Here is a 53919-nt window from a genome sequence, read left to right as displayed (position 1 = left end):
TACTGCAAAAGTGACTTTCAAGTCTTCAACTATAGCCAAGATAGCTGGCCAAGGTCTTCAGCTTGAGCACGAAAAAGTGACCAGGAGCTTGCTTTCCATCAAGTGGCGCTCCACTGGCAAACGCAAAGTTTCTCTGAGGCTAAGAGCCGAGGGACTACCAAAGGACACCGCTTCAGTTGCCAGATCCCATCGAAGGCACGTAGTAGAATTGGATTACAGATAAGCCTCCGCGACCCTCAAAGCCTTCTCCGTGTCTTGATTGCCCCTCAAAAGATTGGCCAGGATGCTAAGGACCTCTCTTCAAAATTAATAGATCATATGAAAATTGACAAAATATATTTTATTAATCTAGCAGATCGTAAAGATCGTCTCAGTTTCATGCGTTCACAGCTAAGCCGCTTCGATATAGCGTTTGAAAGGGTCGAAGGAATCAGGCCAGCAATATCATCCTTAGTCAATGCGTCTGGTGAGCACCATATGTCCTATCTCCGAGCAACGGCGAGGTTCCGCGATTATGCCAACAGCGAAAGAACGCACGCAAGAGCATGTGGTGTATTTGGAGTTTATATATCACATTGGAACATTCATCATAAGCACTCCGTGAAGGTTGTGGAAATTACGTCATTCTTGAAGATGACTGTCGCCTGGCCGACGATGTCTTTAGTAGAATTCAGCAAGCAGTCGCATCTAAATACATAAGCAGAGACTGGGATATTATCAGAGACTGTTGGCATAGCACTAATGAGGTTTGCAAATTCACTTCGCCACACCATGAGTCACGTTATTCGTCCCCTGGCAATTCGCATAATATCTTTGGTGGCGCTCACTTCTCGATATTCAGGGGGAGAAGCACGCGAAAGCTAGTTAGGTATTTGCGATCTGATCATCTAATTGCAATAGATGCGGCTTATTCAACTAATATAATGAACGTTTACCATGGCAGCTTCGGCGCGACGATCGAGGATCTAGGTACGGATATCCCGAAAGACAACTTACATTGATTGGAGATCAGAATGCAAATTTGTAGAAAAGGCACCTTGAGAAACAGTATCCCTTTGGTTACATAGTGCTCATAGACGCCGCCGGTCAGGCGCCAGGGCAGAAGAACTCTGTCTGTGTCACCCATTCAAGAGACTTCATCTCAATTAAAATGTTCAGCATTTTCGGCAATCATCAATTGCCCTAATAGAGGCCAGGTTATTGGGTATCGATCGCTGAAATATAATGCACCGCTGTCGATCTGGCTTGTTCAAGATTCCCAAAATGTCGCCTCCTGAGAAAGGCCAGATCACCTGCACTTCAGTGGATCTGCGGCAGTTGTGTGATAGAATCTGCGCAGATCGGCTCATTTCCGCCGAAAAGCCTTCCAAAGTTTTCCAGTTTGCGTTCAGGGCTCAGGACCCCCCGCTGCAGGACTCCATGCCTCAAAGCTCATCGCTGAGTGATCAAGAAGCAGTGCTCTCTGCTGCTGATTCAGGGATCGGGCAGTAGTGACGGCACATCCCGCCACGGTGATGGGCAATCCAGGCTTGCTCCAGGAACTCCCAGACATAGCGGCCCTGTTTCCTGAGGCTGGTCGTGACGGTGAGCAGGCGGCTGCGGCAGATCGCTCCCTGGCGGGACTGGAAGCCATGACTGAATCTTGCGCTGAATCACCGACTGGCGCAGGGCACGCTCAGCCGCGTTGTTGGTGGGCTCGATTCCCTCGGTCTCCAGGAAGGTCCAAAGGCCATCGGCCAGCTGCAGGATTTGCAGGCAGGTGCGGACCGTCTTGGCCCAAGGTGTTTGCTCGCCCCGCTGGTAGCCAAGCTCCACCACCCTTTGCAGCATTGCCTCAAAGGCCTGTCGGGTCGGCCGGCAGCTCTGTTGCAAGGCGGACCAGTCGATCGTTCTGCTCTTGTAGCGGTGCCAGTGATCAAACAGCTGTCGCTGCAGGTCCAAGAGTTCCGCGCCGAACTCGGCGATGGAGCCCGGCAGTTCGGCGATGGCGACCAGGTCGAGGATCAGATGCGCCCAGCACAGCTGGCGTTGCTGGGTGGGCAGGTGCTTGTAGGCCGAGAAGCGATCGCTCACCACAATCCCGCCAAAGGTGCTGCCCAGCAGCTCGATGGCGGCGGCTGTCCGCCTATAATGAGGCTGGCCAGCGGATGTTGTCGCCACCGAGCGCGTAGCAGGCCAGCCCCTGCTTGAACAGGGCCGAGTTCACGGCATTGGCCAGGGTGCTCTTGCCGGCCCCGCTCAGCCCTGTGAACCAAAGGATGGCGCTGTGGTGCCACATGATGTTGGTGTTGTTGCCCTTGTGCTTAAGCGCTGAACAGCACAGCTCGATCCTGAGCCGACTCGTTCCTAGAGGAAGAATGGCCCGATAGGAGCTCTGTCCGGCAGGCGTGCGGGCCGATTGACGGCTTCGGCGAGGTCGTCGTCGAGCGCGGCAAGATGTGACAGTGGAGATCCCTTCATGCTCGAACGCCTGGTTCTGCCCCCCTGGCTCAAGGCCGGCCTGGCGTTGCCGCTGCTGGTGCTGAACCTCTGGGTGTTGCGTCAGCTGCTGCTGCCGTTGGCGCCTTTCCCGGCCCTGTTTGTGGCGGCGGCGTTGATCGCGTTTCTGCTCGACATCCCGGCCCGTTGGCTCTGGCAGCGCGGCTTGCCGCGGGGATTGGCGATCGCCCTGGTGCTGGGGGGGAGTCTGGGGCTGGTGGCCCTGGCGCTGATCTGGCTGGTGCCGCGGCTGATCGAGCAGCTGGGCGACCTGGTGGCTGCCATGCCCGGTTGGCTGGCCCAGGGTGAGGTGTGGCTTGATCGCCTGGAAGCCTGGGCGAGCCAGCAGGGCATCCCCACCGATTTCGGCAATCTCAGCAGTGATCTGCTCACCCGCCTCAGCAAGCTCGCCAGCCAGCTCAGCCAGCAACTCCTGGGCCTGTTGGGGGCCACGCTGGGCCTCACGGTCAACACCGCACCCCCCCCTGCGGCTATTCGCTGGCCTGCAGGAGCTGATGGCAGCCAGCCCTGCCACTATCCCCATCAGCGCAGATCACCCCCATGCTCGAACGCCTGGAACTCCCCCCCTGGCTGAAGGCCGGCCTGGCGCTGCCGCTGCTGGTGCTCAACCTCTGGGTGCTGCGCCAGCTGCTGCTGCCGCTGGCGCCGTTTCCGGCCCTGATCGTCACCGCCGCGCTGATCGCCTTCCTGCTCGACATCCCCAGCCGCTGGCTGCGGCAGCGGGGGGTTCCCCGCCCGGCGGCCATGGCCCTGGTGCTGGCGGTGGCCCTGGGGGCACTGGCACTGGCGCTGCTGGGGCTCGTGCCGCGCCTGGTGGAGCAGCTGGGCGATTTGATCGTGGTGCTGCCCCGCTGGATCTCCAAGGGCCAGGTGTGGCTGGATGCCCTCGAAGCCTGGGCGGCACAGCAGGGGCTACCTACCGATTTCGGCAGCCTCAGCAGTGATCTGCTCACACGCCTCAGCCGGTTGGCCAGTCAGTTCAGCCAACGGCTGCTGGGTGTGCTGGGCGCCACGGTGGGTCTCACCATCAATACGGTGATCGTGCTGGTGCTGGCGGTGTTCCTGCTGCTGGGCGGTGAGAGCATCGCCGCCGGCCTGGCGCTCTGGTTGCCTCCCGGCGTGCGCTCCCTGGTGGTGGACACCGTGGGCCGCACTTTCCGCGGCTACTTCGCCGGCCAGGTGCTGCTGGCCCTGATCCTCAGCAGCCTGCAGACGGTGGTGTTCACCGTGCTGGCGATTCCCTATGGCGTGCTGTTTGCGGTGCTGATCGGCTTCACCACCCTGATTCCCTTCGCCAGCTCACTCACGATCCTGTTGGTGAGTGCCCTGCTGGCCCTCAACGATCCCAGCACCGGCCTGGAGGTGCTGGTGGCCGCCATCGCCGTGGGCCAGGTGGTGGATCAGGTGATCCAGCCGCGCCTGATGGGCAAGATCGTGGGTCTGCAGCCCGCCTGGTTGCTGGTGTGTCTTCCCCTGGGCGCTCGCCTCGGGGCGCTGCTGGGGCTGGGTGAGCTGCTGGGGCTGCTGCTGGCGGTGCCGGTGGCCAGCTGCGGGAAAACCTTCCTTGATGCCTGGGGAAGCCGGCTGCGGCTCAGTTCGTCTGGGGAATGACGCCCCTGCCCTCTAGCAGAGCCAGCACCGCGCTCACGCAGTTCTCCAGGCTTTGGGCACCGGTCTCCACCCGCAGCTCCGGGGTCTCGGGCGCCTCGTAGGGGCTGGAGATCCCCGTGAATTCCTTGATCTCACCGGCCCGGGCCTTGGCGTAGAGTCCCTTGGTGTCGCGCTCTTCGCACACCGCCAGGCCGGCGTCGCAGAAGATCTCGATGAAGTCGCCGTCCGGCACCAGGGCGCGCACCTTGTCACGGTCGGCCTTGAACGGCGACACGAAGGCGGTGAGCACCACCACGCCGGCATCGAGGAACAGCTTGGCCACCTCGCCGATGCGGCGGATGTTCTCCTCCCGGTCGGCGTCGGAGAAGCCCAGGTCGTTGCAGAGGCCGTGGCGGATGTTGTCGCCGTCGAGCACGTAGCAGGCCAGGCCCTGCTCGAACAGGGCCGAATTCACCGCGTTGGCCAGGGTGCTCTTGCCAGCCCCGCTCAGGCCCGTGAACCAGAGGATGGCGCTGCGGTGGCCGCGCTGGTGGGCCCGCGCCTCGCGGCTCACCGTGCTGTGGTGCCACACGATGTTGGTGCTGTTGCCCTGGGTGGTGAGCGCCCCGTAGGCGGGGTTGCTGGCGGGGCTGGCGGTCATGCGGGCTTGGGCGGTGGGGGCGATCGGGCCATTCTCCCCTGCGCCCCTCTTCAGGACCTGCAGGGTTGCCCTGTCGTCTGAACTTGATTCTAGAATCTCAGTCTACCTAGCTCCTGTAGGAATGGCTGTCAGCATCAAGAGCCCTCGAGTGGACGCCCTGCTTGAGCAGCTGCGCCAGCTCACGGGCCGGGGCGCCACGGAGATCGTGCGGGAGGCGCTGGAGCTGGAGCTTCAGCGGCAGCGGCGCCTCAGCCGGCGGAGGCGGCTCAGTGCCGAGTTGCCCCTGCTGCAGGAGCAAGCCACGGAAACGGCCAGGCCCTTCAATCCCGCTTCGCTCTATGACGAGCAGGGCCTGCCGGCGTGATTCTGGATACGTCGCTGCTGCTGGCGATCCTGCAGCGGGAACCGGGGTGGGAGCAACACCAGCAGTCCCTGGAGCAGGCTGAAGTGCTGCGTCTGTCGGCAGGCACCCTGCAGGAGCTGCTGCTGGTGGCTCACTGCCGTGGTGTGCTCGCACCGATGCAGACGTTGCTGGATCTGATTGACCCCGATGTGGTGCCGGTGGATGCGGATCTGGCAAAGCGCGCGCTGGGGATCTTCCAGCGTTTCGGCAAGGGCCAGGGCCATCCGGCCCAGCTCAACTTTGGGGATTGCTTTGCGGCGGCCCTGGCTGAGCGTGATCAGTTGCCCCTGGCCTACATCGGCGACGATTTCGCCAAGGCGGGCTTTTGAGTTCCACCCATGGACTTAGTCCATGACTAAGCTCTATCGCCTGTCTGGCTCTCGGGCCATGAAAACCGACCCGCCTGCCTCTGTTCCAGATCCGGACGTCCGGAGCACCGCTGTTCCCCTGCGAACGGTGAATGTGCACCAGGCGAAAACCCACCTCTCGCGCCTGATCGACGACGCCCACGCCGGCGAGACCATCCTGCTCGCCAAGGCCGGCAAACCCTGGGCCCGGCTGATGCCCCTCGCGCCGCCATCCCCCCAGCGCATTCCCGGCCGCCTGCGTAGCCGGGGTCCCCTCCGCCAGCCCGATGGCCTGCTCGAGCCCCTGGAGCCCGAGGAGCTCGCCGCCTGGGAGAACGGCCCGCTGACGCCCTGGATGCCCCAGCCTTGAGTGCTCCACCCGCCTACCTGCTCGACAGTCACGTGCTGCTGTGGTGGTGGTTCGATCCCGAGCGCCTCTCAGCTCCGGTGCAGGCCCTGCTCATCGACCCCGGCACCGCGATCCTGGTGAGTGCTGCATCGGTGTGGGAACTGAGCCTCAAGCACCATCAAGGCAAGCTGCCGGAGCTGGACACCGCCATCGCCGACCTGCCGGGCCTGCTGCAGGCCGATGGCTTCCAGTCCCTGCCGATTGCCCTGGCCCATGGGCTGCGGGCCGGCGCTTATCGCCAGCCCCTCCGCGACCCCTTCGATCGCATGCTGGCGGCGCAGGCCGAACTGGAGCGGCTGGTGCTGCTCACCGCCGATCCGGCCCTGGCTGCCTTCCCTTGTCAGACGCTCTGGTGAGTGCCGAGCGGCTTGGCCTTCAGCCCCCCGCCTGCTTCGGCCGGTAGCCCGCCGCCTCCAGCGCCGCCAGGGCGGTGGCCACCTGGTCGCCCTGCAGTTCAATCAGGCCGTCCTTGAGGGTGCCGCCGGTGCCGCAGGTGGCCTTGAGCTGCTTGAGCAGGGCCTTGAGCTCGGCCTCGGGGGCCTCCAGCCCGGTGATGGCGGTCACAAGCTTGCCGCCCTTGCCGGCTTTGGTGCGCTGCACCCGCACGCGCTGCTGGGCACGTGTTGTTTCCCCACCATCGGCATTGCTTGCCGCGGAGCGCTGCAGGCTCTCCGGTCTGCTGAATTCTTGCCAGCCGCCCTTGGCCATGGCGCGAACTTACTGGATGGTTTCCGCGCTTCGGCTGGTGCCAGTGCACTATCTGGGAAGGCCGCGAGAACGGCGCGGTCTGCAGATAGGCCAGCACGGTGGTGTCGACGCCGCTGAAGGCCTTGGCTCTTTTTGGAGTCGGGGCAGGGTTTCATAGGGCCTTGAGCAAGGTGTCGGCATCAACCCCGGCCTGGCGCAGGACGCTGGCCAGCGTGCCGACGGCGAGGTCACGGCGGTGGAGGGGAACGACGCAGATGTCCGCCGCTGGAGTGCCGTCGGCGTTGGTCGTGGTTCTGCGGAGCACCAGGTGGCTGCCTTTCTGGCGCACCTCCTCAAACCCAAGTCGCTTCAGGGCTGCCACCACCGCGGCGGCAGGAAGGCGCGGAAGCTTAGGCAATGCTCACCTCAAAGGTGGTGAGCAGCCGCGGCACCGGAGCGGGCTGAGGACACTCCTCCAGGAACAGCTCGGTGGCCTCTCGCAAGTTGGTCAGGGCTTCTTCCACCGTGTCTCCCTGGCTCACCGTGCCGACCTCCGGACACTCAGCCACATAAACCTCGTCTTCGCGGTGAAGGATCGCCGTGAGTCGTTGAGGGGTGGCGGTGCTCATCGGTGTTGAGCGCAGTCATCCCAGTCTGGGGCTTTCTGCAGCGCAGAAGCATCCAGCCAGCACTGTCGTCCACCAAGGCTTGTGTGCCAGAAGCGTTGCTGCCGGGCGCTGGCTTCTTAGGGTCTTCACACTTGACACCGCCTCTGGTGACCAGCACCGTTCCCCCCCTCAGCAGCACCCCGGCCGGGCCGGACGCCCTGCAGCCCCAGGTGCGGCCCACGGCCGCCGGCCGCTTCGGGCGTTTCGGCGGCCAGTACGTGCCGGAAACCCTGATGCCGGCCCTGGCCGAGCTGGAGGTTGCCGCTGCCGAGGCCTGGGCCGATCCCGCCTTCACCGAGCGCCTCAACCACCTGCTGCGCACCTATGTGGGCCGCCCCACGCCGCTGTATGAGGCCGAGCGGCTCACCGAGCACTACCGCCGTCCCGAGGGCGGTCCGCGCCTGTGGCTGAAGCGCGAGGACCTCAACCACACCGGCGCCCACAAGATCAACAACGCCCTCGGCCAGGCGCTGCTGGCCCTGCGCATGGGCAAGCAGCGGATCATCGCCGAGACCGGCGCCGGCCAGCACGGCGTGGCCACGGCCACCGTGTGCGCCCGCTTCGGCCTGGAGTGCGTGGTCTACATGGGTGCCGAGGACATGCGCCGCCAGGCCCTCAACGTGTTCCGCATGCGCCTGCTGGGGGCCACGGTGCAGCCGGTCACCGCCGGCACCGCCACCCTCAAGGACGCCACCAGCGAGGCGATCCGCGACTGGGTGACCAACGTGGAGCGCACCCACTACATCCTTGGCTCGGTGGCCGGCCCCCACCCCTACCCGATGCTGGTGCGCGACTTCCACGCCTGCATCGGCATCGAGGCCAAGCAGCAATGCGCCGAGGCCTTCGGTCGCCTGCCCGACCTGCTGGTGGCCTGTGTGGGCGGCGGCTCCAACGCCATGGGCCTGTTCCACCCCTTCGTCGAAGACACCGCCGTGCGGCTGATCGGCGTGGAAGCCGCCGGCGAGGGGGTGGCCTCGGGCCGCCACGCCGCCACCATCACCGAGGGCCGGGTGGGGGTGCTGCACGGCGCCATGAGCCTGCTGCTCCAGGACAGCGAGGGCCAGGTGCAGGAGGCCCACTCGATCAGCGCCGGCCTCGACTACCCCGGTGTGGGCCCGGAGCACAGCTACCTACGGGAGATCGGCAGGGCCGAGTATCTGGCCGTCACCGACGACGAGGCCCTGGCCGCCCTGCGCCTGGTGAGTGAGCTGGAGGGCATCATCCCGGCCCTGGAAACGGCCCACGCCTTCGCCGCCCTCGATCAGCTCTGCCCCACCCTGGCCCCCGGCACCGAAGTGGTGCTCAACCTCTCCGGCCGCGGCGACAAGGATGTGAACACCGTGGCCGAGCGGCTGGGCGGCCTGAGCGGCTGATCGGGCCTGCGCCCACGCTCAGCCCAGCACCGGATCGGCGGAGGTGCTCACCGAGGGAGCCGGCTTGGCCGCCTCGGCGCTGGCCTGGGGCTCCCAGGGAAAGCGTGGCAGCCGCTCCAGGGCTTCGCGCTGAACCTCCATCCAGGTGTTGAGAAACGCCTCAAGGGCGTCTGAATCCGCACCCAGGCGCAGTTGCTGGGCGATGCGCAGTTCGTCGCGGCGCAGGATCACCAGGTCGAAGGGCGGCCCCACGGTGAGGTTGGAGCGCCGCGTGATCACCTGCGACACCAGGCACAGCCGGGCCGCATCCTCCAGCGACATGCGGGTGTTGGCCAGGCCATCGAGCGGCGGCTTGCCGTATTTGCTCTCGCCGATCTGCAGGAACGGGGTTTCGGTGGTGGCCATCACCGCGTTGCCCTGGGGGTAGATCATGAACAGCCCATGGTGCTGGCCGGCGATCTGGCCGCCGAGGATGAACGAGGCCGAGCCGCTGGCGCCCGCCTGGGAGAGCGCTGGCTTGATCTCCGCCTGCACCTCGCGGCTGATCCGGCCCACGTAGTCGGCCACCTCGAACAGGTAGTCGGCATCGAGCAGCGAGTTCAGCCGCCTCTGCTCCGCGGCGCTGTCGCCCTTGTGGCCCTTGTCGCCCTTCTCCCCGGAGTCGCCCCGGCCCCGCTGGGCCCGGTCCAGATCCCGCTGGATCCGGTTCAGCACCGCCTGGGTGGTGGCCAGATTGCCCGCCGCCAGCAGCACGATCAGACGGTCGTCGGAGGGCCGGAAGATGTGCATCTTCCGGTAGCTGGAGATGTAGTCCACTCCGGCGTTGGTGCGGCAGTCCGAGGCCATCACCAGCCCTGCTTCCAGCAGGAAGCCCAGGCAATAGGTCATCGGCTCGTTGCCTCAGGTCAGCAATCGCTGCAGGCTAGATGCCACCGAGCGCACGGCCGCCGTGGCGGTGGCGTAGGCCATGCGCATGGGCCCGATCAGCGCCACGTGGCCCACACCGCCGTCACCACTGCGGTAGGCGGCCTGCACCACCGCGCAGCCGGCCAACGCGGCATGGGGGTGTTCGTCACCGATCCACACAGCATTGGGCCGGGGTCCCAGCACCTGCTCGGGCTCCTCCTCCACCAGCTGCACCAGCGCCCGCAGGCTGGCGGTGTGGCTGAAGTCGGGCTGGCCCAGCAGCTTGCCCAGGCCGCTGGCCACCGCGTCGCGGCTGGGGCCGGGGCAGCACATCGCCTGCGCGTCCACCAGCTGGCGCAGCAGCCGCCCGCTGGTGGCCAGTTCCCGGGGCAGTTGCTGCCAGGCGATGGCGCCGTCGTCGGTGCGCAGCTGGTCGTTGGCCCAGCGCTCCAGCACCGCCAGTTCCGGTTCGCTGCCGGCGGGCAGGCGCAGGTTGTGGCTGCTGGTGTGGGTGGGTCCGTGCACCAGGAACACCAGCAGCCGCTCACCGCTCGGCACCAGCCGCAGGGCCTGGAGCTGGGGTTGGCGCAGCGGCCGCCGCGGCCGGGTGATCAGGCTCAGCAGGCCGGTGAGGTCGGTCAGCCGCCGGCCCAGATGCAGCAGCAGGTCGTCGAAGGCCGGCCATTGCAGGCTGAGGTTGGCCAGGTCGCGCTCCAGTTGCAGGGCGGCGGCGCCGGGGGCGGGCAGCAGCTGGTCCACATACAGCCGGTAGCCCTGCTGGCTGGGCACGCGGCCGGCGGAGGTGTGGGGCTGGGTGAGCAACCCCTGCTGCTCCAGGGCCCCCATGGCCGAGCGCACGGTGGCCGCACTGGTGGGCAGCCCGAAGCGCCGCACCAGCGTTTTGCTGCCCACCGGTTCCATCGTGTCCACGTAGTGGCGCACGGCCAGGCTCAGCACCTCCTGCTGTCGAGGGGAGAGGACCTGCACCGGATGCTGTGGCGAGGTGGGAACGTTGATGGTAAAGACAGCACCCGGATCTGGCGCGGCCCCAGGGTCATCAGTAGCGGGGCACCCCCGGATCCACCTCCACGCTCCAGGCGTCGATGCCGCCGTGCAGGTTCCACACCTCGCCGTAGCCCTGCTGCTCCATCAGCCAGCAGGCGAACTGCCAGCTGCGCACGCCGGCGTGGCAGAGCACGGCCACCGGCCGGTCGCGCTGCAGTCGCTGGTCCAGCTCCGCCAGCCACTCCTGGGAACGGCTCAGGGGCAGGTGCAGCACGGGATGGGGCAGCCGCGCCCAGCTCAGCTCCTGGTCTTCGCGCACATCCACCAGCTGGATCGCCTCGCCCCGCTGCAACCGCTCCTGCAGCTCGCGGGCGGGGATGCTGAGCGGTGTGTTCACAGGTCTGGCTCCGGTGCAGGATGGGTCCATCCTGCTGTGGATGCATGAAGGCCCGCCGATTTCTGGCGGTGGTGCTGGCGGTGATCCTGGTGCTGCTGGCCCTGGGCGGGGCCGCCTCGTGGCTGGTGTGGCAGCGCTCCCCCCTGCAGCTGCAGCACCGGGTCCTCACGACCCCCCGGGCGGCCCGTTTCGTGCCCCGCGATGTGGATCTCAGCCTCTACCTGCTCAGCGACGCCGAGCAGCCCCTGGCCTATGCCCGGGCGGTGGCACCGCCGCGGCGGCGCGCCGAGGCCCGCGATGCCCTGGCCCGCCTGCGCGATGGGGCCTTCGCCGCCGCCGGTCTCGACTACCCTGGCGAACTGGCTGGCTGGCTGGGCCCCGAAACCGGCCTCTGGCTGCTGGCGGGCGACGACCGCACCCCCGCTGGCTGGGTGCTGGCCCTGAGCAGCCGTGACGGCGACGGGGCCCGCCGCTTCCTGCAGCGCTTCTGGCAGACCCGCAGCCTCGCCGGCACCTCCCTGCAGGTGAGCAGCTACCGGGGCATGGGCCTGATCAGCGGCCGCGGCGCCCTGCTGGGCAGCCAGCCGGTGCCGATCGCCACCGCCCTGATCAACGACGACCTGGTGTTGCTGGCCTCGGGCCGGGGACCGCTGGAGCAGGCCCTCGACGTGTCCCAGATCGACGAGCTCAACCAGGGCGCCGATCCAGACTTCCAGCGGTCCCTCGAGCGGCTGGGCGAGGGGGCGCTGCTGGTCACCGCCCGTCCTCCGGCCCTGGACGACTGGCTGGGGGGGGGCTGGCCCGGGGCCGGCTCCCTGGTGGCGGCCCTCAGGCCCCAGGGAGCCCATCTCCTGGTCGATGGCTGGCTGGCGCCGGCGCCGGGCGGGGACGACGAGAGTTTGGCGGGCTTCCCGGCGGCCGGCGCCACCACCGCCGCCGCCACCAGCGCTGCCGAGGCCCTGCTGGCCGACGTGCGCGGCGAGGCCGCCAGCCTGGCCCTGCTCCAGAACCCGGCCCACTGGCCCCAGGCCTGGCAAGCCCGGCTGCAGCCCTGGCTGATCGCCGGCCCGGGCCGACCGCTCGAGCCCCTGCCGGCCCGGGTGGCCGCAGCGGCCGAGGGGCCGCTGCTGGTGCTGCGCTCGGCTGGCGGCTGGCTGCTGGGCAGTCCGGAGGGCTCCCCCGATCCGGCGGCCCTGGAGGCCGACCTGGCCCGGGACGGCCTGATCGCCGCTCCGCTCGAGCTGGACGGCGAGCGGGTCCAGGTGTGGACCCGGTTGCAGGCCGCCAGCGGACGCCGCGGCGCCCCCAGCGAACAGCTCCAGGCCACCCTGGCGGCGGCCCGCCGCGAGCAGGATGGCCGCGCCTGGTGGTCTGATTCCCTGGACACCCTCAGCCAGCAGCGCCAGTCGCGCCAGGGCCCCCGGCCGCTGCTGGCAGGCCTGGCGGCCCTCGATCTGCCCGCGGCGCCGCTGCGCTGGGCCCTGGCCGCCGGGCCGGCCCAGGAGCTGCTCCCGGGCTGGACGCCCTGGCGGCTGCTCTCGGCCCTGGCGGGAGAGCCCCTGGCCGAGCCGGTGCAGGGCCTTGGCCTGGCTCTGCAGAGCGAGGATGGCGCCCTGCACCTGCGGGCCCGCCTCAGCTATGGCTGAACTGCTGCTGCTGCGCCATGGCATCGCCGAGGAGCGCAGCCCCGAGCGCCATGATGCTGAGCGGTCTCTGACCCCCGAGGGCCGCGTCCGCACCCAGGCGGTGCTGGCCCAGCTGCTGCGCCTCGATCTGGGCTGCACCGCCCTGTTCAGCAGTCCGCTCCGGCGGGCTCGCCAGACGGCCGAGCTGGCCTGCGCCGCCGGCCTGGCACCGGCCGTGCAGCTGGCCGAGGGCCTCGCGCCGGGCGGTGACCCCTGGCCCCTGCTGCGCGCTGTGGCGGCCGGGCAGCGCCTGGCGCTGGTGGGCCATGAGCCCGATCTCGGCCTGCTGGCGGCGGCCCTGATCGGCGCGGAGCCCGGCCGGGTGCCGCTCAAGAAGGCCGGCGTGGCGCTGCTGCACCTCGATTTCCCCCCGGGTTCGGCCCGGCCCCGGGGCCAGCTGCGGCTGCTGATGGGCCCCCGGCAGCTGCTGGGCGGCAGCTAGCGCTACGGCGCCGGATGGCGGCTGGCCGTAGGGTCGCCGAAGCCCTGCCTGCCCGTCTGCCCGTGAGTGACACTGCGTCGCACACCGCCAGTGATGTCCCCCCGGCTCCAGCTCCGGCTCCGGCCACGCCGCCGCCGTTCCGCCCCGGACTCGAGGGGGTGCCGGCCACCCAGTCGGCCATCTGCGACATCGACGGCCGTCAGGGGCAGCTCACCTATCGCGGCTTCGACACGGCGATCCTGGCGGCCCAGAGCACGTTTCTGGAAACCGCCTACCTGCTGATCTGGGGTGATCTGCCCACCGCGGTGCAGCTGCGGGAGTTCGAGCACGAGGTGCAGATGCACCGGCGGGTGAGCTTCCGCATCCGCGACATGATGAAGAGCTTCCCCGCCCAGGGCCATCCGATGGATGCCCTCCAGGCCAGCGCCGCCTCCCTGGGGCTCTTCTATTCCCGCCGCGCCCTCGACAATCCCGAATACATCTACGGGGCGGTGGTGCGCCTGCTGGCCAAGATCCCCACGATGGTGGCGGCATTCCAGCTGATCCGCAAAGGCCAGGATCCGATCCAGCCCCGCGACGACCTGCCCTACGCGGCCAACTTCCTCTACATGCTCACCGAGCGGGAGCCCGATCCGCTGGCGGCCCGCATCTTCGATGCCTGCCTGATCATCCATTCCGAGCACAGCCTCAACGCCAGCACCTTCAGCGCCCGCGTCACCGCCAGCACCCTCACCGATCCCTACGCCGTGGTGGCCTCGGCGGTGGGCACCCTGGCGGGCCCCCTGCACGGCGGTGCCAACGAGGACGTGCTGGCCATGCTCGAAGCGATCGGCAGCCCTGACCAGGTGGAGCCCTGGCTGGATCGGGCCATCGCCGAGCGTCAGAAGATCATGGGTTTCGGCCACCGGGAATACAAGGTGAAGGATCCCCGGGCGGTGATCCTGCAGAGCCTGGCCGAGCAGCTGTTCGACCGCTTCGGCCACGACCCCCTCTACGACCTGGCCTGCGCCCTCGAGCGGGCGGCCGCCGAGCGCCTGGGGCCCAAGGGCATCTATCCCAACGTCGACTTCTATTCCGGGCTGGTGTACCGCAAGCTCGGCATCCCCAGGGATCTGTTCACGCCGATCTTTGCCATCGCCCGCACCGCCGGCTGGCTGGCCCACTGGAAGGAGCAGCTGGGGGCCAACCGTATCTTCCGGCCCTCGCAGATCTACACCGGCTCGCTACCCCGCCAGTGGCAGCCCCTGGACGCCCGCTAAGTTGCCCCTACCTGAGCAGCCCCCATGGTGAGCACCTCGGCCCCCGGCAGCGCACCGGGGCTCGACGCAGCCGCAGGCCTCGATCTGCAGGCCAGCTTTGAAACCCTTCTGCAGGGTGCCGGCCTCAGCGCCGGCACCGCCCACCTGCTGTGGCTGCCGCTGCCGATGCTGCTGGTGCTGGTGGCGGCCGTGATCGGCGTGCTGGTGAACGTGTGGCTGGAGCGCAAGATCTCCGCCGCCGTGCAGCAGCGCATCGGCCCGGAATACGCCGGTGCCCTGGGGGTGCTCCAGCCCCTGGCCGATGGCCTCAAGCTGCTGTTCAAGGAAGACATCATCCCGGCCCGGGCCGACGGCCTGCTGTTCACCCTCGGGCCGGTGCTGGTGCTGATCCCGGTGATCCTCAGCTGGCTGGTGGTGCCCTTCGGCCAGAACCTGCTGATCAGCAACGTGGGCGTGGGGATCTTTCTGTGGATCTCCCTCAGCAGCATCCAGCCGATCGGCCTGCTGATGAGCGGCTATGCCTCCAACAACAAATATTCCCTGCTGGGCGGCCTGCGGGCGGCGGCCCAGTCGATCAGCTACGAGATCCCCCTGGCCCTGGCCGTGCTGGCGGTGGTGATGATGAGCAACTCGCTCAGCACCGTCGACATCGTTAATCAGCAAAGCGGCGCCGGCATCCTCAGCTGGAACATCTGGCGCCAGCCGGTGGGCTTTGTGATCTTCTGGATCTGCGCCCTGGCCGAGTGTGAGCGCCTGCCCTTCGACCTTCCCGAGGCCGAGGAGGAGCTGGTGGCCGGCTATCAAACCGAATACGCCGGCATGAAATTCGCCCTCTTCTACCTGGGCAGCTACATCAACCTGGTGCTCTCGGCCCTGCTGGTGTCGGTGCTCTACCTGGGCGGCTGGGGCTTTCCCATACCGGTGGAGTGGCTGGCGGGCTGGCTGGGGCAGCCCATCGATGCCCCGGCGGTGCAGGTGATCACCGCCTCGGTGGGCGTGGTGATGACCGTGCTCAAGGCCTACCTGCTGGTGTTCCTGGCGATCCTGCTGCGCTGGACCACCCCGCGGGTGCGCATCGATCAGCTGCTCGACCTGGGCTGGAAGTTTCTGCTCCCCATCGCCCTGGTGAATCTGCTCGTCACCGCCGGCCTCAAGCTCGCCTTCCCCGCCTTCTTCGGGGGATGAGCCAGCGCCCGCCAGCATGCGGGCAGCCCCCTGGCCCCACCTCCCGGTCAGCTTGCCGCCGGGGGCGCCATCATGACCCCATCACCGCCTGAGTTCCATGTTCGGATTCCTCAAGAAAGTCGGCGACTACACCCGTGATGCGGCGGGTGCGGCCCAGTACATGACCCAGGGTCTGGCGGTGACCTTCGATCACCTGCGCCGCCGCCCGGTCACGGTGCAGTATCCCTACGAGAAGCTGATTCCGTCGGAGCGCTATCGCGGCCGCATTCACTACGAGCTCGACAAGTGCATCTCCTGTGAGGTGTGCGTGCGGGTTTGCCCGATCAACCTGCCGGTGGTGGACTGGGTGATGAACAAGGCCACCAAGAAAAAGGAACTGCGCAACTATTCGATCGACTTCGGGGTGTGTATCTTCTGCGGCAATTGCGTGGAATACTGCCCTACAAACTGTCTGTCGATGACTGAGGAGTACGAGCTGGCCGCCTTCGACCGCCACAGCCTCAACTACGACAACGTGGCCCTCGGCCGGCTGCCCACCAGCGTCACCAGCGATCCGGCGGTCCAGCCCCTGCGGGAGCTGGTGTATCTGCCGAAGGGGGCCGTGGATCCCCACGGTGTGCCCGACAGCGAGCCGCGGGCGGGCAGACTGCCCGAGCAGGTGCTTGAGACCCTGCCCAAGATCGACCCCCCCGCAGCCACACCCGCACCCACACCCGAGGAGAAGGGCTGATGACCATTGCGTCCACCACCCAGCTGATCTGCTTCGCCGTCCTGGCCACCACTGTGGTGGCGGGGGCTCTGGGGGTGGTGCTGCTGCCCAATGTGGTCTACGCCGCCTTCCTGCTGGCCGGCGTGTTTCTCTCGGTGGCCGGCCTCTACCTGATGCTCAACGCCAGCTTCGTGGCCGCCGCCCAGGTGCTGGTCTACGTGGGAGCTGTGAACGTGTTGATCCTGTTCGCGATCATGCTCGTGAACAAGCGCGAGGACCTGGCGGCGATCCCCGGCCTGGCTTTGCGTCGCCTGGTCTCCGGCCTGGTCTGCGGCGGCCTGTTCGTGCTGCTGATCCGGGTGGCCTTCACCACCCCCTGGGGCAGCGGCCCCGAGCCCGTGGGTGAGGAGGCCACCATCCGCATCGGGGAGCACCTGTTCTCCGACTACCTGCTGCCCTTCGAGCTGGCCTCGGTGCTGCTGCTGATGGCCATGATCGGCGCCATCGTGCTGGCCCGCCGCGATGTCTTCAGCCAGGACATCGCCACCGGTGAGGGTGTCGATCAGGGCCTGATCGAGAAGGCCCGCACCCCCCTGCTGCTCGACCGCAGCCCCCGCTGATCTCCTGCCTTGCCCCCTGCCTGCGGCCCGCTCTCCCGCCTCTCGCCTTCAATGGACCTCTCGCTCTACTCCGGCATTCCCCTGCAGGCCTTCCTGGTGGTGGCGGCGGTGCTGTTCTGCACCGGGGTGTGGGGACTGATCAACAGCCGTAACGCGGTGCGGGTGCTGATGAGCATCGAGCTGATGCTCAATGCCGTGAACATCAACCTGATGGCTTTCTCCAGCTATCTCGACGGCCAGCTGATCCGCGGCCAGGTGTTCGCCATCTTCGTGATCACCGTGGCCGCAGCGGAGGCTGCCGTGGGCCTGGCGATCCTGCTCTCCCTCTACCGCAACCGCGACACGGTGGACATGGAGCGCTTCAACCTGCTGCGCTGGTAGCCCGTCCATGCGCCTGGAGCGGGTCTGGCTGATCGCGCGCTCCGGCAGCCAGGCTGCCCAGCGCCAGAGCCGCCGCTGCGCCGACGATCTGCGCAGCCAGGGAGTGGTTGTGGTGAGTGCCAACTCCGGCGCCGCAGTCGATCCCTTCCCGGGGCTGCTGGCCACTGAAGACACCCTGCCCGATCTGGCCGTGGTGCTGGGAGGCGACGGCACCGTGCTCGGCGCCGCCCGCCATCTGGCTCCACTGGCGGTGCCGATCCTCTGCTTCAACGTGGGCGGCAACCTGGGCTTCCTCACCCACGATCGCGCCCTGCTGCGGCTGGAGAACGGGCCCACCCGGCGGGCCAATGGCCGCCCGGGCGCCAACCCCGCCGCCATTCCCCCCGGCGATGCCGGGGTGAGCCTGTGGCAGCGCCTGCGCCACGATCGCTTTGCCCTCGAGAGCCGCATGATGCTGCAGGCCCGCATCCACCGCGGCGATGGGGTGGAGGCCGAGCTGCACGACCATCACGTGGCCCTCAACGATTTCTACGTGCGGCCAGGAGCCGATGAGCTGCCGCCCACCTGCGTGCTGGAGCTTGAGATCGACGGCGAGGTGGTGGACCAGTACCGCGGCGACGGGCTGATCATTGCCACCCCCACCGGCTCCACCGGCTATGCCATGGCGGCGGGGGGGCCGATCCTGCACCCCGGGATCGAGGCCATCGTGGTCAATCCGATCTGTCCGATCAGCCTCTCCAGCCGTGCCCTGGTGGTGCCGCCGCGCGCCGAGCTCAGCCTCTGGCCCCTCGGGGAGAGCAGCCGGCGGGTGCGGCTGTGGAAGGACGGCGCCCATGCCGCCACGCTCGAACCGGGCGATCGGGCCGAGGTGCGCCGTGCCGACCACCCGGCGCTGATGGTGCAGCTGGAGCAGAGTCCCTCCTACTACCGCACCCTCACCCACAAGCTGCACTGGGCCGGCAGCCTGGTTGCCGCTGTGCCCTCGCACAATTAGGCCGCAGTGCCGTCGCACAATGGGGCAGACGCTGCGCCGGCCGTGGGTGTGGAGATCGAACGCCGCTTCCTGGTGATCGGCGATGGCTGGCGGCCCCATGTGCGCTGGCAGCACGAGCTGCAGCAGGGCTACCTCACCAGCTCGCCGGGCAGCATCACCCTGCGGGTGCGTCTCAGCCACGAGGCCGGCGCCTCTGGGGCAACGCCAGTGGAGGGAGAACGGGCCTGGCTCACCCTCAAGGCCCCGGCGCCGGCGGGTGAGCCCCAGTCCGCCGAGGGGCTGGTGCGGCAGGAGTTCGAATACCCCATTCCCCCCGCCGATGCCGGGTCGCTGCTCGCGCTCACGGAGCGGCAGCTGCGCAAGCGCCGTCATGGCCTGGATCTGGCCGGTGGCGACTGGGTGGTGGACGTGTTCGAGGGGGCCAATGCGCCGCTGGTGGTGGCGGAGGTGGAACTGGAGAGGCCGGATCAGCCGGTGGCGGTGCCGCCCTGGTGCGGCCTTGAGCTCACCGGCCGCCATGAGCTCAGCAATGCTGCCCTGGCCCACGAACCCTTTGCCAGCTGGCCGGCGCAGCGGCGTGAGGGGCTGCTGCTGGCCCTAGGATCGCGCTAAAGATTTCCTGAAGGTTTCGCCTTGCTGGGTCTCTACGACAGCCATGGGGTCCTGCGTTACGCCGGGCGCGACCGCGACGACTGCCTCGCCTATGCCGAGCTGTTTGACCTTGAGGACGCCGCCTTCACCCTCGAACCGCTGGCGGTGCGGGTGACGGATCCGGCCGCCTCGGCCGGCGCCGATGCCCTTCAGCCGCTCTGAGGCTCGGCCCTCAGCGCAGCCGGGTTGCGATGTCCGTTTCGCCGGTCTCCAGGGCGCAGCAGTTCACGCCGTCACGGCAGATCTTGCCGTGGTCCATGGCCCAGTTCAGCAGCGCCACGCGGTTCTTGGAGCCGGTCTTGGTGAAGATGTTGCTCACGTGGTTGTCCACCGTGCGCTTGCTGATCGTGAGCTGGCCGGCGATCTCCTGATTGGTTAAACCCTCTGCCACCAGGGCGATGATCTCCAGCTCCCGCTCCGAGAGGTGGCCAGCCCGGGCGGGGAGACCCTTCTCTGGGCCATCCTGCCTTTGGCCATGGAGAGGATCTCGACCCATGCCGCCACTGCCCTTTGATGTCACTCTAGGCAGCGAACGGACCGTTGCATGATGGTCTCTGCGACCTGAGGCCCGGCTTGCTGCTCCAACAGGCTCTGGCCAGTGGCCGCACGGCGATCACCGCAGAAGTCACACCGCCGCGGGGAGGCGATCCCTCCCGCACCCTCGCTGCAGCCCGCCAGTTGCGCGGCTGGGTGCATGCCATCAACGTCACCGACGGCAGCCGTGCCGTGATGCGCATGAGCAGCCTGGCGGTGTGTCGGTTGCTGCAGGAGGAGGGGCTCGAGTCGGTGCTGCAGATGGCCTGCCGCGATCGCAATCGCATCGCTCTCCAGGCCGACCTGCTCGGCGCCCACGCCCTCGGCCTGCGCAACCTGCTCTGCCTCACCGGCGATCCGGTGCGGGCCGGCGATCAACCCACGGCCCGGGCGGTGAATGAGCTGGAGTCGGTGCGGCTGCTGCGCCTGGTGGATCAGCTCAACCAGGGAGCGGATCCGGTGAGTGGCAGCCTGCCCGATGGCGGCACCGCCTTCTTCGCCGGCGCCGCCGCCGACCCCCAGTGCCCCAGCTGGAGCGGCCTGCGGGCCCGGGTGCGGCGCAAACGGGACGCGGGGGCCCGCTTTCTGCAGACCCAGATGGTGACCGATGCGGATGCGCTGCGGCGCTTTGTGGAGGAGATCGCCGCCCCCCTGGGTCTGCCCGTGCTGGCCGGGGTGTTCCTGCTCAAATCCGCTCGCAACGCGGCCTTCATCAACCGCGTGGTGCCGGGCGCCAACATCCCCCAGGCGCTGATCGACCGGCTGGCGGAGGCCCGCGATCCGGCTGCGGAGGGGATCCGCATCGCCGCCGAGCAGGTGGCCAGCTGTGTGGCCATCGCCCAGGGGGTGCATCTGATGGCGATCAAGGCCGAGGAGCGCATCCCCCTGATTCTTGAGCAGGCCGGGCTGCGGGCGGAAGCGACGCAGCCTGAGCCGATGCTCAGCTCGCCTTGCTGAGGCTGAGGTCGCTCCCGAGCAGATCAGCCAGGGCCTTCTGGTGGGGTGAGGGCTCCAGCACGTCCTGCCGCCGGGCATCGGTGATCAGCCAGTCAAGGGCGGCATCCTGCAGGTCGAAGTGGTCGCCGTTGCGGTCCACGCAGTAGCGGCCGAACACCAGTTTCTCAGCCAGGCGCACACCGGCGCCGATGCGCGAGTAGTCAAAGATGATTGAGTTGTCGATCGTGGCGCCCTCGCAGATCTGGCAGCTGGGGCCGATCATCGCCGGGCCGATGATGGTAACGCCATCTTCGATTCGGGTCATCCCGCCCACATACACCGGCCCCTGAACGTTGATCTTCTCCCAGTTGGCAGCAACGTTCAAACCGGTGAACACGCCGGGTATCACCTCCTTGCCAGGGATCTGCACCTGGCGAACCTCCCCCATCAGCACACTGCGGATAGCCTGCCAATAGTCGGGCACCCGGCCGATGTCCACCCATTCAAATTCCATCGGCAGGGCAAAAAAGGGTGCCCCACTCTTCACCAGCAGGGGGAAGAGGTCTGAACCGATGTCGAAGGGCACCCCGCTGGGGATGAAGTCGATCACTTCGGGCTCGAAGATGTAGATGCCCGTGTTGATCATGTCGCTGGCGGCCTCGCCCACGGCGGGTTTCTCCTGGAAGGAGAGCACCTGGCCGTTGTCGTCGGTCACGACGACGCCATAACTGCTCACCTGATCGCGGGGCACCCGCTTGGTGACCAGGCTGGCCAACGCTCCCTTCTCCCGGTGGCGGCGCACGGCCTCGCTGAGGTCGAGATCGATCAGGGCATCCCCGCAGAGCACCACGAAGGTGTCATCGAAGAAACGCTGGAAGTTCTGGATCTTCTTCAGCCCACCGGCCGAGCCCAGAGCGTCACCGATCAGCTCGCCATCCTCGATGCGGCCCTCGAAGCTGTAGGCGATCTCCACCCCGAAGCGCTGGCCGTCGCGGAAATAGTTTTCGATCTCCTCAGCCAGGTGCGATACGTTCACCATCACCTCGGTGAAGCCGTGCTGCCGCAGCAATTCCAGCAGGAACTCCATCACGGGTTTCTGCAGGATGGGGATCATCGGCTTGGGAATGGTGTGCGTGATGGGTTGCACCCGGGTTCCCTTGCCAGCCGCCAGGATCATCGCCTTCATCGGCGGGCACTCACTTCTGTCAGACGATCAAGCCTAAGTGGTGTTCTAGGCGGCGAGCCGTTGTGTGATTGCCAGCTGATCCGGCTGCACCGGCGCCGCCAGGGCCGCCGGCTGCTGCTGCTCTGTCAGCGCGCTCGGGGTGAGCCGCCTCAGCGCCAGGGGACCGAACAGGCCATCGCGCTGGTGGAGCTCCAGGCAGCCCTGGTGACAGAGGAACAGCAGCGCCCAGAACACCCCCACCCGGTCGCAGTCCAGTTCCGTCTCCCCAGGCCCGCTCACCACGGCCTCGCTCCAGGCGCTGACCAGGCAGTCGAAGCCCACCCAGGCCTGGGCCGGACTCCAGTGCTGCAGGAAGCGGCTGAGGGCGGCGGTGGTTTCCGGCAGTTTTTCCCGGTGGGCCAGGGTGGCCACCTGCTCGATCGCCTCTCGATCGCTGAAGCGCCGCCGCCGCCGGGGCGTCCTCCCCTGGCCCTCGTTCTGTTCGAGTTGCGCGGCGATGTCCTCCAGCTGGCGGATCAGCTCCCCGAGGGTCACCGGCCGCTGCAGCGGTGGCGGCGCCACGGGCCGCCGCCAGAGGTGGCGCTCCGGCCGCCGCGGCAGGGCCAGAGCGGCATCAGCGTCCCCACAGAACTCAGCGTCCGCGGCCCAGTCGTCCACGGGCAGCGGCTCGGGTGGCAGGGTGCTGGCCTCGAGCAGCTGGGCCTTGAGGCTCACCAGCACCGAAGCGGCCAGAAAGGCTTCGCTGCTGTCCGCCAGATCCTGCTCGTAGCTTCCCCCCTGGCCGGGGCGGGCCGCCGTCACCAGCCGGGGCGCCGCGATGCGCTGTCGCAGCTGATCGAGGAAGCCATCCACCACGGCGATCACATCCACATCCCAGGGGTCGATCTCCCCCCGTTCGGCCGCGTCCTGGAGGAGTCGGATGGCCATCCTGGCGCCTGCTTGCGTCACTCCTCACCCCTCGCGCTGGTGGCTGCACTCCACCGGGGTGGTCGCTGCCGAAATTGTGCTCACGGTACCGATCACGGGCGGCTCCCACCACCACCCCACACAGCGCTCGCCAAGGTGTTGCCGGCCTCAGCCGTCATCGCCCTCAGCGCTGCTCAGCGCTTCGGCCCGGGCGGAACTCTGGCCGGCGGCCGGCAGCAGGCCGAGCTGGGCATCCACGGTGGCCCGGTAACGCTGCAGATCGTGCTCCAGTTCCTCGATGCGCACCTGCTGGGCCTCGAACTCCCCCTGGCGCTGCAGGGTTTCCACCCGGCGCGTCACCCCGCTCCACACTGCGAACACCCAGGCGGCCGCGGCGCCGAAGCCACCAACCACCAGCAGCAGGGCCGCCAGCGGCAGGGTGGTTTTCATGCCAGGCAGGAAATGGACTGTGGTCGGGGCCGTGTTCTCGAGGGTGAACATCACCATTGCCAGACCGAAGCTGAAGATCAGCAGAAAGTTCAGCTGTTTCATGGCGCCATTGCTCCAGCCCTGGAGCGTAGGTCCAGCGGATCATCCCGTCAGCGAGGGGGCCTGCACGCTGGCCTGGCGGATCAGACCGCTGGCGGGGGTGGGAATCACCAGGGCCATCGCCGAGGTTTCCCGCCGCACCAGCGCTTCGATCGAGGCCCGGTAGCTGTCGGTCATGATCCGGGGGTAGAGACCGATGCCGATGATCGGCACCAGCAGGCAGCTGATCACGTAGATCTCCCGGGGCTCGGCATCCACCAGGTTGCTGTGGGAGGCCAGCTCGGCGTTCTCCTTGCCGAAGAAGATCTCCCGCAGCATCGACAGCAGGTAGATGGGCGTGAGGATCACGCCCACCGCCGCCAGAACCGCCATCACCACCCGGAAACTGAGCGTGTAGACCTCACTGGTGACGAAGCCCACGAACACCATCAGCTCGCTCACGAAGCCGCTCATCCCAGGCAGGGCCAGGGAGGCCAGGGAACACACCGTCCAGAGCGCGAACATCTTGCGCATCTTCTGGCCCACGCCGCCCATCTCATCGAGCTGCAGGGTGTGGGTGCGGTCGTAGGTGGCGCCCACCAGGAAGAAGAGGCTGGCACCGATCAGGCCGTGACTGATCATCTGCAGCATGGCGCCGCTGGTGCCCAGGGCGCTGAAGCTGCCGATGCCGATCAGCACGAAGCCCATGTGGCTGATGGAGCTGTAGGCGATCTTGCGCTTGAGGTTGCGCTGGGCGAAGGAAGTGAGCGCCGCGTAGATGATGTTCACCACCCCCAGCACCACCAGCAGGGGCGCAAACTGGGCATGGGCTGCCGGCAGCAGTTGCACGTTGAAGCGCAGCAGGGCGTAGCCGCCCATCTTCAGCAGGATGCCGGCCAGCAGCATGTGCACCGGGGCCGTGGCTTCCCCGTGGGCGTCCGGCAGCCAGGTGTGCAGCGGCACGATCGGCAGCTTCACCCCGAAGGCGATCAGCAGGCCGGCGTAGCAGAGCAGCTGGAACTGGGCCGAGAAGTCCTTGGCCATCAGGGCCGTGTACTCAAAGCTGATGCTGTCGCCGTAGAAGGCCATCGCCAGGCCGGCGAGCAGGATGAACAGCGAGCTGCCGGCGGTATAAAGGATGAACTTGGTGGCGGCGTACTGCCTCTTCTTGCCCCCCCAGATGGCCAGCAGCAGGTACACCGGGATCAGTTCCAGCTCCCAGGCCAGGAAGAACAGCAGCATGTCCTGCACGGCGAACACCGCGATCTGGCCACCATCCATGGCCAGCAGCAGGAAATAGAACAGCTTCGGCTTGAAGCTCACCGGCCAGGCCGCCAGGGCCGCCAGGGCCGTGATGAAGCTGGTGAGCAGGATCAGCGGCATCGACAGGCCGTCGGCCCCCACAGACCAGGCCAGACCGAGCTGGGGCAGCCAGTCGATGTGCTGGGCCAGCTGCAGGCCCTCCACAGAGGGGTCATAGCCGTTGAGGTAGCCCCCCACGGTGATCAGAAAGGTGACCAGGGCCACCCCCAGGGCGAACCAGCGCACCTGTTTGCCGTCGCCCTTGTCGGGAACGAAGGGAATCAGCAGGGCCGACCCGATCGGGAACAGGATCGAGGCGCTCAGCCAGGGGAAGGGCACGAAAGCGGGCAGTCTGTTGGCTGGAGTGTAGAAATACCTGCCGCGTTGCCCCTGCGCCGGTGGGGGGAGTCACACAGTCCGTAGTGGCTGCTGGGCTGACTGCCGCGGCAGTCAGCCCAGGTCGGGCGACGGTGCAGACGCTTGTGCAGGGGCCGGGCTGGGACTGGGTGCCGGTGCTCGCAGGGCAACCGCGCGGCCAAGCTCGCCTCCCCAGCCCCACACCCGCGGCGTGAGGCTCGCTGGACTGAGGCGCTGAGGCCGTGTTGCGCGCAACGCGCGCGCACGGCCGAAGCCCTCAGCCCAGCGAGCCGAACAGCACCACCAGGGCGATCACCCCCCCGAACACGATCAGGGCATAGAACTGCGCCCGGCCGGTCTCGAAATACTTGAGGCCCTCACCGCTGCCCAGGGTCATCAGCCCGGTGAGGTTCACCACCCCGTCCACCACCTTGGAGTCCACCTCGAGCACGGAACGGGCCAGCTTGCGGCTGCCCTGCACGAACAGCTTGTCGTTGAGGTCGTCGAGATACCACTTGTTGGCCAGGAAGGCATTGACGGCCGGGAAACGGGCCGCCACGGCGCGGCCCAGATCCACGCGCTTCAGGGCGTAGGCGGCCACCGCCAAGGCGATGCCGGCCGAGGAGATCGCCACGGACGCTCCGGCCAGGGGCAGGAACTCGCCCCAGCTGAAGTGCTCGGCCATCTCGGCGGCCTCATGGGGATCGAGCAGGCCGGCGAAACGGCTGTTCCAGGGGGTGCCGAGCAGGCCGATCAGCACCGAAGGCACGGCCAGCACCGCCAGCGGTGCAGCCATCTGCCAGCCCGACTCATGGGGGTGATCGGCATGGTGGCCGTGGCCCGCCTCCTCGTCGTGGTCACCCGCTCCTTTGCCGGCGGCGGCCAGCAGCTGGGCCGCCATCGCCTGGTCGTTGCCCCTGAACTCACCCTCGAAGGTGAGGAAGTAGAGCCGGAACATGTAGAAGGCGGTCATGCCGGCCGTGACGAAACCCATCACCCAGAGCAGCGGATAGGTGTTGAAGGCCTGGCCGAGGATTTCATCCTTGCTCCAGAAGCCCGCCAGGGGTGGGATGCCGGCGATCGCCACACAGCCCACCAGAAAGGTGGCCGAAGTGATCGGCATGTGTTTGCGCAGGCCGCCCATCAGACGCATGTCCTGGGCCAGCACCGGCTCATGGCCCACCACCTCCTCCATGGCGTGGATCACCGAGCCCGACCCCAGGAACAGCATGGCCTTGAAGAAGGCATGGGTCACCAGATGGAACATGCCGGCCACCGGGGCGCCGCAGCCCATGGCCAACATCATGTAGCCAAGCTGGCTCACGGTGCTGTAGGCCAGACCCTTCTTGAGATCCATCTGGGTGAGGGCGATCGAGGCCCCCAGAAAGAGGGTGATCGTGCCCACCACGGCAATCGTCAGCTGCACCGCCGCGAAGGGTTCGTAAACCGGTTGCAGCCGGGCCACCAGGAAAACCCCGGCGGCCACCATCGTGGCGGCGTGGATCAGGGCCGAAATCGGGGTGGGACCCTCCATGGCATCGGGCAGCCACACGTGCAGGGGGAACTGGGCCGACTTGGCCATCGGCCCCATGAACACCAGCAGGCACAGGAGCACGGCCACGCCGCTGCTCAGGCTCCCTCCGGCCACCGCCTCCTGCAGGCGCGCCCCGATCTCCTCGAAGCCGAAGCTGCCGGTGGCCCAGAACAGGCCGAGGATCCCGAGCAGCAGGCCGAAGTCGCCCACCCGGTTCACCACGAAGGCCTTCTGGGCGGCGTTGGCGGCACCGTCGCGGTCGTACCAGAAGCCCACCAGCAGGTAGGAGCACATGCCCACCAGCTCCCAGAACACGTAGATCTCGAGCAGGTTGGGACTGATCACCAGCCCAAGCATCGAGCTGCTGAACAGGGCCAGATAGGTGAAGAAACGCACATAGCCCTTGTCGTGGGCCATGTAGCCGTCGGAATACACCATCACCAGCAGGGCGATGGTGGTGACCAGGGCCAGCATCACCGCCGCCAGGGCATCCACCCGGAAACCCATCTGCAGGTTGAAGCTGCCGGCGCTGGCCCAGTTGAACAGCACCTCGGTGGTCCCAGCTCCGGCGAGCTGCTGGGCCAGCACGGCGTAGCTGAGCACCGCGGCGGCGCCCACGCTGCTGATCAGCAGCACGGCCACCGGTTTGCGCAGCCGGTTGACGGTGCGGTTGAAGCTGATCAGCCCCAGCCCCACCAGGCAGGCACCAGCCAGCGGTAGCACCGGAATCAACCAGGCGAGTTCAGCGGCTGAGGGCATTCCGGCGCGGGCTCCGAGCGGGCGGACTCGCTGGAGTGTAGGCAGGGCGGCTGGGCTCAGCTGAGCCAATGGGCCAGGCCGGTGCGCGCGAAGGCGGTGGCTCCCACGCCGATGAAGCGGTGAGCCCACCAGAACAGGGCGATGGTGATGGCGATCCCCAGCTGGGAAGGGCGCAGGAATTCGCTCGCCACCAGCTGCTGGCGGCCGTCGAGCACCGCCCGGAAGGGCACCACCGAGGTGCTGGCGCGCAGCTCCTCGAAGGCCTCACCAAAGCGGTTGCGCAGCCGCCGGTCGCCGTTCCAGACGGCGAACAGGTGGTGGGCGATCAGGCCGGCGCAGGTGGCCACCATGAAGCTGCTGCCGATCCAGAGCAGGTGTGTGGCGCACCAGAGGATCTGGCCCACCGCCTGGGGGTGGCGGCTGATGCGGATGATCCCGGTGGCGTAGAGCCGCACCCGGGGCTTGAGCACGGCCGGGATCTCCAGCAGGTTGTAGGTGGCCGGGTAGAGGAAGAGGAAGCTGATGGCCGTGCCGGTCCACACCAGGGGCACCACCCAGGGCTGGTCCTGGAGGTTCCAGAGGCGGATGCCGTCGTAGCGGTGGGCCAGGAAGTAGCCCACCACCACCACCGCCGAGGGGATGCTCAGCCCGGCGAAGATCAGCCGCCAGGCCCGCTCGCCGATGCGTTGCACCGCCAGCTGGCGCAGCGAGGCACCACCGCTGTGGATCACGGCGAAGGCCAGCAGCAGGGCCAGCATCACCCAGCTGCTGTGGTGGCTGCCGCCCGATGGGCTGAAGCTGGCGATCACGGGCTGGATGGGGAGTTGTGAAGGCCGCGATTCTGGCCGCCGGGAGCCCCCCCTAGAGTTTGAACCCCTTGCCGGCGCGGGCCTGCGGGCCCAGGCCGAACCATGGCCGATCTGCCGTTCACCCTCGACCAGCTGCGCATCCTGCGGGCGATCGCCAGCGAAGGCAGCTTCAAGAAGGCCGCCGACAGCCTCTACGTGACCCAACCGGCGGTGAGTCTGCAGATCCAGAACCTGGAGAAGCAGCTGAGTGTGTCGCTGTTTGACCGTGGTGGCCGCAAGGCCCAGCTCACCGAGGCTGGCCACCTGCTGCTGAGCTACTGCGATCGCATTCTCAGCCAGTGCCAGGAGGCCTGCCGGGCCCTGGAAGACCTGCACAACCTGCGCGGCGGCTCCCTGATCGTGGGTGCCAGCCAGACCACGGGCACCTACCTGATGCCCCGCATGATCGGCCTGTTCCGCCAGAAGTATCCCGATGTGGCGGTGCAGCTGCAGGTGCACAGCACCCGCCGCACCGGCTGGAGCGTGGCCAACGGCCAGATCGACCTGGCGATCATTGGCGGTGAGCTGCCCAGCGAGCTCAATGAGCTGCTGCAGGTGGTGCCCTACGGCGTGGATGAACTGGCCCTGGTGCTGCCCACCAAGCACCCCCTGGCGCGGCTGCAGGAGCTCACCAAGGAGGATCTCTACCGGCTCGGCTTCGTGTGCCTCGATGCCCAGTCCACCACCCGCAAGATGGTGGACCAGCTGCTGGCCCGCTCCGGGCTTGAGCTGTCGCGGCTGAAGATCGAGATGGAGCTCAACTCCTTCGAGGCGATCAAGAACGCCGTGCAGTCGGGCCTGGGGGCGGCCTTCCTGCCGCTGGTGTCGATCGAGCGTGAACTGGCGTCCGGCTCGGTGCACCGGCCCCAGGTGTCAGATCTGATGGTGCGCCGGCAGCTCAAGTTGATCACCCACCCGGCGCGCTACTGCTCCCGGGCCGCCGAGGCCTTCCGCCGGGAGGTGCTGCCCGTGTTCGCCAGCGCCGACAGCCCCTTGAGGCGTTCACAGCCGGCGACGCCGCAACCGGCGGCACCGAAGACGACGGCTCCGGAGACCGCTGCCGCCGGAACCTGATCAATAAGCGCCAGTTGATCAGCACGGGGCCAGCTGATCAGAACTGGCTTGCCTCCGGTGACACCCCGGCGGCGTCATCAGCCACGCCACGGGTGACGAACTGGTTTTCACGGGCGTCGGTCTGGTAGACACAGCGCACCACGGGCTGGTCTTTGACCGAACCCACGTAGGCAAAGGTGTTCATGCGCTGCTTGCACTGGCGCATCTGCTCGGCCGTCACGGCGCCCTGCTTCTCGAGCACGCTCCAGTTCTCCCGCCGGATCACGCAGCCGGGCCGCAGGGCCGGCTGCGTGACGAAGCTGCTGCTGGGGTTCATGGTGGTGTAGATCTCCACATCCATCACGAAGGCGCTGGCCCCCCACTGGCGGCAGAATTCCGGGTCCGGCACCGCCATGTCGAGCTGCTGGGAGCTGGCGATGTTGCCCTGGCTGCCTTGCGTGGTGCTGGACAGGGCGGTGCCGATGCCGATCCCCAGCACCAGCACGCCGGCCAGCACCGCCATGGTGGCAACGTTGAACAGGGGACCTCCGCCGTCGGGTCCGCTGCCGCCACCTGCCGCCCCGGCAGCGGGCCGACGGGGCGGCTGTTCGCCCCGGCCCGGACGCTCGGCGGTGCCGTAGCGCCCGGACCCATAGCGCCCGGAGCCGGAACGCTCTGCGCTCGTTCTGTCGTCGTCGTAGCGGTTGCGGTAGCGGGTCACAGGGTTTCTGGCGTGCGGGGCAGGCCCATGGAGTAGTTCAGCACCCGGCAATCGGGGTTGTAACGCAGCTCTCCGGCCTGGAGCAGCTGGCGGATCAATCCCTCCAGCTCCGATCCGATCCTGCGCAGGGTGTACTCGTTGAGCGGTTCGCCGGCCCGGGCCTCCACCAGTTCGCTGAAGCGCTGCTGCACCTTGACGAGCACCGGCTGCTCCCAGAGGAATTCGTTGTCCGGGTCCACATCCAGCGTCAGCTGGCTCGGATCAGGCACCAGGTCACCGTTCTCCACCCGGGCCGTGAACAGGCGCACATGCCGGGTGGTGGACTTCAGCAGGGTGGACTCTTCGCTGCTGGCTGCGGCAGAGCTGGTTGTGGCGGTGCTGGCGTCGACCATCGGTGATCGGGTGGCGGACGGTCCGGGCTGGCGTCCTGACCACACACCTTAGGAACCCTGCCAAGCCAGGGCGCATGGCCGTTGGGCGCCCCCTAGGGTTTCCTCTGATTTCACCTCTGTTATGCGCGTCGCCATCGCCGGGGCCGGCCTGGCCGGACTCGCCTGCGCCAAATACCTCTGCGACGCCGGCCATACCCCGGTGGTTCTCGAAGCCCGCGACGTGCTGGGCGGCAAGGTGGCGGCCTGGCAGGACGAGGACGGTGACTGGTACGAGACCGGGCTGCACATCTTTTTTGGCGCCTACCGCAACATGCGTCAGCTGTTCAAGGAACTCGACATCGAAGACCGGCTGCAGTGGAAGAGCCATTCGATGATCTTCAACCAAAAGGAGACACCCGGCACCTACAGCCGCTTCGAGTTCCCCGACATCCCGGCCCCCTTCAACGGGGTGGCGGCGATTCTGGGCAACAACGACATGCTCACCTGGGGAGAGAAGATTTCCTTTGGCCTGGGGTTGGTGCCGGCGATGCTGCGCGGTCAGCAATACGTGGAGGAGTGTGACAAATATTCTTGGACTGAGTGGTTGCGCCTGCACAATATCCCCGAGCGTGTGAACGATGAGGTTTTCATCGCCATGGCCAAGGCGTTGAACTTTATTGATCCTGAAGAGATTTCCAGCACGGTGGTGCTGACAGCGCTGAACCGTTTCCTGCAGGAAAGCGACGGCTCCAAGATGGCCTTCCTCGATGGCAATCCGCCTGAGCGCCTCTGTCAGCCGATTGTTGATTACGTCACCGCCCGCGGTGGTGAGGTCCACCTCGAAGCGCCCCTGCGAGAGATCGAGCTCAACCCCGACGGCAGCGTCAGCGCCTTTCGGATCGGCGGTGTCAAGGGCAAGCCCGGCACCACCATCACTGCCGATGCCTACGTCAGCGCCATGCCCGTGGACCCCCTCAAGCTGCTGCTGCCCGAGCCCTGGAAGCAGCTGCCTTACTTCCGCAAGCTCGAGGGCCTCAACGGTGTGCCCGTGATCAATATTCATCTCTGGTTCGACCGCAAGCTCACCGACATCGACCACTTGCTGTTCAGCCGCAGCAACCTGCTCAGCGTCTACGCCGACATGAGCAACACCTGCAGGGAATACGCCGATCCGGAGCGCTCGATGCTGGAGCTGGTGTTCGCCCCGGCCAAAGACTGGATCGGCCGTTCTGACGACGAGATCGTGGCCGCGACCATGGAGGAGCTGAAGCGGCTGTTCCCCATGCACTTCACGGGCGATGATCAGGCGCAACTGCGCAAGGCGATCGTGGTCAAGACCCCCCGCTCGGTCTACAAGACCGTGCCCGGCTGCCAGCAGCTCCGGCCTGATCAGACCTCCCCGATCGCCAACTTCTTCCTGGCGGGCTGCTTCACCATGCAGCGCTACCTGGCCTCGATGGAGGGTGCGGTGCTGAGCGGCAAACAGTGCGCCCAGGCCATCGACGCCGCCCTCGGCGAGGGCCGGCTCACCCCTGCCGATGCGGGTGAGGCTGCTGCACCCCTGGCGTCGGTTTGAGCGGGGTGGTGCTGGCCGATCCAGCCACGGGATGGCGATCGTTGCCCTCGCTGGCGGAGGCCTATGAAGGCTGCCGGCGGGAAACGGCCCAATGGGCCAAGACCTTCTACCTCGGCACCCTGCTGATGCCCCCGGTCAAGCGCCGGGCCATCTGGGCCATCTACGTGTGGTGTCGCCGCACCGATGAGCTCATGGACAGCCCCGAGGCCCAGCAGCGGCCAGCGGCGGAGCTGGCCCAGCGGCTGGATGCCTGGGAGCAGCGCACCCGGGCGCTGTTCCGGGGGGAGGTGCGTGACGGCCTCGATCTGGTGATGCGCGACACGATCGAGCGCTTCTCCCAGCCGTTGCAGCCCTATCTGGACATGATCGAGGGCATGCGCATGGACCTCACCACCACGCGCTACGCCAGCTTCGAGCAGCTGCGCCTCTACTGCTACCGCGTGGCCGGCACCGTGGGCCTGATGACCCAGGAAGTGATGGGGGTGGATCCCGCCTACACCAGTGCCCCGTGGAGTGATCCCCCCGATACCTCCGAGGCGGCTGTGGCCCTTGGCATCGCCAACCAGCTCACCAACATCCTGCGTGACGTGGGCGAGGATCGGGGTCGCGGCCGGATCTATCTGCCCCAGGACGAACTGGAGCGTTTCGGCTACAGTGAGGAGAACCTGTTGGCCGGGGTGGTGAACGACAACTGGAGGGCCCTGATGCGCTTCCAGCTGCAGCGCGCCCGTGAGTGGTTCGCCCGCTCCGAGGCGGGTGTGCGCTGGCTGTCACCTGATGCCCGCTGGCCGGTGTGGACCTCCCTGAGGCTCTATCGCGGCATCCTGGATGTGATCGAGCAGCACGACTACGACGTGTTCAACCGCCGGGCCTACGTGCCCCGTCGGGGCAAGCTGCTGGATCTGCCCTTCTCCTATTTCGTGGCTCAGGCCCGCTGAGGGTTCACCGGGCTGCAGCCGATCCAGCGGCGCAGCAGCGGGTTCACGAGCTCCGGGGCCTCGTCGTGGGGGCAGTGTCCTACCCCCGGGAGTACCACAAGCTCCTCGATGCAGGCGTAGTGCGCCGCCCAGCGCCGCGCCTCCGCCGGATCCTCCCAGGGATCGGCCTCTCCCCAGATCAGCCGCACCGGAATCGGCTTCGCGCCAGCTCCCGACGTTCGGCTGAGCTCGTCCAGCAGCTGGGGGGCCAGGTGGTCGTTGAACAGGTTCACGAAACCCCGGAAACTCTCCAGTGCGCCGGGGTCGGTGCTCGGCCGGAACAGCAGCTCCACCAGCTCGTCGTCCACATGGGCAGTGCTGGGGTAGGCCCTGGCCAGCACCCGGCGGATGAAGGCCGGCCGTGCCAGGAGCCTGAACAGGGGAGCGATCACGGCGCGCTGACGCACCAGGGCCTTGAGCAGGGGGCGCGAAGGGCGCTGCCAGGCGGGCAGCTGGGCCAGTCGCTTGTCATCGAGGGCCCGCTGGGCGCAGTCGAGCAGCACCACCTGGGCCGGCGACAGCCCGCGTTCCCGCAGCAGCCGGGCGGCGTTGAGGGCCACCATGCCCCCGATCGAGTTGCCCACCAGGTGCAGCCGGCAGGAGCGCGTCTCGATGGCGAACAACGCCACTGCGGCGTCAACCACCTGCTCGGCCCAGAGATCGAAGCAGTAGCGCACCGCTCCGGGCTCATCGGCCTCGTCGGCCAGGCGGGAGCGGGGCTTGCTGCTCGCCCCGAATCCCAGCAGGTCGAGGGCGATCACATCGGCACCGTCAGCCAGGGCCGGCAGGGTGTGACGCCAGTGGCCCGAGGAGGCCCCGAAGCCATGGATCAGGATCACCTTGATCGCCGCGTCCGGGTTACCGGTTCGCCGCAGGGCGATGGTGTGGCCCCGCCACAACCAGAGCTGGGAAGAGGCCTGGATCAGGGGATCGGGGGCGAAGGAATCAGACGGCAGCCTTCTGGCTGTCGAGCAGTTGCTTCAGCTTTGCAAGTTCGCCGGCCCAGCGTGGGTCGGGTCCCTGGCTGTCCACCTGGTCGGCGTGCACCACCTTGTTCGACGCCGGACGCTGCTGGGGGGCGGTCTGGCCGCGGCGGTCGCCGGGGGTGGTGGAGCGGCTGTCGCGGCGCTCGGAGATCTCGATCCGCAGGGTGTTGCCGCCGAAGTCCTTGCCGTTGAGCTCGGCGATCACCGCTTCCGCCAGTTTCTGGTCGTCGACGTTGGCGAAGCCGAAGCCACGGCAGAGGCCGGTGTCGCGGTCGTTGACGATTTTGAAGCGGACGCCTTCTCCGACGCCGGTGAACAGAGCTTCAAGCTCCTTGGCATCAAAAGTCTGCGGCAGGTTGCCGACGTAGAGGCGAACGCTCATGGGTGGGAAGGCGGAAAACGGAACACTTCAGCTGAGGAGGAAGCGGGCGAGGACAGGACTCACTGCTCTGCTGTCATCGCTACCTGAAGTTAAACACGGCGCTGGTAACCCCGGCGTTGGCCAAGCCACAGACGGGCGGCGGCCAGGGCCTCCCGCTCGCCGCTCACCGGCAGTCGGCCGAAGGCCCGTTCCCGGGTGAGGTGCCGCAGCAGTTCCCCGAGTTCGGGGCCAGGAGGCACGGCCAGCAGCTCACCCAGGCGGTCGCCGCTGAGGGGCGGCCGGGGGTGGAACAGGGGGTCGTCACCATCCCGCCAGCGGGCCAGCGCGCTGCGGGCCTGGGGGGCCGGCAGGGCCAGCAACAGGGCCGGCAGCGTGGTCTCCAGCTGGCCCTGCAGCCGCAGGCGCTCGCCCTCCTCCAGCGCCGCCAGCGCAGCTGCACCGCCCAGCTCCCGCAGGCGCTGCCACCAGTGCCGCAGCTCCCCGCATTGGCGCTGCAGCCGCCGGCTGCCCCGCAGGTCCCGCACCGCCTGCCCCGGCAGCAAGGCCGCCAGGCGGGCCAGGGGCAGGGCCGCGGCGCTCTCCGCCGCGTCCAGGCCCAGGCGAGCGGGGGCGCCGGCATCCAGCACAGCCAGCCGGGGCGCGGCGCCGGCATCCACGGCCCAGGGGGTGAGCAGCCCCAGCTCCAGGGCCTGCGCCAGCCCCTGCTCACCGTGGGCGGCAACGGCCAGCTGCTGCAGTTCGCTCAGCACCCGCTCCCCGGCCACCGCCACCAGCCGGTGGGCATGGGCGGCGATCCAGCCGGCGGTGGTGGGCTCGAGCTGCAGCTGCAGCTGCCAGCGCAGCCGGATGCCGCGCAGCAAGCGCAGGGGATCGTCGATCAGGTTGGCCTCCGCCACCGCCACCAGCTGGCCGCGACGCAGGGCCGCCAGTCCGCCGGTGGGATCGAGCAAGGGGGCGCCCGGGGGCAGGGGCAGGGCGATGGCGTTGGCGCTGAAGTCCCGCCGGCCCAGATCGTCGCTGAGGGTCGTTCCTTCCTGGCGGGCCAGGTCGATCGTCCAGTCCGCCAGCACCAGCCGTGCGATATCCCGCCGGCGGTCGAGCACCACGCAGCTGCCGCCCCACTGCCGTGCCAGGCGCTGGCCGAGGGCGATGGCACCGGCCGGCACCACCAGATCCAGATCAGGGCGTTCCCGCAGCTGGCCCAGCAGGGCATCGCGCACGGCCCCGCCCACCAGCGCCGTGCCTGCGGGCAGGTGGTGGGGATCGATCGGCCAGTGTGCCGGCGCCAGGCGCTCCCAGAGGCGGCGCTCCAGTTCGCCGCCGGTTGCCTCCAGCGTCACAATGGGCTCCAGGCGGGGGCCGGCTGGGATGTGCATCTGCGTGGATTGCCACTGGGTCGACCGCTGTCAGGCCTATCACGCGGTGGAACGCCAGCACGGCGTTGCGCACCTCAGCCCCGAGCCCGACTTCCAGCCCCGGGACCCCCGCATCCACGTGCAGGTGCTCGATCTGCCCAGTGGCGGTGTGGGCGTGGAGTGGGATGTGCGGGCCTGCACCAGCTTCCAGGCCGAGCCGGGGCACTGGCAGCGGCTGCGCCCGGGTGCCGTCCTGCCCCCATGACTCCGTCGCCGCGCTGGCTGCTGGCCCTGCACAGCTCCACGGCCGAGCTGGGGGTGGGCGTGCGCCAGCTCGATGGCGCCCGCCCCGATTGCATCGTCACCTTTCCCCTGGGCCGCGGGCTCTCCAACCAGCTGCTCAGCTGCGTGGAGCAGGTGCTGCCGGCCGCCCACTGGCCAGAGCTCGGCCGACTGGCGGTGGCCACCGGCCCGGGCGGATTCACCGGCACTCGCCTCACGGTGGTAATGGCCCGCACCCTGGCTCAGCAGCTGCAGCTGCCCCTCGATGGCGTGGGCAGCTTTCTGCTGGTGGCCCGCCGTCTGGGACTCGTCGAGCCCACCTGGCTGGTTCAGGAGCTGCCCCGCCGCGGGCTGGTGGCGGGGCTCTACGGCCCCGGTCCCAGGGCCGGTGGTCGTGCCGGAGATGGTTGTGCTGGCGATGTCGGTGGCGGGGATGGCGGCGAGGTGGTGGAGTGGCGGGCGCCGCGGCTGCATGCCGACGCCACCAGCCTGGCGGCCATTCACCCGGCCCCCCGGCGTCCGGCTGAGGTGGCGGTGGCCGCCGATGTGGCCGCGTTGCTGGCCATCGCCCACCGGGCCCATCAGGGCGGTCAGCCTGCCCCCTGGCAGCCGGTGCTGCCCCACTACCCCACCTCGCCCGTGGGGGCGAGCTGATGCAGGCCCGACCTCGGAGCCGGCGGGCCGGGCCCTCCCCAGCCGCGCCGCGTGCGCCCCGGCGGCGCTCCCCGGCCCCACGCCGTCGCCGCCCCCGGCCCTGGCGGCTGGGCGTGCTGCTGGTGTTGGCCGGATCCTGGGTGTGGCTGTCCCGTGGCTGGTGGTGGCCCACCCCTCCGCCGGCCCAGGTGATCCTCGTGCTCGGCGGTGATGTGGACCGCGAGCAGCACGCCGCTGCGCTTGCCCGCCAGCGGGGCCTGCCGGTGGTGGTGAGCGGCGGCAGCAATCCCGAATACGCCCAGTGGCTGTTTGAGCAGCACCAGGGCCTGCCATCCCAGCAGGTGCGGCTCGACTACCGCGCCACCGACACGCTCTCGAACTTCACCTCCCTGGTGGACGACCTGCGTCAGGCCCGGGTGCGCCATGCCCTGCTGGTCACCAGCAGCGACCACATGGACCGGGCCCTGTTGGTGGGCCGCATCGTCGCCGGCAGCCGCGGCATCCACCTCACGCCCGAGCCGGTGGACTGTGCGGAGCAGTGCCTGCCCGAACGGCGCCGCAAGGTGTGGGGCGATGGCCTGCGAGCGGCCCTGTGGGTGGTCAGTGGCCGGGATCTGCGCCACTGGGCGGCAGAGCGCCTGGCACCGGAGCGCTGGACAGAGCGGGTGCGCCGATCAATCCCAGGTCGAGCAGGGCATTGATCTGCTCCTGGCAGGCCGCGGTGCTGGCGTCGAGATCGACCCGGCGCCGCGAGGCCGGTGGCGGGATCGGGGTGCCGATGCGGATGTGCACCGGCACCGCCCGCGGCAGACCCTGGCCCCGGCCCAGGGCCCGGTGACTGTTGAGGATCGCCACCGGCAGCAGGGGCACGCCGGCGCGGGCGGCCAGCAGGGCGGCGCCGGGCTGGGGATGGTTGACGCGCCCGTCGTCCTGGCGGCTGCCATCGATGAACACCCCCACCGCCCAGCCCTCCTCGAGCCGGTCACCGGCGGTGCGGATGGCCTCGCGGTCGCTGGCGCCGCGGCTCACGGGGTAGGCCCCGCAGGCGCGGATGATCGGCCCCAGCAGGGGCACGCGAAACAGTTCCGCCTTGGCCATGAAGGCCACCGGACGCCCCAGGGCATGGCCCAGCAGGGGCGGATCGAGATGGGAGCCGTGGTTGGCCACCACCACCAGCGCCCCCTCCTGCGGCACCTGGCCGCCGCCGCGCGTGCGCCCGCGCAACAGCAGCCGGAACACCGGGAACACCAGCAGATAGCTGATCAGCCCGTAGGTGAGGCTGGGCCTGGGTGTGCGGATCAGGGCCGGCGGCTCGCTGCGCCGCCGCCGCCGCCAGACCCGTTTCACCGCGGCCACGGGGCGGTTCATGCTCCCAGGTCGGCGGGGCCGGAGATCTGGGCGGTGGCGATGGCTGCACCGCCGCGCTTGAACAGGCCGCTGAGCACTCGTCCTGGTCCGATTTCCACGGCGGTGTCGACCCCGGCGGCCGCCAGGGCATCCATGGTTTCCCGCCAGCGCACGCCGCTGGTCATCTGCCGCCGCAGCCGCTCCTTGAGGGCCGCGCCGCTGGTGCTTGGGGTGGGGTCGGCGTTGCTGAGCACCGGCACCTCGGCATCGGCGAAGGGGAGGGCGTCGAGCTCGGCGGCGAAGGCCGCGGCGGCCTCGGCCATGAACGGCGAGTGGAAGGCCCCGCTCACCGCCAGGGGCACGGCGCGCTTGCACTGGAGGTTGGTGCTCACCTGCGCCACCGCCGCCGGCGTGCCGGAGAGCACCACCTGGGCGCTGCTGTTGTCGTTGGCGATCACCACGCCTTCGCTGTCTGCCACCAGGCGCTCCAGTTCAGCGCGATCGAAGCCCATCACCGCTGTCATCGCCCCGCCGCCGGCCGCCGCCATCAGCTCGCTGCGGCGCCGCACCAGGGCCAGGCCGGTGTCGGCGTCGAACACCCCCGCGGCATAGAGGGCCACCAGCTCCCCGAGGCTGTGGCCGGCCAGAAGGTCGGCCCGCCGCCCCTGGGCGCGGAGGGCATCCACCAGCAGACTCTCCACCACGAACAGGGCCGGCTGGGTGTTGCGGGTGTCGTTGAGGTCCACCAGCTCGCCCTCACCGCCGCCGCTGCAGATCGCCAGCAGATCACGGCCCAGCAGAGCTGAGGCGCGTGTGAAACGCTCCTGGGCTCCCGGCAGGTCGAGCAGACCATCGGCCATGCCCGTCTGTTGGGACCCCTGGCCAGGAAACACCCAGGCAATCGCCATGCGTCGCTGCAGTTCGGATCGGCCAGGAGGTTAGGCCTCGGACCCGACGCCGACCCGGCAGCCCTCAGGCCCGGGGGCCGTGCCAGCGCAGCAGGGCCGCACCCCAGCTCAGCCCGGCCCCGAAGCCGCTGCTGGCCAGCAGGTGGCCGGGCTGGATGCGCCCGTCGCGCACCGCTTCATCGAGCATCAGCGGGATCGTGGCCGCCGATGTGTTGCCGTACCGAGCCAGATTGCTGAGCACCCGCTCTGCGGGCACCGCGAAGCGTTCCGCCACGGCGTCGAGGATGCGCTGGTTGGCCTGGTGCAGCAGCAGCCAGTCGAGCTGGCTGGCCTCGGTGCCGGTGGAGTGCAGCAGCTGCTCAAGGATCGCCGGCACCTCCCGCACGGCGAACTTGTACACCTCCTGGCCGTTCATGACGATCGGAGCGAAGCCGCCTTTCTGGGTGGAGAGGTCGCCCAGCAGGGCTTCTCGGGTGTCGGTCTGGGCCAGGGTGAGGCAGGCGTTGCGGCTGCCGTCGGAGCGCATCGCAAAGCCCAGCAGGCCGCTGTCGGCCGCAGCGCAGGCCTCCACCGCCACCGCCGCGGCGCCATCACCGAACAGCACGCAGGTGCTGCGGTCGTCCCAGTCCACCCAGCGGCTGAGCTGGTCGGCGCCGATCACCAGGGCGCGTCGCACCGCGCCGCTGGCGATGTACTGACCGGCGGTGACCAGGGCGAACAGAAAGCCGCTGCAGGCAGCGGTGAGATCGAAGGCCACCGCGCCCGTGGCTCCGAGCGCCGCCTGGATGCGCGGGGCGGTGCCGAACAGGTCGTCGGGGCTGGAGGTGGCCAGCAGGATCAGGTCCACGTCTTCCGGCTGCCAGCCGGCATGGGCGAGGGCCTGGCGGGCGGCCCGGGTGGCCAGCACGGTGAGCGGTTCCTCGGCCCCGCACACCCGCCGGGCTGCGATGCCGGTGCGGCTGCGGATCCAGTCGTCACTGGTGTCAACGCGGCGGCTGAGCTCCTCGTTGCTGATGCTCACAGCCGGGATGGCACTGCCGCAGCCCACCAGAGCCAGACCTGGCAGAGGGTTGGCGGCGGCCCCAGCCGCGGGTCCTGTGAGGCTGAGGGACACGCCGTGCGGCACGCAGGAGGCCCGGAATCGGGGGTCAGTCAACCACAGGCCACGGCGCCGGCCTGGGCGCTGAGCGCGTGCAGGTCGTCCATGACGCCGTGGTTGGCGGCTGAATGGGCCAGCCGCAGGGCGCTCAGCACCGAGAGCGCCTTGCTGCTGCCGTGGCCGATCACGCAGACGCCGTCGACCCCGAGCAGCAGGGCGCCGCCGTGCTCGGCATGGTCAAGCCGTTTCTTGATGCGGCGCAGGTTGTTGATCAGGAAGGCGGATCCCACCTTGCCGCGCCGTCCCCGGGGCAGCTCCACCTTGATCACATCGAGCAGCACGCTGCCCACGCTCTCCAGGAACTTGAGCAGCACGTTGCCGGTGTAGCCGTCACACACCACCACATCGAACTTGCCGGAGAGGATGTCGCGTCCCTCACAGTTGCCGGCGAAGCTGAAGCGCTGCTCAGCTGCCAGCAGCGCGTAGGTGCGCTGGCAGAGGTCGTTGCCCTTGCAGGCCTCCTCGCCGATGTTCACCAGGCCGATGCGCGGCCTGCTCACCTGCAGCACGTCGTGGCTGTAGATGTTGCCCAGCAGGGCGAACTGCAGCAGCCACTCGGGCTTGCAGTCCATGTTGGCGCCCACGTCGAGCACGAGCACCTGTTGCTCCGGGTCGCGGGTGGGGAAGAGGGCGCCGATGGCAGGACGGTCAATGCCCCGCAGCCGGCCCAGCCGGAAGATCGCCGAGGCCATCACGGCTCCGGAGTTGCCGGCCGAGTACACGGCTGTGGCCTGGCCCTGCTTCACCAGGTCCATGGCCAGGTTGATGCTGGCATCGCGCTTGCGCCGCACCACCGTGGCCTCTTCGTCCATGCCCACCGAGGGGCCGCTGGGCACCAGCTGGATCCAGCCCCGGGAGATGGCCTGGTTGAGCTGCTCCTGCAAGCCCAGCTCCAGCACAGCGGCCCGCAGTGGACCGGTCTCCGCCACGAAGCGCACGCGCAGCGGCAGGCGCTCCACGGCCTGCAGGCAGCCCTCCAGGATCGGTCCGGGGGCGTGGTCGCCGCCCATGCCATCCACCGCCACCCAGAGGCGGTCGGCCTCGTTGATCGGGGTGTTCTCGTCCGGCCCGCCGAGGCCTCGCTGCAGTCGCCGCAGGGGATCGAACACCAGCGGTGTGAGCACGGTGTGGGCGGCGCTGGTGGCGGCACCGGCCACCGAGCCGGCCCCCGACACCGCCGCCCCGGCCACCGAACCGGCCATGGTGCCGGCGCTGGTGGCGGTGCCCACCAGGCTGGTGACGGCGGCGTTGCGGCGATACCAGATCACCAGCCGCCGGATGGCGCGGCTGGGTTTGGTGCGCTTTTCAGGCTCCTTCGGAGGCAACGGGCTCGACGATGCGTTGGAACAGATAGCCGGTGCCCCGGGCCGTGAGGATCAGCTCGGGGTTGGCCGGATCATCCTCCAGTTTGGAGCGCAGCCGGGAGATGTGAACATCCACCACGCGGGTGTCCACGTGACGTTCAGGGGTGTAGCCCCACACCTCCTTGAGGATCTCGCCGCGGCTGAAGGGCTCGCCGCTGCGGCTCACCAGCAGCTCCAGCAGGCTGAATTCCATGCCCGTGAGGCGGATGCGCTCGTCGCCCCGGTACACCTGACGCTTGTTGGTGTCGATGCGCAGGTCGGCGACGCCGATCACCCCGGAGTTGGGGATGCCGGCGACGGATTCCTTCTCCACCCGCCGCAGCACGCAGCGGATGCGGGCCTCCAGCTCCTTGGGGCTGAAGGGCTTCACCACGTAGTCGTCGGCCCCGAGTTCCAGGCCGGTGATGCGGTCGGCCACGTCACCCAGGGCGGTGAGCATCACGATCGGCACGTCCGATTCCTTGCGCAGCTCCTGACAGACCCCGTAGCCGTCGAGCTTGGGCATCATCACGTCGAGCACCACCAGATCGGGCTGGCTGGTGCGGAAGGCTTCCAGGGCTTCCTGGCCATCGCTGGCCGTGACCACCTGATAGCCGATCATCGACAGGCGTGTTTCGAGAATCCGGCGGATGCTGGCCTCGTCATCGACGACCAGGATCGTCTCCTTCTCTTTGCTGGGGCTTGGGGGGGAGGCCGTCATGCCGCCTTGGCCGTTACATCAGACGGCCCCTACTGAAAAGGTCCGAGGGCTCAGGATTCATGCAACGCCACCTTTCTTCATAGTTGGCGCCCCACCGTTCAGCGCCTCACCCCCTTGGCCAAGCCCGTCACTGTCTACGTCTGCAGCCACTGCGGCGCCCAGACCCGCCAGTTCTTCGGCCGCTGCAGCAGTTGCGGCAGCTGGAACACTCTGGTGGAGCAGCTGCAGGCGGCCGCGCCGGCAGCCGATGCACGCCGGCGGCGGCCCCTGAGCCCCGAGTCCGGCCCTGCCGCCCGGCCCCGCCGCTCGGCCTCGATCCGGGCGGTGGGGGAGCTGCCGCTGCAGCGCCTCGGCAGCGGTTACGACGAATTCGACCGGGTGCTCGGCGGTGGCCTGGTGCCGGGCTCGCTGGTGCTGCTCGGGGGAGATCCCGGCATCGGCAAGAGCACCCTGCTGCTCCAGAGCGCCCGGGCGATGGCCGATCGGGCCTCGGTGCTCTACGTGAGCGCCGAGGAATCAGCCCAGCAGGTGAAGCTGCGCTGGCGCCGGCTGGCGCCGCCACAGGCCGCCGGTGATGGGGTTGCCGTTGATGGGGCAGCGGATCCCGATCTGCAGCTGCTGGCGGAAACCGACCTGGAGCTGGTGCTGCAGGAGCTGGAGAGCCTGCGGCCTGCGGTGGCCATCATCGACAGCATCCAGGCCCTGCACGACGATCAGCTCAGCAGCGCCCCCGGCTCGGTGGCCCAGGTGCGCGAGTGTGCCGCCGCCCTGGCCCGCATCGCCAAGCGCCAGGACACGGCCCTGCTGCTGGTGGGCCACGTGACCAAGGAGGGCATGCTCGCCGGGCCGAAGGTGCTGGAGCACCTGGTGGACGCGGTGCTCACCTTCGAGGGCGATCGCTTCGCCAGCCACCGCCTGCTGCGGGCGGTGAAGAACCGCTTCGGGGCCACCCACGAGCTGGGGGTGTTCGAGATGCAGGGCCAGGGCCTGGTGGAGGTGAGCAACCCCAGTGAGCTGTTTCTGGGGGCCAATGAGCCCAGCAGCGGCACCGCCACGATCGTGGCCTGCGAGGGCACCCGGCCCCTGTTGGTGGAACTGCAGGCTCTGGTGAGCACCACCAGCTATGCCAGCCCCCGCCGCAGCGCCACCGGTATCGCCGTGAACCGGCTGCACCAGATCCTGGCGGTGCTGGAGAAGCACCTCGGCCTGCCCTTCTCCCGCTTCGACTGCTACCTGGCCGTGGCCGGCGGCCTGGAGGTGGAGGAGCCGGCCGCTGATCTGGGTGTGGCTGCCGCCGTGGTCGCCAGTTTTCGTGACTTGACCCTGCCGCCGGGCACCGTGCTGATCGCCGAGCTGGGCCTGGGTGGCCAGCTGCGGCCGGTGGGTCAGTTGGAGCTGCGCCTGCAGGAGGCGGGGCGGCTGGGCTTCAACCGGGCGGTGGTGCCCAAGGGCAGCGGCCTGGGGCCCGCTGCCGCCGGCGCGGGCGTGCAGTTGCTCGAGGCCACCACGGTGGCCGAGGCCCTGGTGGCGGCCCTGGGGGTGGATCCGGCCGACGACCGGGGCTGATCGAGCGCCAGAGGATTCCGGCTACAGCAGGTAGAGAATGCCGTAGAGCACCACCCAGATCCCATCCACGAAGTGCCAGTAGAGCTCCGTGGCCTCGAGAGGGAAGCGGTTCTGGCTGCTCACCCGGCCCCCTTCGCGGCTCTGCCACCAGATGATCAGGATCATCAGCGAGCCCAGGGTCACATGCAGACCGTGAAAGCCGGTGATCGCGTAGAAGGTGCTGCCGTAGAGGTTGTCGGTGAGGCCGAAGGGCAGGGAGAAGTACTCCTTCAGCTGGGCGGCCAGGAAGAGGAGGCCCAGGGTGGCGGTGATCAGCAGCCAGCGCCGGCAGAGCTGACGATCGTCGCGCTTCAGGGCTGACCCCGCCCTGTGGAAGGTGAAGCTGCTCACCAGCAGCAGCACGGTGTTGATGCTGGGCAGCAGCAGCTCCAGCTCGTAGATGGCCCCTTCCGGGAGGGGATTGACCGCGCGGAAGGTGAGGTAGGCGGCGAAAAAGCCGGCAAAGGTCATGCCGTCGGCCACCAGGAACGTGGCCAGGCCGAACAGGCGGTGATCGGGATGGTGCTCGGTGCTTTCGGCAGCGGAGTGCTCAGTGGCGTTCTGGCCGCTGGCGGGTCCGGGAAGGCTGGTTGTCATGACGAAACTGGAGACTTGAGGCCATAGCCGTAGGGCTCATGGACCAGGGGAGCCTCTCCATGCCAGTTCTCCTCCGGCGGTGGTGAGCTGGTCAGCCATTCCGGCGTCAGGGCATTCCAGGGGTTGTCCCCGGCGACCGTGCCCCGGTAGGCGCTCCAGATCACATTGATCAGGAAGGGAAGGGTGCTCACGGCCATCAGCAGAGCGCCAACGCTGCTGATCTGGTTGATGAACTGGAACTGGGGATCGTATTCGGCAACGCGTCTGGGCATGCCGTTGAGGCCCAGCCAGTGCTGGGGGGCAAAGCAGAGATTGAGGCCGATGAAGGTGAGCCAGAAGTGCAGCTGACCGAGGGGCTCGTTGAGCAGGCGTCCCATGACCTTGGGGTACCAGTGGTAGATCGAAGCAAAAATCACAAACACCGTGCCCCCGTAAACGATGTAGTGAAAATGTCCCACCACAAAGTATGTGTCGTGCACATGGATGTCAAATGGCACCTGGGCCAGGGCAATGCCTGTGATGCCGCCGAACACGAAGTTCACGATGAAGCCACAGGAGAACATCACGGCGCTGTTCAGGCTGATGCTGCCTCCCCAAAGGGTGGCCAGCCAGTTGAAGAACTTGATCCCCGTGGGTACTGCGATAAAGGAGGTGGCGATGGTGAAGAACAGCCGCATCCACGGAGGGGTGCCGCTGGTGAACATGTGGTGAGCCCACACGATCAAACCCAGAAAGACGATGGCCATAATCGAGTACACCATGGTGGTGTAGCCGAATAGGGGCTTGCGAGCGTGCACCGGCAGGATCTCGCTCACCAGTCCGAAGGCCGGTAGCACCATGATGTAGACGGCCGGATGGGAGTAGAACCAGAAGAGGTGCTGGTACACCACCGCATTGCCCCCCATGGCAGGGTTGAAGAAGCCGGTATGGGCGACGATGTCGAAGCTCAGCAGCACCAAGGTGCCGGCCAGCACCGGGGTGGACAGCAGCACGAGGATGCTGGTTCCGAGCATCGCCCAGCAGTACATGGGCAACTGCATCATCTGTAGCCCAGGCCGCCGCATTTTGAGGATGGTGCCAACGAAGTTGATGGCTCCGAAGATCGAGCTGCCTCCCAGCAGCAACACGCTCAGAATCCAGATGACTTGACCGGTGGCGGCCGTGTTCAGGCTGAGGGGCGGGTAGGCCGTCCAGCCCGACTGGGATGCCCCGCCGAGGAAGTAGCTGCTGATCAGCAGCACACCAGCCGGCGGAATCATCCAGAAGGCCACAGCATTCAACCGGGGGTAGGCCATGTCTCTGGCCCCCACGTAGAAGGGGATCAGGTAGTTGCCGAAGGCACCGTTCACCACAGGGACGATCCATAGGAAGATCATCACGGTGCCGTGCAGGGTGAGGAGCTCGTTGTAGACCTCCCGGGGCATGAAATCGGAGATGGGGGTCAGCAGTTCGGTGCGCAGGGCGCCAGCCAGGGCTCCACCGATGAAATAGAACAGGAAGCCGCAGACCAGATATTGCAACCCGATCACCTTGTGGTCGGTGCTGAAGCCGAAGTAGCGCTGCCAGCGCGGCTGCTCCGCCGTGCTCGCGAAGTCGGATGGTGGGCTGATGGTCATGAGATCACCGCTGAGCTGGTGGGCGTGGCCTTCACGGGGCTGTTCTGGGCAACCCAGTTGGCGAAATCCTCGGGTTCTTCAACGATCACGGTGGAGCGCATGCCGCCGTGGTAGGCGCCACAGAGCTCAGCGCACACGATCGGATAGCGGCCCGGACGGGTTGCCGTAAAGCTCAGCAGGGTGGGCTGGCCGGGAATGATGTCCTGCTTGAGCCTGAACTCCGGCACCCAGAAGGCATGAATGACGTCATTGGCCGTCATTCGCAGGGATACGGGCTGGCCTGCAGGAACATGGAGTTCGCCACTGATGATATCTGCTTCTGGATAATGAAAAATGAAGGCAAACTGCATGGCGGTGACCTCAATCGGTACTGCTGTTGCAGGGGGCTCGCCTTCCACGGACGCCGGGCTGATGCCAGCCCAGGTCTTCTCCTCTGGCTCCTGTGCGGTTTGCATGCTGGCCATGCTGTGATCGTGCATCGGCACCATGCCGCCCATCCGGTCATAGATGTCGAAGCTGTAGATCCCCACAAACAGCACCACCACGGCCGGAATGGCGGTCCAGAGGATCTCCAGCGGTAGATTGCCCTCCACGGCCAGGACTTCCCCAGCCGTGTCGCTGCGGCGACGGAATCGCGTCAGGCTGTAGAGGACCATTCCCACGATGCCAATGAACAAGGTGGTGCCGATGCTGAACAGCACCTTGAAAAGCTCGTCGTAAAGTGGAGCGTTGACGCTGGCATCGACTGGCAGCAGGTTCACGTTCTGTCCCACCCACAGGCCCACCAGCACAAGGGCAGTGCCGATGAGCAGCGTGAGAATTCTGGGTGGGATCGGCATCGTCCCCATGGTCTGTGGGTCGTCCCTGGATAGTGGGGCTCAGTCTATGAACCAGGCTCCAGTGGCGCAGCTGTTCAACGTCAGCGGTTGCGATCTGTGGGGAATGGGCTCTTTTCTGTGTGGCAATCAACGCCAAAGTGTTGCAATTAATGACGCCCTGCTGTTCCCTTCGCCGGGCTGGCGTCCAGGTTGGTGATTGCCCTGAAACCTGAGTGCTGCGAGGCCTCCTGTCATGACCGTTCACGACCTGCAGCTGCTCGTGGTGTTGCTCTTGCCCGCCATGCTCCTGTCAGTGCTGTTGCTGGGCACGTTTGCGGCAGGCGGCTGACCCCCAGCTTCAACCTTGGCCCCAGGGGCTCATCATCAGCTCTCTTGCTGGGGCTCCAGCCTGATGTGATTCAGCAGGGTGGTGACAAAGGCAAACAGCAGAAACGGCAGGCTGAGCACCAGGATCAGCCCAACGCCCACCAGGGCGAACAGTGGGCGGGACGAGCCCATCAGCGCCAGTCCTGCTGCCAGGCTCGCGAAGATCACAGCCATCCAGGCCAGGATCTGGCCATAAATGTCGCCGAAGCTGAGGGTGCAGCGCAGGTTGAAGGCAGTGCCCGGGGTCATGGCGTTGGCTGGCTTTGCTCCAGCTAAGCCAGAACTGGCCCAGATGTCCCCCGGTCGACCAGATCAGAAATACACGTCCACGTTGCCGCGGCCGCTGGTCTTGAGCCAGTTCTGGGCCTCGATGTAGTTGTTGGGAGCCATGCGGATGGCCTTGCCCCACAGGTCGGCGGCCTGATCGAACTGCTGGTCGGCCTCGTCGGCGTCGCCCCGCTCCTCGGCCAGGGAGCCGAGGTGGTGGTGGATCACGGCCATGTTGTTGAGGACCTGGGGCATCTTGCTGTTCAGTTCCAGGGCCTGGCTGTAGGTGTCGAGTGCCCTGGCGTGCTCACCGTTGCTGGCGAACACCAGGGCCATGTTGTAGTAGATGAAGGCCCGGTCGTTGGGGTCGTCCTCGAGCTTGAGGGCCTCGTCGTAGTTCTCCAGAGCTTCGGCGTATTCCCCGTCGGCCTGGGCGCTCATGCCGTCGCGGTAGTAGGCGAAGGCCTCCTTGGCCCGACGGTTGGTGGGCAGCACCTTGAGAATCAGGTCGGCCATCACCGTGAAGCTCTTGTCGATGAAGTTGTCGTTGCGTTGGGAGCGGGGCACCGGCGGGAGGCGAGCTTCGTGGTGACCAGTCTGGCCGATCTGCTTACCGTGAGCACCATGCCCGGCTGATTCGGCCCCATGTCTGTTCTGCCGTCTGCCTCGCCCACCGCCCCAGCGCCTGAGGCCCCAGCCGCCGGGCCGCCTCACTCCCCGGAGGCCGAGCCCCTGCTGTTGGAGCCACCGCTCCTGGAGCCTCTTTTGCTGGAGATCGAGGGGATGAAGTGCGCTGGCTGTGTGCGCGCGGTGGAGCGGCGGCTGCTGGAGCAGCCCGGGGTGAGCCAGGCCAGCGTGAACCTGCTCACCCGCACCGCCTGGGTGGAGCTGAATCCGGCCCTCGCGGCCGTGACCCCCGATCAGCGCAGCCAGCCCCTGGAACAGGCCCTGGCGGGCATGGGCTTCACAGCCCGGCCTCGCGCCTGCGAGAGCCAGATCCCCAGCCTGCGTGAACGCCATCAGCGGCGCAGCTGGTGGCAGCTCTGGCGCCAGCTGGTGGTTGCCCTGGTGCTGCTGCTGGTGTCGGGGCTGGGCCACTTCGGCCTGGTGGCCCCCACCCTCTGGCAGGGCCCCGGTGGTGTGGTGTTCACCGCCGAGTGGTTCCATGCCCTGGTGGCCACCGTGGCCCTGTTCGGGCCCGGCCGCCCGATCCTGGTGAAGGGGGCCCGCTCGGCCATGGCGGGTCTGCCCAGCATGGACACCCTGGTGGGCCTGGGGGTGGGCAGCGGCTACCTGGCCAGCCTGGTGGGGCTGCTCTGGCCGCAGACGGGCTGGCCCTGCTTCTTCAACGAGCCGGTGATGCTGCTGGCCTTCGTGCTCCTCGGCCGCTTTCTCGAGGAGCGGGCCCGCTTCCGCACCGGCCGGGCCCTGGAGCAGCTCGCCGAGCTCCAGCCCGACACGGCATCGCTGCTGGTGGGCGATGGCCCGCCCCGGCAGGTGCGCGTGGGTGGTGTGCGCCCGGGTGACCGGCTGCGGCTGTTGCCGGGCGACCGGGTGCCGGTGGATGGGCTGGTGCTGGAGGGGGAATCAGCCGTGGATGTGTCGGCCCTCACGGGCGAGCCCCTGCCCCTCCAGGCCGGCAGCGGCACCGCCCTGGCCGCCGGCAGCCTCAACCTGGAGGCCCCTCTGGTGCTGGAGGTGCAGCGCAGCGGCAGCGACAGTGCCGTGGCCCGGATCATCCGAATGGTGGAGCAGGCCCAGAGCCGCAAGGCCCCGATCCAGGGCCTCACCGACCGGGTGGCGGGGCGCTTCACCTATGTCGTGCTCGGCCTGGCGATGGCCACGTTTCTGTTCTGGTGGCTGTGGGGCACCGCCCTCTGGCCCCATGTGCTGCACCTGCACCACCACGACGCCGGCCACACCGGCCATGGTCTGCTCGGCGTGTCGGCCGACACCCCCTTCAGCCTGGCCCTGCAGCTGGCGATCGCCGTGCTGGTGGTGGCCTGCCCCTGTGCCCTGGGCCTGGCCACCCCCACGGTGATGACCGTGAGTGCGGGGCAGGCGGCCCGCTCCGGCCTGCTGTTCCGTGGTGGTGACGTGATCGAGATGGCCGCGCGGCTGCAGACCGTGCTGTTTGACAAGACCGGCACCCTCACCGTGGGGCGGCCGATGGTGACGGGGGTGGAGCCGCTGCCGGCGGTGACGGTGGACCAGCTGCTGCAGGTGGCCGCCAGCCTGGAGGCCAGCACCCGCCACCCCTTGGCCCATGCCCTGTTGCAGGAGGCCACGGCTCACCAACTCCCCCTGCTGGACACCAGCGGCTGCAACACGGTGGCGGGCGCCGGGGTCACCGGCACGGTGGACCGCCAGCCCTGCCGGGTGGGCCGGCTCAGCTGGGTGGCCCCGGATGCCGACGCCCACTGGCAAAGCCGCCAGGCTGCCCTGGAGGCCGATGGTGCCTCGGTGCTGGCGGTGGCCCAGGCTGGCCGCCTGCTGGGCCTGGTGGCCGTGCAGGATGCGCCGCGCCCGGAGGCGGCGGATGTGCTGGCGCGGCTGCGCCAGCTGGGCTTCGGTCTCGGGTTGCTGAGCGGCGATCGCCGCCTTCCGGTGCAGCAGCTGGGGGCAGCGCTGGGCCTCCACCCCCACGAGCTGGCGTGGGAGCTGCTCCCGGAGGACAAGCTCGAGCGGATCGAGGCCCTCCGCGCCGCCGGTCCGGTGGCGATGGTGGGCGACGGCATCAACGACGCCCCGGGCCTGGCGGCGGCCGATCTCGGCATCGCCGTGGGCACCGGCACCCAGATCGCCCAGGACAGTGCCGATCTGGTGGTGATGGGCGATCGTCTCGAGGGCATCGTTCAGGCCCTGGGTCTGGCGCGCCGCACCATGGCCAAGGTGCGCCAGAACCTGGTGTGGGCCTTCGGCTACAACCTGGTGCTGCTGCCGATCGCCGCCGGGGTGCTGCTGCCGGGGTATGGCCTGCTGCTCTCGCCGCCCCTGGCGGCCCTGCTGATGGCCCTCAGCTCGATCACCGTGGTGCTCAATGCCCTGCTCCTGCGCCGTGCCTGATCCGGTCCCGGGCCGCTTCCTGGTGCTGGAGGGCATCGATGGCTGCGGCAAGTCCACCCAGCTCGAGCGGCTCCACCACTGGCTGCCCCACAGCGGCCTGATCCCCGCGGGCTCCGACCTTGTGGTCACGCGCGAGCCCGGCGGCACGCCCCTGGGGCAGGCCCTGCGCCAGCTGCTGCTCCACCCGCCGGGGGAGGCCACCCCTGTGAACCGAGCCGAACTGCTGCTCTACGCCGCCGACCGGGCCCAACACGTGGAGCAGACGATCCGACCGGCCCTGGCGGCGGGACATTGGGTGCTGAGCGATCGCTTCAGTGGCTCCACCGCCGCCTACCAGGGCTACGGCCGCGGCCAGCCCCTCGATCTCATCGAGCACCTGGAGCAGATGGCCACTGGCGGTCTGCAGCCCGATCTCACCCTCTGGCTGGATCTGCCCCTGGCTGAGAGCCGGCGCCGCCGCGGCGATCGACCCGCCGACCGCATCGAGGCTGGTGGTGAGGCCTTTCTGGAGGCGGTGGCCCGCGGCTTCGCCGAACTGGCTGCGCGCCGCGGCTGGTGCCGGGTGGATGCCGGTGCCGATCCGGCCCGGGTGGCGGCCGAGTGCCAGGGGCTGATCGGCCGGTTGCAGCAGCGCCCGTGAGTGAGCTGTTCGCCGATCTGGTGGGCCAGCGCCCGGCCCGCGCCCTGCTGCTGGCCGCGCTCGAGGCGCGGCGGATCTCCCCCGCCTATCTGTTCGCCGGACCGGAGGGGGTGGGGCGACGCCTGGCGGCGCTGCGCTTCCTCGAAGGGGTGATGGCCGGCCCGCAGGGAGCACCGTCGCTGCGCCGTCGTGTGGCCGAGGGCAACCATCCCGATCTGCTCTGGGTGGAGCCCTCCTACCTGCATCGCGGTGAGCTGGTGCCCCTCTCCCGGGCCGAGGAGGAGGGGGTGAACCGGCGCAGCCCGCCCCAGTTGCGCCTCGAGCAGATCCGCCAGGTGTCCCGCTTCCTGGCCCGCCGGCCGGTGGAGGCGCCGGGCTGCGTGGTGGTGCTGGAGCAGGTCGAGGCGATGGCCGAGGCTGCCGCCAATGCCCTGCTCAAGACCCTGGAAGAGCCCGGCGAAGGTCTGCTGCTGCTGATCACGGCGGCCCCGGAGCAGTTGCTGAGCACGATCCGCTCGCGCTGTCAGTTGATCCCCTTCCGCCGCCTGGCGCCCGAGGAGGTGGCCCGCGTGCTCGAGCGTCTGTCGGGGTCGGCCGCCACGGAGGCTGCGCTGCCGGCGGACAGCCCCGAGCTGCTGGAGCTGGCGGCCGGCTCCCCCGGTGCCCTGCTCCATCACCGTCGTCAGTGGCAGGCCCTGCCGCCGGAGCTCAGCGGCCGCCTGCAGGACCTGCCGGCGAGCGCTGATCCCCTGGTGGCCCTGGCCCTGGCCCGCGACCTCAGCGAAGCGCTCGACGGCGAGCAGCAGCTCTGGTTGCTGGGCTGGTGGCAGCTCTGGCTCTGGCGCCGCCAGGCCAACCCGGCGACGCTGCTGCGCCTGGAGCGCCTGCGCCGCCAGCTGCGCGCCTACGTGCAGCCGCGGCTGGCCTGGGAGGTGGCACTGCTGGAGCTGGGCACTGGGCTTGGCAGTTCCAGGCAGTAGCCGGCCCCGTACACCGTCTTGATGAAGCGCGGTTTGCGCGGATCCGGTTCCAGCTTGGTGCGCAGGTGGCGCACGTGCACCCGGATCGTTTCGATGTCGTCGTCGGGTTCGTAGCCCCACACCTCCTTGAGGATCAGGGCCGGCGCCACGGTCTGTCCATGGCGCTGCAGCAGGCAGTGCAGCAGCTCGAACTCCAGGTGGGTGAGCCGCACGGGTTGATCGAACCAGATGGCCTCGAAGCGTTCCGGCACCAGGGTGAGGGGCCCGAAACTGAGGATTTCGCTGTGCTGGCTGGCCAGGGGGGCATGGTCGCAGCGGCGCAGCAGGGCCTTGACGCGCACGGTGAGCTCCTCGAGGTCAAAGGGTTTGGTGAGGTAGTCATCGGCGCCGGAGTTGAAGCCGCTCACCTTGTCCTTGGTATCGCCCAGGGCCGTGAGCATCAGGATCGGGATGCGTGCCGTGCGCTCATCGCGGCGCAGGCGCTGGCAGAGGGTGAGGCCATCCACCTTGGGCAGCATCAGATCCAGCAGGATCAGATCCGGCACCACCTGCAGGGCTAGGGCCTGGCCGCGGATGCCGTCTTCGGCCCTGTGCACGTCGAAGCCATTGTGGGCCAGGTGACCGGCCACCAGATCGAGCATGTCGCCGTCGTCCTCGATCAGCAGGATGCAGGGCTTCATCGCAGAGCAAACCTCGGACTGGTGGACGGATCGAAGACGGCGGTGGGCCCTTGCGGCCACTGAACCATGCCCATTCTCTCCGGCACGGCCCTGAGCGAGACCCTGTCCTTGACCGTGTCCCTGATCCTGACCTTGTCCCTGACCGTGACGTGAGCTGAAACTCCCCGGGCGGGATTCGAACCTGCGACCAATCGGTTAACAGCCGACCGCTCTACCACTGAGCTACCGAGGAATGGCAGTCCGGAGATCGACCCTGATGGGGGTCGCCCCTGAACTGAATCAGCCAGCACCAGCGGTGCCAGCGATTTCAGACCATACCGGTCGGCTGCCCCCCTGGGCAAGCGATGCTCTGGGATCAGCGCCCTGGGATCAGCCCGCCAGCTGGCGGGCCAGGGCTGCCCCCGGCTGCCAGGGGCCCAGGCGTCCCTCCCGCATCAGGGCGGCCCCGTCGCAGCTGGCCAACTCCTCAAGCCGATGGGTGATCCACAGGGCCGTGAGCGGCTGGGCGGCCCGGCTGGTGAGCCGGCGGATCAGGGCCAGCACCTCCCGCTGGCTGTCGGGGTCGAGCAGGGCGGTGGGTTCATCGAGCAGCAGCAGCTCAGCCTCGCTGGCCAGGGCGGCGGCGATGGCCAGGCGCTGTTTCTGGCCGCCACTGAGGGCATGGATGGGCCGATCCGCCATCCCTTTCAGCCCCACCTGCTCCAGGGCCTGCTCCAACCGCTCTTCCCGGCTGGAGTGATCCAGGCAGGGGTCGATGGCCAGCAGCAGCTCACTGCTGCAGCTGGGCAGCAGCAACTGGTGGTCGGGGTTCTGAAACACCAGAGCACAGCGAAGGTTGCAGCGGATGTGGCCCCGCTGGAGCGGCAGCAGCCCGGCGATCAACCGCAGCAGGGTGCTCTTGCCGCTGCCGTTGCTGCCCACCAGCATCCACAGCCCGTGGTGGGGCAGTTGCAGCCCGCAGTCGCGCAGGGCCGCTGTCTCCGTTCCCGGCCAGGTGTGACTGAGCGCTTCAGCCACGAGAGCTGGGCTGGGGGCGGGGCCGGAGCTGGGTGCGGGCAAGGGTCAGCGGGCGAGTGAAGGTCTCAGCTGTCGAAGCTGAAGCCGGGCCGTTTGCCGCCGGCCCCGCCGGCCGACTTCTCATAGAGCTGCACCGCCACCACCTCGCTGCTCAGCAGGCTGACCTTCTTCTCCGGCTCCTTGTCGCAGCTGAGCTCAAGCAGCCGCGGGCTGCCGCTCTCCATGGCTGAGCGCACCATGTCGTAGAGGGCCTGGGCATCGCCCAGCTCCTTGCGCTGCACCACGATCGGCATGGGGCTGAGCTTGATCGAGAGCTCGACGAGGTACATCGGGGCCAGGGGAAACGTGCAAGTCACTCTGGCGAACGGCGGTCAACGGCGGTCAACGGCCCGTCCACCGGCCGCCGCTGCGAGGTGTGCCTGCTGATCCATAGGCGCTTTTACTCAACAGCCGAGCTGGGGCGCACGGTTCGGGTCTCCACCCCATAGGATTTGGTTGTAACGCTTCGTAAAGACCGCCTCTTCATGACGATCGCAGTAGGGCGCGCGCCAGCGGGCCGGGGATGGTTCGACGTCCTCGACGACTGGCTCAAGCGCGACCGTTTCGTTTTTGTCGGCTGGTCCGGGCTGCTCCTGTTCCCCTGCGCCTAC

General features: G+C 68.2%; 61 protein-coding genes, 1 tRNA gene and 3 pseudogenes (1 of these 65 only partly in view). 30 read left to right on the top strand and 35 right to left on the bottom strand.

Annotated elements, in window-relative coordinates:
* Positions 1-66: the 3' portion of a sulfotransferase family 2 domain-containing protein gene (locus tag KBY96_RS14005; RefSeq protein ID WP_254980112.1), read on the top strand. 684 nt of this gene lie to the left of the window's left edge; the window shows 66 of its 750 coding nt (coding positions 685-750); the start codon falls outside the window, past its left edge; it ends in the stop codon at positions 64-66.
* A 1407-nt stretch (positions 67-1473) separates the two neighbouring features.
* On the opposite strand, the gene KBY96_RS14000 is transcribed toward KBY96_RS14005, so the two are convergent.
* Positions 1474-2076, bottom strand: coding sequence for a transposase (locus KBY96_RS14000; RefSeq protein WP_396122331.1), 603 nt, complete (start codon positions 2074-2076; stop codon positions 1474-1476).
* A 67-nt stretch (positions 2077-2143) separates the two neighbouring features.
* A pseudogene (locus KBY96_RS13995) lies at positions 2144-2329 on the bottom strand (adenylyl-sulfate kinase); the annotation flags it as partial.
* Between the two features lie 129 nt (positions 2330-2458).
* Between KBY96_RS13995 and KBY96_RS13990 the strand changes: the two are divergent.
* Together KBY96_RS13990 and KBY96_RS13985 are read left to right on the top strand one after the other, a co-directional pair.
* A pseudogene (locus tag KBY96_RS13990) lies at positions 2459-2953 on the top strand (AI-2E family transporter); the annotation flags it as partial.
* Between the two features lie 86 nt (positions 2954-3039).
* A complete protein-coding gene (locus KBY96_RS13985; protein WP_254980109.1) occupies positions 3040-4110 on the top strand; it encodes an AI-2E family transporter in 1071 nt (356 codons plus the stop codon).
* Here the strand turns inward: KBY96_RS13985 and cysC are convergent.
* Entirely contained in the window at positions 4091-4750 is a 660-nt protein-coding gene (cysC, locus tag KBY96_RS13980; protein ID WP_254980106.1) for an adenylyl-sulfate kinase, read from the bottom strand. The genes KBY96_RS13985 and cysC overlap by 20 nt on opposite strands.
* Before the next feature lie 121 nt (positions 4751-4871).
* Here cysC and KBY96_RS13975 point away from each other — a divergent pair, with 121 nt between their 5' ends.
* The 4 genes from KBY96_RS13975 to KBY96_RS13960 all read left to right on the top strand — a co-directional run bounded on the left by KBY96_RS13975 (position 4872) and on the right by KBY96_RS13960 (position 6265).
* Positions 4872-5114, top strand: coding sequence for a type II toxin-antitoxin system VapB family antitoxin (locus tag KBY96_RS13975; protein WP_254980104.1), 243 nt, complete (start codon positions 4872-4874; stop codon positions 5112-5114).
* The gene (locus tag KBY96_RS13970; protein WP_254980103.1) at positions 5111-5482 is read left to right on the top strand and encodes a type II toxin-antitoxin system VapC family toxin; all 372 of its coding nucleotides are present in this window, start codon (positions 5111-5113) and stop codon (positions 5480-5482) included. The genes KBY96_RS13975 and KBY96_RS13970 overlap by 4 nt, the downstream gene beginning before the upstream one ends.
* A gap of 127 nt (positions 5483-5609) precedes the next feature.
* Positions 5610-5870, top strand: a complete 261-nt coding sequence (locus KBY96_RS13965) for a type II toxin-antitoxin system Phd/YefM family antitoxin (protein WP_254980101.1) — start codon at positions 5610-5612, stop codon at positions 5868-5870.
* Positions 5867-6265 carry a type II toxin-antitoxin system VapC family toxin gene (locus KBY96_RS13960; RefSeq protein WP_254980098.1) on the top strand — a complete coding sequence of 133 codons (399 nt, stop codon included), beginning with the start codon at positions 5867-5869 and terminating at the stop codon, positions 6263-6265. Before KBY96_RS13965 ends, KBY96_RS13960 begins: the two co-directional genes overlap by 4 nt.
* 19 nt (positions 6266-6284) lie before the next feature.
* Here KBY96_RS13960 and KBY96_RS13955 read toward each other — a convergent pair whose 3' ends face one another.
* The 3 genes from KBY96_RS13955 to KBY96_RS13945 all read right to left on the bottom strand — a co-directional run bounded on the left by KBY96_RS13955 (position 6285) and on the right by KBY96_RS13945 (position 7225).
* Entirely contained in the window at positions 6285-6617 is a 333-nt protein-coding gene (locus KBY96_RS13955; RefSeq protein WP_254980095.1) for a translation initiation factor, read from the bottom strand.
* A gap of 151 nt (positions 6618-6768) precedes the next feature.
* Entirely contained in the window at positions 6769-6981 is a 213-nt protein-coding gene (locus tag KBY96_RS13950) for a type II toxin-antitoxin system HicA family toxin (RefSeq protein WP_254980094.1), read from the bottom strand.
* Between the two features lie 25 nt (positions 6982-7006).
* Positions 7007-7225: a type II toxin-antitoxin system HicB family antitoxin gene (locus tag KBY96_RS13945; RefSeq protein ID WP_254980093.1), complete on the bottom strand. Its 219-nt coding sequence runs from the start codon at positions 7223-7225 to the stop codon at positions 7007-7009.
* Between the two features lie 146 nt (positions 7226-7371).
* On the opposite strand from KBY96_RS13945, the gene trpB reads away from it, so the two are divergent.
* Positions 7372-8637, top strand: coding sequence for a tryptophan synthase subunit beta (gene trpB / locus KBY96_RS13940; protein ID WP_254980092.1), 1266 nt, complete (start codon positions 7372-7374; stop codon positions 8635-8637).
* An 18-nt stretch (positions 8638-8655) separates the two neighbouring features.
* Here trpB and KBY96_RS13935 read toward each other — a convergent pair whose 3' ends face one another.
* The 3 genes from KBY96_RS13935 to KBY96_RS13925 form a co-directional block, all read right to left on the bottom strand.
* Positions 8656-9525: a 20S proteasome subunit A/B gene (locus KBY96_RS13935; RefSeq protein ID WP_254980091.1), complete on the bottom strand. Its 870-nt coding sequence runs from the start codon at positions 9523-9525 to the stop codon at positions 8656-8658.
* A gap of 12 nt (positions 9526-9537) precedes the next feature.
* Positions 9538-10530 (bottom strand): heat-inducible transcriptional repressor HrcA, encoded by a 993-nt coding sequence (locus KBY96_RS13930; RefSeq protein WP_254980090.1) that lies wholly within the window; start codon positions 10528-10530, stop codon positions 9538-9540.
* A gap of 70 nt (positions 10531-10600) precedes the next feature.
* A complete protein-coding gene (locus tag KBY96_RS13925) occupies positions 10601-10945 on the bottom strand; it encodes a rhodanese-like domain-containing protein (protein WP_254980089.1) in 345 nt (114 codons plus the stop codon).
* A 44-nt stretch (positions 10946-10989) separates the two neighbouring features.
* On the opposite strand from KBY96_RS13925, the gene KBY96_RS13920 reads away from it, so the two are divergent.
* The 10 genes from KBY96_RS13920 to KBY96_RS13875 all read left to right on the top strand — a co-directional run bounded on the left by KBY96_RS13920 (position 10990) and on the right by KBY96_RS13875 (position 19033).
* Positions 10990-12591: a DUF3352 domain-containing protein gene (locus KBY96_RS13920; RefSeq protein WP_254980088.1), complete on the top strand. Its 1602-nt coding sequence runs from the start codon at positions 10990-10992 to the stop codon at positions 12589-12591.
* Positions 12584-13072: a histidine phosphatase family protein gene (locus tag KBY96_RS13915; RefSeq protein ID WP_254980087.1), complete on the top strand. Its 489-nt coding sequence runs from the start codon at positions 12584-12586 to the stop codon at positions 13070-13072. Before KBY96_RS13920 ends, KBY96_RS13915 begins: the two co-directional genes overlap by 8 nt.
* 62 nt (positions 13073-13134) lie before the next feature.
* Positions 13135-14331, top strand: coding sequence for a citrate synthase (locus tag KBY96_RS13910; RefSeq protein WP_254980086.1), 1197 nt, complete (start codon positions 13135-13137; stop codon positions 14329-14331).
* 24 nt (positions 14332-14355) lie between these two features.
* Positions 14356-15516 carry an NADH-quinone oxidoreductase subunit NuoH gene (nuoH, locus tag KBY96_RS13905; RefSeq protein WP_254980084.1) on the top strand — a complete coding sequence of 387 codons (1161 nt, stop codon included), beginning with the start codon at positions 14356-14358 and terminating at the stop codon, positions 15514-15516.
* A 97-nt stretch (positions 15517-15613) separates the two neighbouring features.
* On the top strand, positions 15614-16246 hold the full coding sequence (ndhI, locus tag KBY96_RS13900) for an NAD(P)H-quinone oxidoreductase subunit I (RefSeq protein ID WP_254980083.1): 633 nt from the start codon (positions 15614-15616) through the stop codon (positions 16244-16246).
* Positions 16246-16845, top strand: coding sequence for an NADH-quinone oxidoreductase subunit J (locus KBY96_RS13895; RefSeq protein WP_254980082.1), 600 nt, complete (start codon positions 16246-16248; stop codon positions 16843-16845). Before ndhI ends, KBY96_RS13895 begins: the two co-directional genes overlap by 1 nt.
* A 51-nt stretch (positions 16846-16896) precedes the next feature.
* Positions 16897-17226: an NADH-quinone oxidoreductase subunit NuoK gene (gene nuoK / locus KBY96_RS13890; RefSeq protein WP_254980119.1), complete on the top strand. Its 330-nt coding sequence runs from the start codon at positions 16897-16899 to the stop codon at positions 17224-17226.
* 7 nt (positions 17227-17233) lie between these two features.
* A complete protein-coding gene (locus KBY96_RS13885) occupies positions 17234-18220 on the top strand; it encodes an NAD(+)/NADH kinase (protein ID WP_254980081.1) in 987 nt (328 codons plus the stop codon).
* A 42-nt stretch (positions 18221-18262) separates the two neighbouring features.
* Positions 18263-18832: a CYTH domain-containing protein gene (locus KBY96_RS13880; protein ID WP_254980080.1), complete on the top strand. Its 570-nt coding sequence runs from the start codon at positions 18263-18265 to the stop codon at positions 18830-18832.
* A gap of 21 nt (positions 18833-18853) precedes the next feature.
* Positions 18854-19033: a hypothetical protein gene (locus KBY96_RS13875; RefSeq protein WP_254980079.1), complete on the top strand. Its 180-nt coding sequence runs from the start codon at positions 18854-18856 to the stop codon at positions 19031-19033.
* A 10-nt stretch (positions 19034-19043) separates the two neighbouring features.
* On the opposite strand, the gene KBY96_RS13870 is transcribed toward KBY96_RS13875, so the two are convergent.
* Positions 19044-19367, bottom strand: coding sequence for a LuxR C-terminal-related transcriptional regulator (locus KBY96_RS13870; RefSeq protein ID WP_254980078.1), 324 nt, complete (start codon positions 19365-19367; stop codon positions 19044-19046).
* Positions 19368-19444: 77 nt separating this feature from the next.
* On the opposite strand from KBY96_RS13870, the gene KBY96_RS13865 reads away from it, so the two are divergent.
* Complete coding sequence (locus tag KBY96_RS13865; RefSeq protein ID WP_254980077.1) at positions 19445-20362, top strand: methylenetetrahydrofolate reductase; 918 nt, start codon at positions 19445-19447, stop codon at positions 20360-20362.
* On the opposite strand, the gene KBY96_RS13860 is transcribed toward KBY96_RS13865, so the two are convergent.
* The 6 genes from KBY96_RS13860 to KBY96_RS13835 form a co-directional block, all read right to left on the bottom strand.
* Entirely contained in the window at positions 20346-21527 is a 1182-nt protein-coding gene (locus KBY96_RS13860) for an NDP-sugar synthase (protein WP_254980076.1), read from the bottom strand. The two genes, KBY96_RS13865 and KBY96_RS13860, sit on opposite strands and share 17 nt — an antisense overlap.
* Before the next feature lie 45 nt (positions 21528-21572).
* Complete coding sequence (locus KBY96_RS13855; RefSeq protein WP_254980075.1) at positions 21573-22454, bottom strand: segregation/condensation protein A; 882 nt, start codon at positions 22452-22454, stop codon at positions 21573-21575.
* Positions 22455-22601: 147 nt separating this feature from the next.
* On the bottom strand, positions 22602-22985 hold the full coding sequence (locus KBY96_RS13850) for a lipopolysaccharide assembly protein LapA domain-containing protein (protein WP_254980073.1): 384 nt from the start codon (positions 22983-22985) through the stop codon (positions 22602-22604).
* Between the two features lie 39 nt (positions 22986-23024).
* Positions 23025-24602, bottom strand: coding sequence for an NAD(P)H-quinone oxidoreductase subunit 4 (locus tag KBY96_RS13845; RefSeq protein ID WP_254980071.1), 1578 nt, complete (start codon positions 24600-24602; stop codon positions 23025-23027).
* Positions 24603-24897: 295 nt separating this feature from the next.
* Positions 24898-26913 (bottom strand): NAD(P)H-quinone oxidoreductase subunit 5, encoded by a 2016-nt coding sequence (locus tag KBY96_RS13840; protein ID WP_254980070.1) that lies wholly within the window; start codon positions 26911-26913, stop codon positions 24898-24900.
* Positions 26914-26969: 56 nt separating this feature from the next.
* Entirely contained in the window at positions 26970-27671 is a 702-nt protein-coding gene (locus tag KBY96_RS13835) for an NnrU family protein (RefSeq protein WP_254980118.1), read from the bottom strand.
* Between the two features lie 153 nt (positions 27672-27824).
* Between KBY96_RS13835 and KBY96_RS13830 the strand changes: the two genes are divergently transcribed.
* Entirely contained in the window at positions 27825-28835 is a 1011-nt protein-coding gene (locus KBY96_RS13830) for a LysR family transcriptional regulator (RefSeq protein ID WP_254980069.1), read from the top strand.
* Positions 28836-28872: 37 nt separating this feature from the next.
* On the opposite strand, the gene KBY96_RS13825 is transcribed toward KBY96_RS13830, so the two are convergent.
* Entirely contained in the window at positions 28873-29535 is a 663-nt protein-coding gene (locus KBY96_RS13825) for a DUF3172 domain-containing protein (protein WP_254980068.1), read from the bottom strand.
* Positions 29532-29927, bottom strand: coding sequence for an NAD(P)H-quinone oxidoreductase subunit M (locus tag KBY96_RS13820; protein ID WP_254980067.1), 396 nt, complete (start codon positions 29925-29927; stop codon positions 29532-29534). The genes KBY96_RS13825 and KBY96_RS13820 overlap by 4 nt, the downstream gene beginning before the upstream one ends.
* Positions 29928-30048: 121 nt before the next feature.
* Between KBY96_RS13820 and pds the strand changes: the two genes are divergently transcribed.
* Together pds and KBY96_RS13810 are read left to right on the top strand one after the other, a co-directional pair.
* A complete protein-coding gene (gene pds / locus KBY96_RS13815; protein WP_254980066.1) occupies positions 30049-31482 on the top strand; it encodes a 15-cis-phytoene desaturase in 1434 nt (477 codons plus the stop codon).
* 5 nt (positions 31483-31487) lie between these two features.
* Complete coding sequence (locus tag KBY96_RS13810) at positions 31488-32420, top strand: phytoene synthase (RefSeq protein WP_254980117.1); 933 nt, start codon at positions 31488-31490, stop codon at positions 32418-32420.
* Here the strand turns inward: KBY96_RS13810 and KBY96_RS13805 are convergent.
* The 3 genes from KBY96_RS13805 to KBY96_RS13795 all read right to left on the bottom strand — a co-directional run bounded on the left by KBY96_RS13805 (position 32408) and on the right by KBY96_RS13795 (position 35203).
* Entirely contained in the window at positions 32408-33358 is a 951-nt protein-coding gene (locus KBY96_RS13805; protein ID WP_254980065.1) for an alpha/beta fold hydrolase, read from the bottom strand. The two genes, KBY96_RS13810 and KBY96_RS13805, sit on opposite strands and share 13 nt — an antisense overlap.
* Before the next feature lie 46 nt (positions 33359-33404).
* On the bottom strand, positions 33405-33827 hold the full coding sequence (locus KBY96_RS13800; protein WP_254980064.1) for an RNA-binding protein: 423 nt from the start codon (positions 33825-33827) through the stop codon (positions 33405-33407).
* Positions 33828-33916: 89 nt separating this feature from the next.
* Entirely contained in the window at positions 33917-35203 is a 1287-nt protein-coding gene (locus KBY96_RS13795; RefSeq protein WP_254980063.1) for a CCA tRNA nucleotidyltransferase, read from the bottom strand.
* On the opposite strand from KBY96_RS13795, the gene KBY96_RS13790 reads away from it, so the two are divergent.
* Genes KBY96_RS13790 through KBY96_RS13780 form a run of 3 tightly spaced genes read left to right on the top strand, consistent with a single transcriptional unit; the run spans position 35196 to position 36819 of the window.
* Positions 35196-35447: a Ycf34 family protein gene (locus tag KBY96_RS13790; RefSeq protein WP_254980062.1), complete on the top strand. Its 252-nt coding sequence runs from the start codon at positions 35196-35198 to the stop codon at positions 35445-35447. The two genes, KBY96_RS13795 and KBY96_RS13790, sit on opposite strands and share 8 nt — an antisense overlap.
* On the top strand, positions 35444-36118 hold the full coding sequence (tsaB, locus tag KBY96_RS13785) for a tRNA (adenosine(37)-N6)-threonylcarbamoyltransferase complex dimerization subunit type 1 TsaB (RefSeq protein ID WP_254980061.1): 675 nt from the start codon (positions 35444-35446) through the stop codon (positions 36116-36118). The genes KBY96_RS13790 and tsaB overlap by 4 nt, the downstream gene beginning before the upstream one ends.
* Positions 36118-36819: a YdcF family protein gene (locus KBY96_RS13780; RefSeq protein WP_315859501.1), complete on the top strand. Its 702-nt coding sequence runs from the start codon at positions 36118-36120 to the stop codon at positions 36817-36819. Before tsaB ends, KBY96_RS13780 begins: the two co-directional genes overlap by 1 nt.
* Here KBY96_RS13780 and KBY96_RS13775 read toward each other — a convergent pair.
* From KBY96_RS13775 to rpaB, 5 genes are all read right to left on the bottom strand, one after another.
* Positions 36719-37486 carry a 1-acyl-sn-glycerol-3-phosphate acyltransferase gene (locus KBY96_RS13775; protein ID WP_254980060.1) on the bottom strand — a complete coding sequence of 256 codons (768 nt, stop codon included), beginning with the start codon at positions 37484-37486 and terminating at the stop codon, positions 36719-36721. The two genes, KBY96_RS13780 and KBY96_RS13775, sit on opposite strands and share 101 nt — an antisense overlap.
* Complete coding sequence (fabD, locus tag KBY96_RS13770; RefSeq protein ID WP_254980058.1) at positions 37483-38373, bottom strand: ACP S-malonyltransferase; 891 nt, start codon at positions 38371-38373, stop codon at positions 37483-37485. The genes KBY96_RS13775 and fabD overlap by 4 nt, the downstream gene beginning before the upstream one ends.
* A 64-nt stretch (positions 38374-38437) precedes the next feature.
* Positions 38438-39430, bottom strand: coding sequence for a beta-ketoacyl-ACP synthase III (locus KBY96_RS13765; RefSeq protein WP_254980115.1), 993 nt, complete (start codon positions 39428-39430; stop codon positions 38438-38440).
* A gap of 95 nt (positions 39431-39525) precedes the next feature.
* Entirely contained in the window at positions 39526-40857 is a 1332-nt protein-coding gene (gene plsX, locus KBY96_RS13760; protein ID WP_254980056.1) for a phosphate acyltransferase PlsX, read from the bottom strand.
* On the bottom strand, positions 40838-41596 hold the full coding sequence (gene rpaB / locus KBY96_RS13755) for a response regulator transcription factor RpaB (RefSeq protein ID WP_254980055.1): 759 nt from the start codon (positions 41594-41596) through the stop codon (positions 40838-40840). The genes plsX and rpaB overlap by 20 nt, the downstream gene beginning before the upstream one ends.
* 114 nt (positions 41597-41710) lie before the next feature.
* Between rpaB and radA the strand changes: the two genes are divergently transcribed.
* A complete protein-coding gene (gene radA / locus KBY96_RS13750; RefSeq protein WP_254980054.1) occupies positions 41711-43162 on the top strand; it encodes a DNA repair protein RadA in 1452 nt (483 codons plus the stop codon).
* A 21-nt stretch (positions 43163-43183) separates the two neighbouring features.
* Here radA and KBY96_RS13745 read toward each other — a convergent pair whose 3' ends face one another.
* The 5 genes from KBY96_RS13745 to KBY96_RS13725 form a co-directional block, all read right to left on the bottom strand.
* Positions 43184-43798, bottom strand: a complete 615-nt coding sequence (locus tag KBY96_RS13745; protein ID WP_254980053.1) for a cytochrome c oxidase subunit 3 — start codon at positions 43796-43798, stop codon at positions 43184-43186.
* The gene (ctaD, locus tag KBY96_RS13740) at positions 43795-45414 is read right to left on the bottom strand and encodes a cytochrome c oxidase subunit I (RefSeq protein ID WP_254980052.1); all 1620 of its coding nucleotides are present in this window, start codon (positions 45412-45414) and stop codon (positions 43795-43797) included. The genes KBY96_RS13745 and ctaD overlap by 4 nt, the downstream gene beginning before the upstream one ends.
* A complete protein-coding gene (locus tag KBY96_RS13735; RefSeq protein WP_254980051.1) occupies positions 45411-46253 on the bottom strand; it encodes a cytochrome c oxidase subunit II in 843 nt (280 codons plus the stop codon). Before KBY96_RS13735 ends, ctaD begins: the two co-directional genes overlap by 4 nt.
* A gap of 363 nt (positions 46254-46616) precedes the next feature.
* Complete coding sequence (locus KBY96_RS13730; RefSeq protein ID WP_254980050.1) at positions 46617-46868, bottom strand: hypothetical protein; 252 nt, start codon at positions 46866-46868, stop codon at positions 46617-46619.
* A 63-nt stretch (positions 46869-46931) separates the two neighbouring features.
* Positions 46932-47453, bottom strand: coding sequence for a photosystem I assembly protein Ycf3 (locus KBY96_RS13725; protein ID WP_254980049.1), 522 nt, complete (start codon positions 47451-47453; stop codon positions 46932-46934).
* Between the two features lie 78 nt (positions 47454-47531).
* Here KBY96_RS13725 and KBY96_RS13720 point away from each other — a divergent pair, with 78 nt between their 5' ends.
* The 3 genes from KBY96_RS13720 to KBY96_RS13710 are packed head-to-tail and all read left to right on the top strand — an operon-like array spanning position 47532 to position 51572.
* On the top strand, positions 47532-49952 hold the full coding sequence (locus KBY96_RS13720) for a heavy metal translocating P-type ATPase (RefSeq protein ID WP_396122330.1): 2421 nt from the start codon (positions 47532-47534) through the stop codon (positions 49950-49952).
* Positions 49945-50592: a dTMP kinase gene (tmk, locus tag KBY96_RS13715; RefSeq protein ID WP_254980048.1), complete on the top strand. Its 648-nt coding sequence runs from the start codon at positions 49945-49947 to the stop codon at positions 50590-50592. The genes KBY96_RS13720 and tmk overlap by 8 nt, the downstream gene beginning before the upstream one ends.
* Positions 50589-51572: a DNA polymerase III subunit delta' gene (locus KBY96_RS13710; RefSeq protein WP_254980047.1), complete on the top strand. Its 984-nt coding sequence runs from the start codon at positions 50589-50591 to the stop codon at positions 51570-51572. Before tmk ends, KBY96_RS13710 begins: the two co-directional genes overlap by 4 nt.
* On the opposite strand, the gene KBY96_RS13705 is transcribed toward KBY96_RS13710, so the two are convergent.
* The 4 genes from KBY96_RS13705 to KBY96_RS13690 all read right to left on the bottom strand — a co-directional run bounded on the left by KBY96_RS13705 (position 51497) and on the right by KBY96_RS13690 (position 53598).
* Positions 51497-52252 carry a response regulator transcription factor gene (locus KBY96_RS13705; protein WP_254980046.1) on the bottom strand — a complete coding sequence of 252 codons (756 nt, stop codon included), beginning with the start codon at positions 52250-52252 and terminating at the stop codon, positions 51497-51499. The two genes, KBY96_RS13710 and KBY96_RS13705, sit on opposite strands and share 76 nt — an antisense overlap.
* A gap of 160 nt (positions 52253-52412) precedes the next feature.
* Positions 52413-52484, bottom strand: a tRNA-Asn gene (locus KBY96_RS13700).
* A gap of 137 nt (positions 52485-52621) precedes the next feature.
* Entirely contained in the window at positions 52622-53269 is a 648-nt protein-coding gene (locus tag KBY96_RS13695; protein ID WP_254980045.1) for an ABC transporter ATP-binding protein, read from the bottom strand.
* Positions 53270-53334: 65 nt separating this feature from the next.
* Entirely contained in the window at positions 53335-53598 is a 264-nt protein-coding gene (locus KBY96_RS13690; RefSeq protein WP_254980044.1) for a hypothetical protein, read from the bottom strand.
* Positions 53599-53793: 195 nt separating this feature from the next.
* Between KBY96_RS13690 and KBY96_RS13685 the strand changes: the two are divergent.
* Positions 53794-53919, top strand: a pseudogene (locus KBY96_RS13685) (photosystem II D2 protein (photosystem q(a) protein)); the annotation flags it as partial.

The sequence above is a fragment of the Cyanobium sp. ATX 6A2 genome (genome assembly GCF_024346355.1).
Classification (GTDB): Bacteria; Cyanobacteriota; Cyanobacteriia; order PCC-6307; family Cyanobiaceae; genus NIES-981.
Note: the sequence above shows the minus strand (reverse complement) of the source record. Positions and strands in the feature narration are given on the sequence as shown.

Excerpts from the sequence above, each read along its gene's own strand:
- KBY96_RS13915 (WP_254980087.1), top strand. The coding sequence starts at position 12,584 with ATGGCTGAACTGCTGCTGCTGCGCCATGGCATCGCCGAGGAGCGCAGC.
- KBY96_RS13985 (WP_254980109.1), top strand. The coding sequence starts at position 3,040 with ATGCTCGAACGCCTGGAACTCCCCCCCTGGCTGAAGGCCGGCCTGGCG.
- KBY96_RS13855 (WP_254980075.1), bottom strand. The coding sequence starts at position 22,454 with ATGGCCATCCGACTCCTCCAGGACGCGGCCGAACGGGGGGAGATCGAC.
- KBY96_RS13860 (WP_254980076.1), bottom strand. The coding sequence starts at position 21,527 with ATGAAGGCGATGATCCTGGCGGCTGGCAAGGGAACCCGGGTGCAACCC.
- tsaB (WP_254980061.1), top strand. The coding sequence starts at position 35,444 with ATGACTCCGTCGCCGCGCTGGCTGCTGGCCCTGCACAGCTCCACGGCC.
- KBY96_RS13775 (WP_254980060.1), bottom strand. The coding sequence starts at position 37,486 with ATGAACCGCCCCGTGGCCGCGGTGAAACGGGTCTGGCGGCGGCGGCGG.
- KBY96_RS13920 (WP_254980088.1), top strand. The coding sequence starts at position 10,990 with ATGAAGGCCCGCCGATTTCTGGCGGTGGTGCTGGCGGTGATCCTGGTG.
- KBY96_RS13705 (WP_254980046.1), bottom strand. The coding sequence starts at position 52,252 with ATGAAGCCCTGCATCCTGCTGATCGAGGACGACGGCGACATGCTCGAT.
- ctaD (WP_254980052.1), bottom strand. The coding sequence starts at position 45,414 with ATGACCATCAGCCCACCATCCGACTTCGCGAGCACGGCGGAGCAGCCG.
- pds (WP_254980066.1), top strand. The coding sequence starts at position 30,049 with ATGCGCGTCGCCATCGCCGGGGCCGGCCTGGCCGGACTCGCCTGCGCC.
- KBY96_RS13730 (WP_254980050.1), bottom strand. The coding sequence starts at position 46,868 with ATGACCCCGGGCACTGCCTTCAACCTGCGCTGCACCCTCAGCTTCGGC.
- KBY96_RS13720 (WP_396122330.1), top strand. The coding sequence starts at position 47,532 with ATGTCTGTTCTGCCGTCTGCCTCGCCCACCGCCCCAGCGCCTGAGGCC.
- KBY96_RS13835 (WP_254980118.1), bottom strand. The coding sequence starts at position 27,671 with ATGCTGGCCCTGCTGCTGGCCTTCGCCGTGATCCACAGCGGTGGTGCC.
- KBY96_RS13885 (WP_254980081.1), top strand. The coding sequence starts at position 17,234 with ATGCGCCTGGAGCGGGTCTGGCTGATCGCGCGCTCCGGCAGCCAGGCT.
- KBY96_RS13850 (WP_254980073.1), bottom strand. The coding sequence starts at position 22,985 with ATGAAACAGCTGAACTTTCTGCTGATCTTCAGCTTCGGTCTGGCAATG.
- KBY96_RS13790 (WP_254980062.1), top strand. The coding sequence starts at position 35,196 with ATGTGCATCTGCGTGGATTGCCACTGGGTCGACCGCTGTCAGGCCTAT.
- ndhI (WP_254980083.1), top strand. The coding sequence starts at position 15,614 with ATGTTCGGATTCCTCAAGAAAGTCGGCGACTACACCCGTGATGCGGCG.
- nuoH (WP_254980084.1), top strand. The coding sequence starts at position 14,356 with ATGGTGAGCACCTCGGCCCCCGGCAGCGCACCGGGGCTCGACGCAGCC.
- rpaB (WP_254980055.1), bottom strand. The coding sequence starts at position 41,596 with ATGACGGCCTCCCCCCCAAGCCCCAGCAAAGAGAAGGAGACGATCCTG.
- KBY96_RS13895 (WP_254980082.1), top strand. The coding sequence starts at position 16,246 with ATGACCATTGCGTCCACCACCCAGCTGATCTGCTTCGCCGTCCTGGCC.
- KBY96_RS13830 (WP_254980069.1), top strand. The coding sequence starts at position 27,825 with ATGGCCGATCTGCCGTTCACCCTCGACCAGCTGCGCATCCTGCGGGCG.
- nuoK (WP_254980119.1), top strand. The coding sequence starts at position 16,897 with ATGGACCTCTCGCTCTACTCCGGCATTCCCCTGCAGGCCTTCCTGGTG.
- KBY96_RS13975 (WP_254980104.1), top strand. The coding sequence starts at position 4,872 with ATGGCTGTCAGCATCAAGAGCCCTCGAGTGGACGCCCTGCTTGAGCAG.
- fabD (WP_254980058.1), bottom strand. The coding sequence starts at position 38,373 with ATGGCGATTGCCTGGGTGTTTCCTGGCCAGGGGTCCCAACAGACGGGC.
- KBY96_RS13690 (WP_254980044.1), bottom strand. The coding sequence starts at position 53,598 with ATGTACCTCGTCGAGCTCTCGATCAAGCTCAGCCCCATGCCGATCGTG.
- KBY96_RS13780 (WP_315859501.1), top strand. The coding sequence starts at position 36,118 with ATGCAGGCCCGACCTCGGAGCCGGCGGGCCGGGCCCTCCCCAGCCGCG.
- KBY96_RS13795 (WP_254980063.1), bottom strand. The coding sequence starts at position 35,203 with ATGCACATCCCAGCCGGCCCCCGCCTGGAGCCCATTGTGACGCTGGAG.
- KBY96_RS13840 (WP_254980070.1), bottom strand. The coding sequence starts at position 26,913 with ATGCCCTCAGCCGCTGAACTCGCCTGGTTGATTCCGGTGCTACCGCTG.
- cysC (WP_254980106.1), bottom strand. The coding sequence starts at position 4,750 with ATGACCGCCAGCCCCGCCAGCAACCCCGCCTACGGGGCGCTCACCACC.
- KBY96_RS13945 (WP_254980093.1), bottom strand. The coding sequence starts at position 7,225 with ATGAGCACCGCCACCCCTCAACGACTCACGGCGATCCTTCACCGCGAA.
- KBY96_RS13735 (WP_254980051.1), bottom strand. The coding sequence starts at position 46,253 with ATGCCGATCCCACCCAGAATTCTCACGCTGCTCATCGGCACTGCCCTT.
- KBY96_RS13745 (WP_254980053.1), bottom strand. The coding sequence starts at position 43,798 with ATGACAACCAGCCTTCCCGGACCCGCCAGCGGCCAGAACGCCACTGAG.
- KBY96_RS13935 (WP_254980091.1), bottom strand. The coding sequence starts at position 9,525 with ATGACCTATTGCCTGGGCTTCCTGCTGGAAGCAGGGCTGGTGATGGCC.
- KBY96_RS13955 (WP_254980095.1), bottom strand. The coding sequence starts at position 6,617 with ATGGCCAAGGGCGGCTGGCAAGAATTCAGCAGACCGGAGAGCCTGCAG.
- KBY96_RS13820 (WP_254980067.1), bottom strand. The coding sequence starts at position 29,927 with ATGGTCGACGCCAGCACCGCCACAACCAGCTCTGCCGCAGCCAGCAGC.
- KBY96_RS13870 (WP_254980078.1), bottom strand. The coding sequence starts at position 19,367 with ATGGGTCGAGATCCTCTCCATGGCCAAAGGCAGGATGGCCCAGAGAAG.
- KBY96_RS13800 (WP_254980064.1), bottom strand. The coding sequence starts at position 33,827 with ATGAGCGTTCGCCTCTACGTCGGCAACCTGCCGCAGACTTTTGATGCC.